We start from the raw sequence: 57,671 nt of genomic DNA on the forward strand, positions 1-57,671 counted from the left end.
TCAACCGCCACTTTCGCGATGTGGTCGTCGTCAAAGCCGTAATCACGGTCCACCGGATAATCCGGCGTGGTGGCCGTACCGTCCGGATCACTGTAGTCACCCGCTGGGTCGTTAGTCCAGACATGAATGGTATTGTTTACCTCGTCAGCAGCAATGTCCGCTGCTACATCCGCCGTAACCGTCAATTCGATCGTACCATTCACGGCAACAGGGTCAGCTACCGTAAGTGTAAATTCACCTGCTGAGCCAATTGTTCCCACCGTACCATTATCAGCAGTGATACCCGTCACCGTCTGACCGGCAGAGGCCACCTCCTGAAGGTACAATACCGTACCCGCATTGATAACGGAGGGCCCCATGTTCGTCAGTGTAACCGTGTAGCTGAACGCCTCACCTGCAGTCGCAACTGCGGCGGGACCATCCGTGGCCGCCTTGACCACCGCTCCGGGCTCATCGAAACCGTAGTCGCGGTCCACCGGGTAATCCGGTGTCGTAAACGTACCCTCCGGCGTGCTGTAGTCACCCGCAGGGTCTTCGCTCCAAATATTAATGGTGTTGTTCACCACATCCGCGGCAATGTCGCCCGCCACATCGGCGGTCACAGTCAGGGTGAACTGTTCTGTTTCTTCGATATCTTCGTTTGCAGTCACCGTAAAGGAACCATCTGCCGCTATTGTACCTACCGTGATATTCGCGGAACCCGCTTCGATTGCGCTGATCGTCTGTCCGGCAGATAACGCATCCTGCAGGTACAGCACGGTACCACTCAATATCGTCGATGGGCCGCCGTTAACTACCGTAACCGTATATGCAAACGCTTCACCGGCGACGGCTATCGCATCCGTACCGTCAGCGGCAATTTTGGTAATGTTACCGGCTAAGCCGTAATCGCGGTCGACCGGTATGGGGCCCGTATCATCACTATCGTCCGGTACGTCGTTATCTGGATTCCGATCTGGACCCCAAACGTCGATGCCATTGAAAACCTCGTCTGGCGCATTTGCAGCGACATCGGCCGTAATCGTCAGGGTAATGGTCCCACCTACTGGCACCGCCGCAGTCGTCGTCACTGACGCATTATTACCCGTTCCGGATACGGTGGCGTTCGCACTGGTCACCGCATAATTGGAGATCGCCAAGCCTACACCTGGCCGTTCATTCAAGGGGATGACCTTACCCACGGCAATCGGCGCCGGCCCATCATTCGTAATGGTTACCGTAAAGGTAGCGCTTTCGCCAGCGGTTACGCGTGCATCATCGGCAACTTTCGTAATCAATAAATTATTTGGGATGACGAACGTCACCTCAGCCGGGCTGCCATCCGCAATCACCATGCCCCCCACGACTGCCGTTACGCTCGCATCGCCGGCTAATGTGCTGGTGAATTGCAATATTGCCTCTCCGTCGCCATCCGTTGTGACCGTTTCCGTGGTCGTGGAACCATCAACGTTCACAATCGTGAATTCCACTTCTTGATTGGCTACCGCATCCCCATCCTGATCCAGAATCGTAGCCGTAACTTCGTTATAGTCGACACCATCAGCGAATGCATTGTTTTTGGTGACCGAAAGCGAACTTCCGATGAACGACTCGCATAGCGGAATGACATAGTAGATACTCACATTAGGCGCAATGCTTACACTTGCAACGCTACTCAGGCGGATTGCGATTTCATCGATATCACCCGTTGGGTCAATGGTCACTACCGCAGGATCTGTGCCATTCAACACATCAACGATATTGGCTTCCACAAACGCCGTATTGAAGTCAGTGGTGAACACCTCAACGCCGTCCAGGTAACCGATAACCTCCAGATCGCTTAAAACCCCGGCATTCAGCGTGCCGTCTCCCACCTTCATCTTCATCTGTATGGGATCACCGGCGGGGATTACCTGGTCGAACTGGATGTTCTGCTGTATAGAACCGCCCACGTTGACCGTACCCAGGCTCAAGGTTGAGGCGCTGGACGTGTTTTGGTCAATTGCCCAGAACGCGTTCTGTGCGCCGGCGCCGCCGAGGTTCAACGCATCGAGATTCAGACCGCCTCCTTCATAAGAAGTCGAGAACGCGGCCGGACATTCAAATGTGGTCGGTGTATGGCACAGGCCATATACATCCAGATGTCCTTCGGATGATAATGCCCCCAGTAACGCAGTTGTATGGTCCTCCAGCCTTACTGATTGATAGGAAGCCGTAGGCCGGATTTCAAGGTAATACCTGCCTTTCGTATCCTGTACTAAACGGATTTGCCCGTTAGCTTCGTCAAAAAGATCCTGGCTGCTGCCCGACACCACTTCGTCGCCATTTTCATCATTCACTATGACATTAAAGTAGTGATCACCCAGCGCCACGCCATTGAGCACGCCGTTCACCAGATCACCTATCGAACCCGCAAGCAGCGAATTCAGTATCTCCTCTTCGTAGCCGATGCGGATATACGAAGAAGTACCGGCCGGAACCACAGCTCCAAAACCCAATTCCACATGTCCCGAATACGCACCGATCCCCACTACCAAACCCGCATCAGACCGGATGGTTGCGTAGCTATTGTGGTTGCCGTCCGTCAGGTTCTGGATATCATCCACGTTCTCGCCGTCGTCAACAATAACATCCGCGCACACCTCAAACGGTGGTTGTTCGAATTCCGGATCCGGACACGCATCGGAAATCCGGTATACATTGTAAAGTCGTACCGGACTAGCCACGCCTACACCAACCAGGGAGGCTACTTCAAACCGGACGCGATCGTATGTAACGTCGGCTCCCGGCTCAATCTCCACGGTAATCCGGCCACCGGTATTCAGCAGTCCCAACAGGTCAACTTCATTGATCAGCGCATTCCGCAAAGTGACCGTATGTGCCAGCTGATCGCCATTGTATAGGTAAACCGTGTATCCGCCGAGCAGATCAACATTTGCCAACGATTGGGGTACCTGCATGCGCAGCCGCACCTTATCCGTCGCCGTTGTGGTTACCTTGGTTTTATAGTAAATATCCTGGTAGATCGACGCCGCAACACCTACACCGACGGCTCCCAGCGTCAGCTCTGAATAATTCGAATTGTTTCCGTCGATGACATAATGTGGATTGTTAACCCCCGCCGGATTCGCACCTTCCAGCAGGCTTAACGAAAGGCCATCTCCGTCGAACGAGGTAAATGTGGCCTGCTCACAGGGGTCAAACACCGTCTCCCGGCACATGCTGTACACATTCATGGTGGTCACTGCATCCAGGCCAGCCACCGCGGTATTGTTCAGGGTAATCCGGACCGACTGGTATGGCTCATCAGCGGTAAAGGCAATGTAGTAACGTCCGACATCATCGCGCACGATACGTGCATTATTGATGGCGTTGTTATCCGGGAACCCGTTCATACTGGAAATGTTGTAAATCTCGTCGCCGGCGGCATCCCTCACCGACAAATCAAAATAATGATTACCGAACAGCACCAGATCGCCCACATCCGCCAATAAGTTACCAAGGCTACCACCCACCAATGCGTCGAGCAGTCCTTCATCCGGCATGTCAATGCGGATGTACGAAGTTTCCAGTGCCGGAACCGGTTGGTCATAACTCAGTTCGAGGAAACCGTCATAAGCGCCGGCACCAAGCAGTACTCCAGAACCGGCTGATAAGGTTGCATAGGTATCGATGTCACCGTCAATCGCATTATAGGCAAAATTCGTATTCTCAAACTCACCTAATTCGACACCACAGTCCGGCCCGTTGAATGGTGACTCCGTTTCCGGGTTGTTCGGAAGCGGGTTCGGGTCTGGGCAATCGGCGCCGAATCTCTTGATGCTATATAAACGTACCGGATTACCCAGCGCATTGATATCAACCAGTGTGCTAACACCAACTGCCACACGATCAAACGCCTTGCCCGGGCCGATCGGTATGGTTACCACATCGTCCGTACTCAACAACCCAAGGATATCCAGTCCGGCTACTAGACCATTCTGCAGTCGCTGCGAATAAACCAGCTCATTCCCATTGTATGCCCGGATTTCGATATTATTCAACAGCTCAACGTCAAGAAGGCTGCCATCTTCAAATCCAATTTTAACTTTAAAGTAGTCTGCAGGTGAAGATAAGGTGTGGAAGTCCACGAACTGGAAGGCACTTGCACCGACACCAGCGGTACCAATACCGATTTCCGAAAAGGTTTCATCGGCCTCTACGGATGGATCATCGTCGTCGATCGCCAAATGTGCATTGGTAACACCTGCATCACCCACGCTGAGCAGATCGAGGCTGATGCCCTCAGATTCGGAATAGGTGGCGAATGCCTGTTCGCAGAGTTCAGCACCGGTAGAGAAACAGGCGTGGTAAACATTCATGTGTTCAATCGTACCTGCCCCGACTAATGCAGAAAGATGTTCCGTAATACGGATGCTTTGGAAAGGAGCTTCTGAAGTGACTGCAACATAATAGTGCCCATTTTTATCCTGTACAATTTTGACTTCGCCGTTGCCTGTTCCCAATGCATCATTGAAGCCACTATTACTCGATCTTTCCAGGATTGTTGCAGCACCACTTTTGGCTTCTACCGTAAAATAATGATTACCGAACAGCACACCGTCTACTGCTCCCCCTAAAAGTTCCCCTACACTACCATCCAACAAACTTCCCAATTGCTCCTCATCAAATTCGATCCGTACATATACGGTTTTGCTTGCTGCCACGGGTTCATTAAATTCAAGTTCAATGTGCCCTGAATAAGCCTCGCCGAGTACGCCGCCCAACAAGATGCCAGAACTCGCCTCCAGGGTGGCATACGTATCGTTATTTCCATCGACAGCATTATAAGGAAAGTTTGCATGTTCGAAAGATAACACCTCCGCCGCGCAGTCCTTTTGAATCAGCATCGGATCGGTCGGTGTTATCACAATGGGATCCGGATCGGGGCAATCCACACCGTAGCGCTCCACGCTATATAGTTGGATAGGCGAATTTGCTAGGACGCTCAATGATATCAGCGAGTTGTAGCCGACAGCTACGCGATCGAATTCCACACCGGGTCCAAAAGGTAACGTGACAGGGTCTCCCGACTGAAGCAATCCCAATAAATCCAGTCCGTTTATTAAACCTCCCTGTAACTTTTTACTAAATACCAATTCAGCGCCATTATAGGCTCTGATTTCGATATTTCCGATAAGATCGGCAGTTAACGCACCGCCGTTTTCGATTGCCAGTGTTACTTTGAAATAGTCCTCTTTGGCAGATACCGTGTTAAAATACACCGTTTGGAACATGGAGGCACCGATACCCGCCGTGCCAATGGCAATCTCCGAATAATTATCCGGATCGCTGTCTATTGCGAATTGCGGATTCGTAACACCCGCGCCACCTATACCCAATAAATCAACGGTAAGGCCTGTTCCGTCGAAAGAAGTACCGAACGCAGGGGCACAGGGGGCTTCATTTTCCACATAATACGCACCATAAACATCGATTTCATTGGCTGCAATCAGACCAGGAGAAGTTCTATCGGTTATCCGGATGCGGCTATACGGCTGATTAGGCGTTATAGCGAAAAAAAACTGTCCTAACGCATTTTGTACAATTCTTATCCTTCCGTTAGCATTTTCAAAGCTATCTCCACTTGTTCCCGATAATACGGAAGTGCCGGCTGAGTTTTTTACATTTACCTCGAAAGAATGATTCCCCAATAATACCCCTACCACATCATCTAAGAGCGTTCCCAACGAACCGCCCAATAATGCATTTAATAGCCCCGCATCATCCACCCCTATTCTAACATAAGATGTCGTGTTCGCAGGTAACGTTTCCTGGAAATCTTGCTCAAGATGGCCCGACCAATTGCCAACGATAAGTGCTGTACCCGAGTTTAACGTTGCAAACGTGGTCTCTGTAGCACTACCTTGCCCAACCAACACGTTGTTTGGATTGTCAACATTGCTTTGAGATTCAATGCGTTTCACAAATACTTTCTCCTGCCCGTATACTTTTCCCATCAAACTCGGTGCAAACAATAACAGCGGAACAGCTAGGTAGGTAAAAAGAAACCGTAAAAATGAAGTTTTTGGATAAGTAGATGATGCTTCCATAGGTAATGGGTTTACAATCATAAAATGTTTTTCAATAGATATAATTAAATACCCTCCACGCTAAGCACGTAAGGCTGTGTTTGTTTAATATGGTATGGTTATTGTAACTAGTTAGCCGGTAGATGTTTTAGACATTTCCGGGGAGCGCCTCGCTCTTCGGGAGTGTCTTGTTTAAATTAGGCTATCCTGCCATACCGTGATTTCACGCAAAGATAACCGGGCCGCAATTCGGTTAGATTGTTCACTATATTCATTTTTTCTCGGTTTGTTCATCTTGTTCACATTACCCAAATTGTTGCATATACTCCACAAATTATAAGTAAGTTTGCTTGTAGGCAAGCTAACCATGATTTCATGAAAGGTTACCTTGAATAAACCCCTATTGCCAAGACGGGCCGTATTAGACTAATGTTCAAATTATTCACAAAGAATGAATTAGGTAAAACAGAAAATATTCTATCTTTGGCCAAGGTCAATCATGCAAACACAATAATTAACTGGAACAATCAGCAAACAGAGGCACAATGGAAAACAACTAACAAATCCCATCACTAACAGCTACTAATCGATCTGCCTTTCAGATTATGAAACGATAAGTCTGAGATCAACAGATTAACAATAGGTGTATTGTTAAAACATCTACTCATCCCATGAAAACGTACCTACAAGCTTATTTCGATAAGTTAAAGTCATTGGTATTGGGCAAGTCCCAAATCACACAAATTGTACCCGCTGATTGTTATCGGTTGGCCCTCGAAATTAAGTCTGCAACTGCTAAAAGCGTCAGTGAAACAACACTCAAACGGGTTTTTGGCTTTGCATCTTCCGTACATCAACCCTCTATCTACACCTTAAATACACTGGCCGAATATTGTGGTTTCGAAAGCTGGAACCATTTTTATGTTCAAATGGAGCAGGGCAAGCTACAAACATCGCAGCAACGCTCTTGGGGTGAGATTTCGGTAAATGCTACTAAAATCAGTTTGTTCAATATTCAAAGCAATAAGCATAAATGCGGTATTCCTTACCACCTTACGATCGACCGGGAATGCATTCATACCTTCATGGACCATTTCCATCGCAGTGGTGCTACTACGGGGATTCTCAGCGGTGATACAGGGCATGGAAAAACCATTGCAATATCCCGTTGGGTGGAAAAGCAAATCTGCCAAAACCATACAAATTCAATCAATGACATTTATCTTTTCACCAACAGCTTATCCCTTTTACAGGCAACGGCTTTCGGTTACCACAGCAACCGATGGTTGGCTCATCTATTGGGTTTCGATACCAGCGACCTGCTGGATGCATTTATGGAAACCCATCGGGATACCGCGCCCGGCAACTTCTACCTGATTATTGACGAACTGCATAGTGACTTAATCGCCGACAGACAATTCTACAGCGTAATCAACCAGTTTATCGATATGGTGTGCCATTTTGCGCAATACAGGTGGTTCCGTATTGTTTTGATGTTACGCACGGTGACGCTTCTTAAATACGAAAGTATTTTTAAAGATACCATCATCAATCCGCAATGGTTTTCAGTATTAAGCAAAACTTCCGGCAACGAATCGGCCAACATACCCACACTCTCCAATGCCGAACTACACCAACTCATCCGCAATATCAACGGAAAAACGAAATCCTATCACTTACTACCATCAAATCAGAAGCGCCTCATCCACATTCCGCTGTTTTTCCAATATTATTATGAATTAAACGGCGAGGAATTAGACCTTTCCCAGGTAACTACTTTTGATGAGTATTTGGTGATCACGCAGTACTTGAAAAAACGGGTGTTCAATGGTGTTAATACAATGGCCAAGCAAGCGTTGATGGAAGATTTGTCATTGCTTATTGAACAAAACGGCGATCTACTGCAGGTGTCTAAAAAGCAAGCCTATACAATCGTTAAGCAATATAAAACGGCCTATAACGACCTGCTCCACTCCGGTATTATCGCTGAGACCAACGACGGGCTAGAAGTCAGGCAGCAGACCGTCATCCGTTTCCAGTCAAACATCGTTGCCACCTATTTCATGGCACTCCGACTGTTCAACAAACACTGCGAAACACGTGAGCTGATCCAGGAATTGGACCGGGCCGAAATAAACAATCAAACAAAGACCGAACAACTCAGGTGGTTACTTCTGTTTTATATCGAAGCAGGCAATATGCAGTTGGCCAATCAGGTCGATTCCGTACCTTTTTTAAAGGAAAATCGCTTCGAAGTAATGGCCTTTATTTGTGACGCACTTGATAAGCTCGGTCAAAGTAACCGCCCGATCGCGAGACCCAAGCTCAATAACAACCGGTTTGTGGATTATATGCTCAATCACAGTTGTTTCCAAACGGGATATGAGTCCAATATCGCAAAACTGCTGGCTTTCGACCTGTCTGAAACACATGAAGTCATACTTCGCAGTAAACTCGCTTTTATAGCTTTATTGAAATGGGAAGAAGAGGATCTCCTCCGCCAATTGGATGCACTTTCGGCCAAGCAGCCCGAAACGTTTGCGAATTTCCTAATCAATCCGCTACATGTGCTTTCTTACCTCTACCAATACTTTAAAGAGGGTATCGTTGATCACAATATCTCCCGCGATCTCAACGCGTTACCGCACAAACTTTCGTTACCTGATCATACATCGGGAAGCCAATTATTTGACCTTCTGATTTACATGCTGATCAAAATATCCGGTAATGCAGGAACCGCGCGCCGGTACAGCGAAGTCATCCGCCGCCGGCTTGAGGAGATGCATCCGGCACAGACCTTCGAAGTCGATTTTACGACACTTATTTACGCACTATACCTGCTTGAATGTAACGAGCCTGAATTGGCGACTGCTTTGGTGGCAAAAGGAAACGCACTGTCACTGGATAATTTATCTTATCGTCTCCTACACGCACTTTTTCACCTCCATTCGGGAAAAATCACACATGATGTCAATTATCGGATCCTCGGGCAACGAGCTATCTCAATCTGCGAAACGTATGGTTTTAAATTGCTTGAGGCGTATTGCCGTATCCTCATTTTGGAAGATATACCCAAGGACGAACAGACGCAACACATCAATAACCTTAAATTCCAATTTGCGGCTTTTGGCTATACCATCGGATTAGGGGCATTGTCAAAAAAATATGGATAGTGTACAAAGCTCAGTACGGGACATTTAGTTTTTTGAATACAAAATGCCAAAGCCAGATAGGCCCCAAGACCAACATCCGTAAAAAATTGCTGAATGGCACCGGGTTTCTTTCCATACGTTTACCTAAATACAACGCCAAAAAAGAGGCCAGCAGCAACACGGAACAGACAAACCAGACTGTGGGCCCGCCCGACTGTTCAACGTATTCCAGCCGCACAATAAAAAAACTAAATACCCCCACCGTAAGCAATACAGCATACGACAACGTTGTAGCAAGCCGGAGGTAATAGTAAACAAACCCGGCAATGAAAAACGAACCCCAATTGAGGAACGTATCGTAACCGTTTCTTTTCAGGAATCCGATTTCAGGAAATGGGATCATCCAAACCAAACCCAACACGGCAAACGAGAAGACCGGAATGGCCACATACTGGATAACCCGATTTATGGGATTTTGGGATTGTTCAGCAAGCGTTTCAAAATAAACGTCCACCTCCCGCTTTGGGGGAATTTGTGTTTTCTGTCGCTTCTTCGTCTTTGTCATCACCTAATCACCGGTCTATTCACTATTTCGCATAGGATACCGACCGCGTTTCACGGATAACCGTCACTTTAATCTGGCCGGGATATGTCATCTCCGTTTGAATCCGGGTAGAAATATCTGCCGCAAGCAATTCTGCCTGGGCATCCGACACACGTTCACTTTGCACCACTACACGCAATTCACGCCCGGCCTGAATAGCAAAAGTCTTTTCCACCCCCGGGTAAGACAAGGCCAATTCTTCGAGTTCCTTGAGTCGCTTGATGTAATTTTCGACAACTTCCCTACGGGCTCCCGGCCGTGCGCCCGAAATGGCATCACATGCCTGCACAATCGGCGAAATCAACGATGTCATCTCGATCTCATCGTGGTGGGCACCAATCGCATTACATACCTCGGGATGTTCTTTATATTTCTCGGCCAGTTGCATTCCAAGAATGGCGTGGGGCAATTCCGGATTGTCGTCGGGTACCTTACCGATGTCATGCAGCAATCCGGCCCGCTTGGCATGCTTTACGTTAAGCCCTAACTCTGCCGCCATCGTTGCGCTGAAATTGGCAACCTCCCGGGAGTGCTGCAACAAATTCTGCCCATACGAGGAACGGTAACGCATACGGCCCACCATACGGATCAATTCCGGATGGAGTCCGTGTATCCCCAGATCAATCACGGTACGCTCACCGATTTCGACAATTTCATCTTCAATCTGGTTTTTGGTTTTGGCGACAACCTCTTCGATGCGCGCAGGGTGTATACGCCCATCCGTTACGAGGCGGTGCAGGGCCAAGCGTGCTATTTCACGACGAACAGGGTCAAAGCCAGAGAGAATAATTGCCTCAGGCGTATCATCCACAATGATTTCTACACCTGTCGCAGCTTCTAACGCGCGGATATTCCGCCCTTCACGACCAATGATACGGCCCTTGATTTCATCATTTTCGATGTTGAAAATCGATACGGTGTTTTCGATGGCACTCTCTGTGGCCGTACGCTGAATGGTTTGGATGACCACCTTTTTGGCCTCTTTGGTAGCTGTCAGTTTTGCCTCGTCTACGATGTCTTTTATTTGGATGACCGCTTGGGAACGGGCCTCTTCTTTGAGATTTTCAATCAACTGATTTTTAGCTTCCTCTGCGGATAAACCCGCTATGGTTTCCAGTTGCTTGATGTGTTGGGATTTGAGCTGCTCTACTTCCTCCTGCTTTTTCTCATTCAGCTCGGTGAGGCGCTCCAAATTTTTCCGCGCGTTTTCCAATTCCTGCTTTTCACGGTTCAGGTTTTCCATTTTCTGGTTAAGCGATTGCTCCTTCTGCCGTATACCGGTTTCACGTTGATTCAGGGCGTTGTTCTTTTGGCTGGTTTCTTTTTCGTGTTCAGCCTTCAACTGCAAGAATTTCTCTTTTGCCTCCAACAGCCGCTGTTTTTTGAGGTGCTCACCAGCCTGTTCTGCTTCTTTAAGGATTTTTTTGGCTTTACTCTGAGCTGCAACTTCCTGCTTTTTAAATAAAGACCGCAGCGCAAACCGTCCTGCGGCCACACCTACCACGAAAGCTATAACGATGTATATATATTCCATTGTTGTTTATTTGTTTTATTTATCCCTTTATTCACTATCTATTCGTTCACGACCCAATTACCCTACGGCAAAAAAAAACCGCAATTAAATAACCAGGTCTCATGTATTATAAACTTCCTTACACAGGCTTAGCGTATTGATCATGACCAGATGGCATCTGCAAAATGGTCTACATCTTATTTACGCTTTGTGATATTGAAGCGTTAAGTTTAAAATAGTGAAACCCGAATTTAACTGCGGTAAATTCGTCGTCTTAAAGCTCTGATTAATAAGAACGTTATTTGCTAAAGAATTCGGTTAACATGCTATCCAGTTCATTTACAGCCTTTACGACACCCACTTCATCTACACTCGTCTTCCGCTCTGCTTTCAGCATTCCCGTTGCGTAGTGAAGCACGCACATCGATAATAAATCCTGTTTGTCCCTTACTGCATAATTCTCCTGAAATTCTTTAATTCTGTCGTTTATCAATTTCGCTGCCCGCCGGATCACTTCCTCTTCCTCCATATCCACCCGCAACGGATAAATCCGGTCTGCAATGTTTATTTTTATGGAAATTTCTCCCATGTTTGAGCTAATTCACTATACGTCACTCTCCCGCCCTTTACCTGAGCAATTCAATACACTTATCTATTTCCCGCACAAAATCGTTAATTTTTTGCTTTGTGTCAAGTATTTTTTCATTTATTACCGCTTCATCCACCTTGCCTTCGTCCAGTGAACGGGCCACGGCAAGTGCCTTTAGCTTCTCTTCTAATTGCTTATTTTTATCGCTGCTGGTATCAAACGCAACTTTCAACGACTGCACCTCCAGCTTCAGCATGTCGTTTTCTTCCTGCAGGGAAGCACACAAATCCAACAACTTCCGTGTGTTGTCTACTACATTTGCCAATTGTGCTGCTACCGATGCCATATTACTTCTAACCTCGTACTTCTAACCTCGTACTTCTAATTTCGTACCTAACTCCTCACTTCCGCTCCCGTCTCTTTTTCAAAATTATAAATTAATTTTTTAACTATTGCATCAATCTGTTTATCATTAAGCGTTTTTTCTTCATCCTGCAATACAAACTGAAGCGCATATGATTTTTTGCCTTCCGGCAATCTGTCTCCTTTATAAACGTCAAAAACGTTTACACGCTTCAAAAGCTTACGCTCACTTCGCTCGGCTATCTCCCGCAGTTTGGCAAAGGTTACATTCTCATCGATCAGCAAAGACAGATCTCGCCGAACTGCGGGGAATTTCGGTACTTCCTGATAGGTGATTTTATTTTTACGGATCGCTTTAAGCACCAATTCCCAATCAAAATCCGCATAAAATATCTCCCCGTCCACGTCGGCTTTTTTTACGAGTGCCGGGTTTACCGCGCCAAAGGAAACCAGTGTCTTACCTGCCCGTTCGTAGGCTAACCCATACTGGTAGTGTGATCCGGGCACATCCGCATCGCGCAGGCCGGTAATATTCAGCCGTCGCAAAAGCGCATCTACCGCAGCTTTGATGTGATAAAATGACACTGCTTTGGACGCCTGATTCCATTGCTGGGGCCACTGCTTGCCGGCGATGGCCAGGGCCAGGTGCTGTGTTTCAAGATATCCTTCCGGTTGCAGGTGGTAGGTGTACCCGAATTCGAATAATTTCAGATCCGTCTGTTTGCGTTTCTGGTTATAGGCAATGGCATCCAACACAGAAAACATCAGGTTCTGCCGCATTACTTCCAGGTCGGCACTCAATGGATTCAGGATACGGACGGCCGAATCTGCATCGTCCATGTAATCCATTTTGGTCAACGAATTGGAAAGGATCTCCCGGAAACCATTCCCGACCAGCAAATCCGCTAGTTGATTTTGCACCACTTCCTTGTCCGGCTTGGGCGACGTATTCAGGGAGGCTTTGATCTGCCGTTTGATTTCGATACGATTATACCCGTAGATACGGAGCACTTCTTCAATAATATCCACCTCCCGGCTTACATCTACTTTATAAGGCGGCACCTGCACGTTCAGTACATCGTCGGTTTCACTCAGTATGGTAATGCCAAGCGCCTCAATAATTGCCTTTATTTCAGTTTCGGGAATAGCCTCCCCAATCAGCCGCTGTACGGCTGTGTACCGTACATCAAACGTAAACGGCGGGATCGGTTTTGGATAGTGGTCCGAAATAGCCGTCGAAACGTAGCCCCCACTCACTTCCGCGATGAGCAGTGCAGCCCTTTTCAGTGCAAATACGGTGATGTTCGGATCGGTACCCCGTTCAAAACGGAAGGACGCATCGGTTTTAAGCCCGTGCCGTTTGGATGTCTTCCGCACGGAAACCGGATGAAAATAAGCACTTTCCAAAAACACTTCGGTTGTTTTATCGGTCACACCTGAATGGATGCCACCAAACACACCGGCAATGCATAAAGGGTTTTCCGCATCACAGATCATCAAATCAGCCTCGTTCAAGGTACGTTCTACCCCATCCAAGGTGACAAAAGATTCACCCGGCCGCGCAGCACGCACAACCACTTTACTGCCCGACAGCTTGCTGGCATCAAAGGCATGCAATGGTTGTCCCAGTTCATGCAGTACATAATTGGTCACATCCACCACATTGTTGATGGGACGGACGCCAATGGCCGTTAAACGATCTTTCAGCCACCGCGGGGACTCGCCAACCTGAACACCGCTGATGGTTACTGAGCTATACCGTGGACAAGCGTCTGCATCTTCCACGGAAACGGATAATGCCTCTCCGCTTCCCGGCGTAAATGCCAGGATATCCGGCAGGTGATAACCATTGCGCAGGTAAGCGGCTACATCTCTCGCCACCCCCAAATGCGAGGCGGCATCAGCGCGGTTAGGCGTAAGCCCGATCTCAAAGACATAATCGTCATGAACACCAAAATAATCCTTGGCAGCCATACCTATCGGTGCGTCCGCAGCCAAGACCAGAATACCGTCGTGCGAAGTTCCCAGGCCGATTTCATCCTCGGCACAAATCATTCCCTCGGACACTTCGCCCCGGATCTTGGATTTGTTTATTTTGAAAGCTTCGCCGGAAGTGGGATAAACCGTGGTCCCTACTGTTGCAACGACAACACGCTGGCCCGCTGCTACATTGGGTGCCCCGCAAACGATTGGTAGTGGCAACGCTGCTCCAATATCGACGGTCGTCACCTTCAGCCGGTCTGCATTGGGGTGCTGCGCACAGGTTTTCACCTCACCGATGACCAAACCTTCCAGCCCCCCTGGGAGACTTTGCACCGTCTCAAGCGATTCTACTTCCAGCCCGATATCGGTAAGAATTCCGGAGAGTTCTTCCGGTGTTCTGTCCGTCTGTATAAAATCTTTTAGCCAATTGTATGATATCTTCATTACGTTATTCCGGAATTTGGTGCAAACTTAGATTTTTTTTCGTGTTTCTCAAACACCGGCCCCCTGTCTCCTTCCCCTTTTCCGTCGACCCACTGGCCACCCAACACTCACCACTGACCACCAAAATCACAGCAACCCACTGTCCCGGAAACTATAATATCCACTATTGGTAAAAATAACATGATCATTGATGGAGATATCAAACAATTTCGCCGCTTCGGTCAACTTCGTGGTCAGTTGAACATCCATTGTGCTTGCCTTCAGGGTACCGGAAGGGTGGTTATGCGTAAGGATGATACTAGTCGCTTGGTATTCAAGCGCGAGACGCATTACCTGTTTGATATCCACCGGTGTAAAATCGCTGCCCCCTTTTCCAATCAATGCCCGGGTAATTAGCTTACATCCACCGGCCAGAAACAAAACCCAAAATTCTTCATAAGGCAAATCGTTGTATACCGATTCCATGTAATCATATACACGCGCACTGTTGTTTAATATCTCGCGCCGCTCTTTTCTCCGCTCCCTTCTTCTCCGGCCCAATTCCAGTGCCGCCACGATGCTGACGGCCTTGGCTTCTCCGATTCCCTTATACCGGCACAATTCGGATACCGATAGGCGCGACAATTGATTCAGGTCATTGTTCCGGTCGTGCAAAATACGGCGGCAAAGTTCTACAGCCGATTCTTCCCGCGAGCCGCTTCCGATCAGTATGGCCAACAATTCTGCGTCGGTAAGTGCTCTCCGCCCCTGTTCCAACAGCTTTTCGCGCGGCCGATCGGCCTCCGCCCAAGCTTTAATAGCTACATGTGATAACTGGTTCATAGGTATTCGTTAAGGTTGTTGTATTAACAACCAAAGATACGGATTCCCTACCAAACTTCCCAACTAAACGCTATCTTTGCAGTCCAATTTTAAAAACATGAGCAAAGCAATTATCAAGACCGAAAAGGGCAACTTAACGGTGCAATTTTATGACAACGATGCACCGGGCACGGTAGCTAACTTTTTGAAACTGGCGAAGTCTGGTTATTACGATGGCGTAACGTTCCACCGTGTCATTCCGGATTTTGTAATCCAGGGCGGCGATCCAACGGGTACCGGATCCGGTGGTCCGGGATACTCCATCCCCTGCGAACTGGACGGTGATAACCAATATCACGATCGGGGTGTTTTATCGATGGCTCACCGCGGGCGTGATACGGGAGGGTCTCAGTTTTTTATCTGCCATAGTCGTACAAATACTGCTCACCTGGACAGACACCATACCTGCTTCGGCAAAGTGGTCGAAAACGTTGAGGTGATCGACGACATCCGTCAAGGCGACAAGATATTGGGTATTGACATCATTGAAGAACAAACAGCATGAATCTGAAAGCGCTTGTATCTGTCACGGGCAAACCGGGATTGTTCAAATTAATTGGACAGAATAAGGGTGGCTTTATATTGGAAAGCCTTGACGAACAGAAAAAGAAATCGGTGGTAAATCTTGCCACCAACAAAATGGCCACGCTGGAAGATATTACCGTCTATGGCCTTGGAGAGGATTTGAAACTCGTAGACATACTGGAGCGGATGAAGGAAAAAGGGACCACACCCGACCCCAAATCTGATGGAAAAACCCTGCGCAATTTTTTCCGGGACGTTGCTCCTGACCACGACGAAGAACGCGTATATTCCTCAGACATCAAAAAAATCATCAGTTGGTACAACATCATCAAAGAATTACCGCTATTTGATGAGGACCGTCCAACATCTGCAGATGCAGATACGACAGCCACACAGAAAACGGGGGACGATTAACGCCCCCGTTTTTTTAAAAAGAGCTGTCTATCAGAACAGAAAAATTATAGCGGCCATCAAGGCGATGCCGATGATCACCATCAACCAAAACAACCGGCTCTCACTGGCTGTATCCGCTCCTTTGTAATGGTATTTCCGCTTGGGGATATTTATCATAGCAATTTAGTTAACAATTGTCATCATCTATTGTTTGGATGCTTAAATCTTGGATTTTCCATACGGTCACTCGTGATGATAAGGCTCCCGTTTCAATATGGTGAATGCGCGGTATAGTTGTTCCACAAAAAACAACCGGACCATTTGATGTGAAAAAGTCAGCCGGGATAGTGACATCTTGCCGTTGCTCCGCTGATAAATTGTTTGATCAAAACCATAAGGCCCACCTACCACAAATACCACATGCTGTGTACTGCTCACCATCAGCCTGTTGAGATATCCCGCAAATTCAACAGACCGGTATTCTTTGCCGTGCTCATCCAGCAGAATCAATTGGTCTCCCGGCGATACCTGCTTTTCGATCATCGCCGCCTCTTTGACCCGCTGTTCATCGACACTCAGGTGTTTCGTATTTTTGATGTCCGGCAACGTTATTAACTGGAAATGGATGTAATGTTTTAACCGTTGCTCGAACTTCTCGATCATTGCTTTGAGGTGAGCATCGTCTGTCTTCCCGATACACAACAAGGTTATACGCATTCACAAAGTTAGACAAATTTACCTATGAACGGAAAAACCAGCAATGATTGAAGCACTTACAACATCTTTGGCACCCATTTTGTTTTTTCTAACTGCATTTTTAAACTACTTATCACAAAATTTAATTACCATGAAGAAATTACTATCCTTATTAGGTTTTACGCTTGTTTTAACCTGGCAAGCCCAAGCCCAAGACAGCACTTCCGATACCACTTGGCGCATTGCCGGTGAGAACACCCTGCTGCTCAATCAAAGTTCGTTTTCCAATTGGGCTGCAGGTGGCGTCAATTCCTTTGCCGCGAATCTGATGCTCAATTACGATTTCAACTATAAAAAGGCTAAATGGAGTTGGGACAACAAAGTTATCGCCGCTTATGGCCTTACCAAGCAGAAATCCATCGGATGGCGGAAAAACGACGACCGGATTGTCCTGAACAGCTTATTGGGATACCAAGCCGCGGAACGGTGGTTATATACCTTCTATTTAAATTTCAACACCCAATTCGCCGACGGATTCCAATATGACGACAATAATAATAGAACGCTGATATCCACAGCCTTCGCGCCCGCCTATCTGAGTTTCGGGCCTGGTTTTGCGTACAAAGAGTCGGATAATTTCCGGTTCAACCTATCACCGGCGGCGGCTCGCCTCATATTCGTCACCCAAGATTCGTTGTCAAGTATTGGTGCATTCGGTGTAGATCCAGGCTCCACTTCCCGCTTCGAGTTTGGTGCTTCGTTTGACGCCTACTACAAGGTAAACCTGATGGAAAACATCGGTGTGGAAAACATCCTCAAGCTGTATTCAAATTACCTCGAAGATCCGCAGAACATCGACGTGGACTATACGCTCAACTTATTCATGAAGGTAAACGATTATATTTCTGTTAACGGTGGGTTACAGTTGCTTTATGATGACAATACGCTCATCCCCCGTCAGGAAAATGGTGCCATCGTACCTGGTTCTGAGCGCCCGACACTTCAAGTACGGCAGGTATTCGGTGTTGGACTAACGTATAAATTTTAATTGGCTTTCGGCTGTCAGTGCTCGGATTTCGGCAATCGGCACACGGCTGATCGCCGACAGACGACCGCTGATGGCCGCTTTTACTACTCCCCTTCTTCCTCAATGATCACGAAAATATCCTCATTTTCTTTTTTCATCTTGTACTTTTCACGGGCTACCCGTTGCAGGGCCTGAGGGTCTGTATTCAGGTCGTGGATGGCATTTGTTACTTTGTCTATTTCCGTTGTGTAAAACTCCTTCTCGGCTCTCAACTCTTTCAGCTGGCTGTAATAACCGTATTGCGTTGCCACGTCATGGCGGTCAAAGAACAACATCCAAACCGTAAAAGCCACGCTTGCTATAATGTATTTATTTCGGATAATGGACAGTAATCGCTCCATACTTACAAAATAGTGCAAAAATATTCACATTTCCAAATTCATAACAATCTCGTCGTACGTGGCCTCGTAGTATGTATCGTTCGGTTAGCAGTTGTCCCACCCCGGTTTCGCCGCAACTTATTTGGTCATTTTCGTAAAATCAGCACCCAGTCATTTCCTTTTCCAGGACTACCCGGTGCGTCGAAAATGAAATCTCCTTTCTGTTTTCTGATATCTCTTAGAAAGGGGCGCATTGTTTTTGACTCTACGCCGTCAACCCACCATCCTCCGGTTGCCGGATTAAACCAATAAGCGTTCAGTTTTCCCTTTAATTTCTTCAGGTCGAGATGAATATCTTTACCCGCTGCTGTGTAGGCCATCGCCCAACGTCCGTCACTTCCCCTCATGGCCGTAATCCTATCCGAACGTCCATTCACCGTTGATGCTGCCGCACCACCACCATCTCCATCCTCACCGGTATTTCCGTCACCAACCGTATTTCCCTGATCGCCGATAATCAGACTTTGATCGGGCACCCTTCTTAAAAATTGTTTATCTGTCCATATCTCACGTACCGCATGATACAAATATCCCATTTGCACAAGACCCGGCAATTCCAAATATTGACGCCAGTCGTCCTTCGGAAATTTCCACGCATCAGATCCATACGTATGGCCAAATCCCCCCGATAACACGGTTTGCCAAGCTTGGTACCTGATCCCCCAATCGGTAATTGCTCCTTCGTACCGGCCTTCACAAAGCCAGGTCGGTTTAACGGGGTCTAACTGATAGTCTTTCGGAACTGATTCAACCTGATCATAAGGAGTATCCTGAATGGAATTAAAAGACAGCCACTTTTCGGTGTGAAACCACTCAGAGGAATTCGGCGCCCATTTTCTTGGATGATAGGAGATGAGTGGATCACGGACTGCGGCGGCATTTACCCCTTCCGTAACGCCTTTAGCCATTGCGGAATAGATGCTTCTGTAATCGTATTCTCCATAAACTGCAGACCTGTCGCCACCCAGCATCCAAATCACATTTTTCAGGTTTCCATACCGCTCACCGATCCAACGACCATATGTATATGCATTACTTTCATTGAAAACAACATACTTATTAGGTTTTCCGTTAAAAGATCCCGAAAACCAATCTCCCCATGCAGGATGCAAAACAACATACATCCCTTTATCATTTGCCTTACGAATCACAAAATCCAAATGATCCCAGAAATCATATTCATCGGGAGATTCAGAATTGCTGCCCGGAGTTACAACGGGTTTCGAAAGATCCGGCAAACCATTTTCATCAAACTCAAAAGCATAATCACCATAATAGTTTTTACCGATATCATCCAGATTTAGATCAAGCACCATCATCGATATCGCATTCAGCTTCATGTCCTTCAACCGTGAAAGCAACTCGCAAACATCATCTGTTGACCCGTTCCTAAGAAGCATCCATACGGTAAAACTATTCACAAATACGGGGGTCTCATCAGCGGTGACCAATAGATGGGGATTTTTTTTACTTACAAAAAGCTGCTCCGTGTGGAATTGTGCAAAACAAGTACCTACGGGCAAAAGAAAAACATATAACAACAGCAAAATGCTCAATCGAGGGTGTGATTGACTATTTCTTTCCTTACTTATTACCATTTTTATTGATTTTTTTACTAGTAAACGTTCTTACAAAATTCATTTTTCTCCTAAAAGATTACCCCGCAACAAAGCTGCGAGGTAATCTACAATTGCGCTTAATCGGCATAAGCACCCCAAAACTTCAGTTCGCTGATCATAAATTGCGGCACGCCTGTATTGGTCTTATGGACTACAAAACGCAGATAGCGGTACGGCTTACCTGCCTGTTCCGTATCAATATCATATACAAAACCACTCCGTATATAATCCCTGTCTTCATTGGTAAGTTCACTAGGTGACATCGTGCCCGAAGGCAGCTGCATGACGCAATCTGCAATCTTCACCCAATCATTTTTCCAAGCGTCGGTTCCGCCCGCAGCAGGCCACTCCGTCCAGTACTTCAGGTTGTCTTCCCTGCTGCCATTGCCAATTTCACTGATGGGTTTAGGTTCATTTGTCGCCCATATTTCAAAAACTGAAGGCAATTCTGCCGAAAACAGCGGCGACCGATCCCGCATCCACATTGCCAGGCGGCTGTAGGACGCTTTCCGTCCCATGTCAATCGTGAAATAATAGGGAAATGTATTTACCTCCGGTTGGCCCGGCATGAAGTCACTAAGCATGTTGTTGGAACAGTGCCAATAAACGCTGCCGCTCATCAACTCTCCATCGGTAGCATTCGCGATTGTCCTGTTCGAAATTAATCGATGCATATCGCCCCGGAACAAATGGGTTCCCTCGTTATATCCCCATTGTGTCCAGATCATTCCCCCCCGCTCGTCTCTTCCTAATATCTCAGTTTCAAACAGCGGCGTCAATACCGTGTCCAGCGGCCGGGCGAAATTGTTCCACCGGTCACGCAACTCGACTACCAGGTCCTGTGGTTCGCTGGTTAATCCGCGGAACGTGTAACGCCCCCTACTAGCGTTGGAATAATAGGTATCAAATACCGTAAGTTCCCCGCCGGGCGTCCGGTTGTATAAGGTAACGGATATTTCCTTATTCAGCGGATTGTCCCAGGTGGCAAACACTCCGCCAAATGTTGGGCTAATATCCAATGTTTCGCGGATCAGTTTAATGGGCGGCGTCAGGGGATTAATCGTCACCTCTACGGGAAGTGATTCGTTCTTGCTTTTATCCACAGCATATAAACTTACCGAAAACGCTTCCGTATCCGCATATCCCTCCAGGGTGATTGAGTCTTTAAATGCAGAAGAGTAGATTTCCCGCGGTACCCCATCATTCAGTACATATACCGCCTTCACACCGAGTAAATCGTCATCATCAGGCAATGTGTAGGAAATGACAGCTCCACCGTTGACGTTCCGGACCGCCACATCTCTCACAACTCCCGGAGCCTCTTTATCAACCGGATCGCTCCAATCCCTCACGTCGGAACAAGACCAAACGAACGAAGACGCAAGGATATAACAAGATATATTCAGTAATTTTTTCATAACTATCTAAAATCTAAACGATTTATTTAACCATTACCAGCCAGGGTTTTGCACCAAATTTTTATTCTTCAGTATCACGCTCAATTTGATGGGCCACAAATAGTCTTTCTTTTCAAAAGTCAAGTTGTAAACATTCTTGATCTGATAGAATTCATCCGCGGTTTCTCCACTGATGTTCAACCCGCGGATCGGACGATTCATATACTCCTCTGCGAGCTTCCAGCGCCTCAGGTCCCAAAAACGTGCCCCCTCGAATGCAAGTTCATTCAATCGCTCGCGCCGGATGATTTCGCGCATGCCTTCTTTTGACAACGGCTTATCTGGATGGATCGAATGAGTACGCCAGCTTTCAATTACCCCGGGCAGTCCGCTTCGCCCTCTGATCACATCCACGTAATAATAAACTTCCGCTGTCGGTGCCGTAGCATATTCGTTGAGTGCCTCAGCGTACATCAAACCAAGATCGGCCAGCCGTATGATGGGGAATGCGTATCGGTAGGTAGCGAGGTTTCCACTTGACTCGGGAGCTGCAGTTAAATAATGTATCAGCTTTTTGCATAAGTAACCCGTGCTCGAATACCTGCCGGGGGGGGTCGGTCCGCCGCCGAGCGTTCCATTTTTCAGCTCGGTAACCCACAGGTTTTGGTCGTTTGTCGTCCTGCCGTTGCCGTACAACGTGCCGCCGTCAAAAATAATCGAACCATAAAAACGGGCTTCTCTGTCGAAATGCAATTGTATTGTTTCAAATCCTTCTTTTATGTAATACGCATCTTCCGGTCCTGCCTTCCGCAATTCCATCAGATTTCGGTTCTGCCATTCCTTGTCCTCTTCGATCGGCACACCGTTTTTGGTATAAAACTGTTCAACTACATTCAAGGTAGGTGCGTAACTCTTCCGGATTCCACCTCCTAGCTGCGCGAGGGTAAAGACTGGGTGGCAGGCTCTTTCCAGCGCATCGGGATCGGTGTTCGAATCGCCCCAAATGATTTCGCTGTTCCATCGGTCGGTAACCGCCCCCCTTACTTGCATCGCAGCAATGGTCTTTTCGTTCAGGTTGCCGGCAAATGGGGTCTTTGAAAAATCAAACAGATTGTGTCCAGCTTCAAACGCCAGTGTTATCACTTCTTCCAAGGCATCCGCGGCGCGTTTCCATTTCTCGGCATCGTAAGTCTGCGGAAAAAGTTGTATCCCCCGGTTGTCCACCATCGATGCATAATCGGTATTCCCATTGAAAAGCGGACTTGCAGCTAATGTCAGCAGTTGTGCTTTTACAGCTAACGCAACTACCTTCGTTGGCCGTCCCATTTCAAATGCCATATCTTCCACCTGTACGGGCAAGTTTACTGCTGCCTCGTCAAGCAATTCAGCGATGTAATCCACCACCTCGTCTACCGGTTGCCGATACCGCTGTACCCCCTCTCCCTTGGTACTTATTTCCAGATTTTCCTTGATCAGCGGAATAGGTCCATACATCCGGAAGAGCCAAAAATGATAATATGCCTTCAAAAATGTGACCTCAGCAATCCATTTCTCCCGCTCGTACTTTGAGAGATCAAACGGCTTATGGATGTTTTCAAGAAAAATGTTGCAATCACTCAATGCCGTAAACAGCGCTTTCCCTCCATTCAGACCATATTGGGTCTCGTCCTGCTTACTGGACCAATAATCTGCCAATGGATTGTTGGTACCCTGCCGCCCCTGCGAAAGGTACCACAGTACTGGACTCATTCCCTCCACCGGATCGATATACCACACCTCATCACCACCTAGCAAAGCCGGATTAGAAGCTGCATTGGCAAACTCCGGAAGGAAGGAAAACAATCCATACAGATACCCTTCCGCCTCGTTTCTGTTTTTGAATGCATGATCAACCGTAGGTACGTTATCGGGCACCACATCCAGGTAATTACATGATGACGCAAACCCACTGATTGCAAGAGTTACTATTGTTATTCTTATCAAGTTTTTCATAATCTTCCAATTAGAATGATATATTGACACCTAGATTGAATACCCGTTGCAGGGGATAGTTCAATCCGTTTCCGCCCATTTCAACATCCCACAACTTAAACCTACTAAACATCAATAAATTGGTTCCATTAATATAAAGACGTGCTTTAGACAATTTTAACCGTTCTGCCGCCTTTTGGGGCAAGGTATATCCCATTTCGGCGCTCTTAAACCGAAGAAACGGTCCTTCTTCCATAAACCATGTACTGCTTTGCATGTTGTTATTGATGATCGTATTCGATAACCGTGGCCATCGCGCATATGGATTTTGCGATTGCTCCGACCAATAACTATCCGCTATAAATTGGGTGAGACCCGTTTCCAGCACTTGTCCGCCGGATGAGGTTTGCTTGAAAGGGGACATGGCAGCGGGATCGATCCAGAACGACGAGTGTGCAGAACCTTGGAAAAAAAATGAAAAATCGATACTTTTATATCCGACCGATAGTCCAAAGCCATAATTTATTTCGGGTATTACCGGCCGGCCGATGGGAACCATATCAGCTTCGTTAATTACAAAATCCCCGTTTATATCTTTATACTTGATATCGCCGGCAAGATATTCACCGAAGTCCTGCCTTGGCGAATTAGCAACATCTGCTTCATCAATAAACAACCGCTCAGCAACATAGCCCCAGCGCTGTGAAACTGAATTCCCTACGCGCGAGAGCCACGGGAGGCCGATACTCGCATAATCGGCTTCTTCGTAGTACTTATACGTAGACCGGGCATAGGTAAAATTGGCCCTTCCCACAAACCAGAATCCGGGGAAGACCACATGGTTGTAATCCACCGATATGTCAGCGCCCTTTCCCAATGCTTCTCCCACATTTACCTGCGGGGTTGCCCACAACCCCATGGATGTGGGAATATCGGCCCGGTTTTGCAGGATGTTTGTGCGGTGCTCCCGGAATAAGTCAGCCAAGATTTCGACCTTTCCGTTAAACAAACCGACATCAATCCCAAGATTGGTTTTGTGGGCAATCTCCCAGCCGATCTGGGAATTTGGATAGTTACTGATGCGCACTCCGTTACGGCTGATTCCCGTCCCCGAACTCAGATCATAGCCCGTTGAAAACCCACCGCCACCGCCTATGGTGACCTGAGACAAATAGAAAAACCGTTCTGAGCCGATCTCGTCATTCCCAACCAAACCATAGGTACCGCGCAGCTTCAGCATGGAAATTACATCCTTCAGTCCGCCTTTCCAGAAAGGCTCGTTTGATACCGACCATCCCAGTCCGAAGGAAGGGAAAAAACCCCATCGGTGCCCTTTATCAAATTTCTCCGAGCCATTGTACCCAAAATTGAATTCAGCAAAATAGCGGCTGCCAAAACCATAAGTAAACCTTCCAGAAACTCCTAGGTTTCGCTTAGGTAGCGACTCCGATAACGATCCGGCATTGCCCGTCAGCGAATTCCTAGCAATGCCGACCAACATGCCGCTTGTGCTGTGTTTCTCAAACGTCCGGTTGTAAGCTAACGCCGCTTCCGCATAAAACGAGTTTACAACACTTTTATATCCAGGAATGTATTCAATATAGGAGTTACCCGATGAAGCATTCAGCTCCCTCAAGATATATTCATCTGAAAACCTATCGTAGTTGGCTACCTGATAATAAAAAGGGCTGTAAGCCCGGCGGACATCGAAACCGGAATTTCTGATCGTGTTTCCCAGAATCCGCGCATCCAGGCCCTTCGTCAGCCAACTTAAATCTTGCTTAATTTCAATCTGCGCCATCATAGCCGTTTTGCTCTCCTGACGGTACCCTTTTACCATTTCAGCATACGGATTCATATATGAATCGCCCTCATACCCTCCGAAAAGAATGTGTTCGGCACGTTCATACTTTTCATCAGCGGCAAAATACGCGGGAAATCGAACCGGGCTTACTTGAAGAATTTTCCGATACATATCATTCCCACCGGTAATCGGTCCAACGTAGTCGTCAAACGTTCCATGAACCCGTATAACCGCTTCCGTTGTGTTCGTGAAATTAATATTGATGTTAGACCTGAGGAGGTACTTCTTCAGGTCAATATTGTTATTAAAATTGTTGCGTTTGTCTACTTTCAGCACCCCGTTGTCTTGCGCAAAGGATCCCGCAATGTAATATCGCGCCACCCTGCCACCTCCGTTAATATTGACATTGACACGCTGATTGCTGGTCACAGGTTTTGTCAACATACTCATCCAGTCGACCGCCGGGTATACATACGGATTTCCACCGCTAATCGTGTTATCGATCTGCCTATTGGAATAGGGTATCGGTGCCAGCGGATTTCTGGTACTTGCAGCCTCATTGGCCAAACGCATATATGTAATCGGGTCGGCCATCTTCACAGTTTTTGTAGGCGAAGAAAACGAATTTTCCAGCCTCAGCGATATTTTCGGGCGTCCTTCCTTACCCTCTTTGGTGGTTACTAGCACGACTCCATTGGCTCCTCTAGCACCATATAGCGCAGTGGCGGTTGCGTCTTTTAATATGGAAAAACTTTGAATATCATCAGGGTGTAACCGGGATAGATCATCGGTTGATATTTCCACATTGTCCATAAGGATCAATGGATTCACCTTTCCGGTACCAAAAGAAGTCACTCCCCGTATAAAAAAATCGGCATTATCCTGTCCCGGTTCACCGCTGGTCTGATAAGCGATTAAACCTGCCAACCTACCCGCCAGTGCCGTCGTTAGGTTGCTGGATGGCACCTTCAGTTCAGAAGGATTAATCGAGGTAACCGAACTGACAACCTCACGCTTCTTTTGCTTACCGCTAAAGGCAACCACCACCACTTCGTCCAATCCGGACTGATCTTGTGCAAGGGCAATGTCTATCACTTCGCGGCCGTCCACAAAAATCTCCTGTTGTAAAAAACCTACCATCGTGAATACCAAAGTGGCGTTTTCAGGCACGCTCAATACGTACCTCCCGTTCTGATCGGTGCTGGTCATCGTCCGGGAATCTCCCTTCACCGAAACTGTTACCCCCACCAGGCCCATACCTGTTGAATCCGTTACCATCCCCCTAACATCGTGCTGTTCCACCGGGGGTATCATTGATTTAGCTTTTACCTTTTCTGCGCTGGCAAACATTGGTAGGGCTTTTACGATGACTACCGAATTCCGGGTCTGAAAAGAAAGTCCTTTTTCTGTCGGGAATACTTTCTCCAGTACGTCTATCAATTCCGCATTGATCACATGAAGGTCGACCCTCCTTATACGGTCCAGGTCCTTCTTTTTATACACGAAGGTATAGCCCGTTTCTTTTTCGATCGCATCGATTACTGTATAAATCTTGGCATTTTTGAGATTCAGTGTCAGTTTCTGTCCATAGCCTGTTAAGGCCATCGCAAACTGAAAACAACCGAATGCTATTAGTAAAGACGTAATGTTCATTAAGAACCTGCTTAATTTTCTGCAATGGGTTGGTTTTATAGGATGCCCTTTGCATATTTCAGTATTATGCATAACTTTATTGGGTTTATAACTTATCTTGATTATTTGGTTCACTAATCATTGATGATTGGCCGTATTTTAAGGTAACTTAAAACCAGTTGCCGGTAGTGTTCGGAGCACTATCGGCTTTTCGTTTTAAGCCCGTTCAATATTCGTTAGCTTATTTTTTCAAACAGACACCTCCTTTCTGCCGCTTAATTTCCATACGCACCTCACCGTACGTAAATGGTAGTTCCCTCAACCGAAATGGCTCTTCCGGAAATCTCTTCCAATATCGCAATCGCATCGGCCAAAGGGATCGACCTACTTATTCTACCGGAAAAAAGTTCATTTTTTCTCTTCGGAAATATCGATACGTTCAAACCGTACCAACGGGCAAACTGTTTCAATGCACGATCCAGGTCTGCGTCGTTAAAATAAAAATACCCATCTTTCCAAGCAATTGACTCCTGTACAGCTACTTTCCGTACGGAAAAACCTCTCCCCATGTGACTTGCCTGCTGCCCTGGGCGAAGGATGACGGACTGCTTATGATCGTCTGTCAGCCACACTTTTCCGGAAACCAACGTGGTTTTAACATCCCCTTCGTCTCTATATGCGTCAACATTGAATTCGGTGCCCAGCACCTCAATGTGCTGCCCGGTAACTTCTACCCGAAACGGCCAATTCCCTGAAGCATTATTATTCTTTGACACGTCGAAATAGGCTTCTCCTTCAAGAAAAACCACCCGTTCTGTATCGGAAAAATGAACCGGATACCGCAAGGTCGATTCGCTATTCAGCCAAACACGTGTCCCATCGGACAACGTAATCGAATAGGTTCCTCCTTTAGGAGTATGCAGCGCCAACAGACCCATTCCTACACCTTTAGTATCCTTTTTTCTGTCATTTTCAACGACCTTGCTACCGTCCAAATAAGTAATATCATCTGTCACTACAATACCCGCCTGCTGCTCGCTTAGGTCTATTTTCTTTCCGTTTATAAGTGTGAGTGTTGCCCGGTTTCCTCCGGGTCCGATTGTCGCTGTAACCGACTCCTGTGGTAGAGGACGGTTGGCAAAATAAACTATGGATCCTATCCCCAGTACCACGACAACCGATGCTGCCGCCAGATAACGCACAGTCATCCGTTTAAGCAAACGGCGACGTTTTAACTCATGGAGCATACGTTCGCGCAGCACCTTGATATCCACATCCGAGGGCTGGCCGACCTCAGTATCCCTAGTTTTGGCCTCGTACCAACGTAATAATAAGTATTCCTCTTCGGGTGCAAGTACACCTTTAAGGAACTTATCAATTAAATGATTTGCATATTCCCTGTCCATCAATAACCAAGACACCGGTCAAGGGCATTGGTTGTATCGGCAATCAAAAAAAACTCAGCCAATTAGGTAAATCAGGATGATAATTGTCATAAATAGCACAGAAATCCGCTTCCACAGCAAATGTAAAGCTTTGTTCATCTGTGTCTTAACCGTCAGTTTCGATATATTCATCCGTTCAGCGACTTCAGCATACGACAGTTCCTCATCACGGCGAAGTAAAAACACCTGCCGCATACGAGGTGGAAGCGTGGTAATTGCTAAGTTGATCTCTTCTTCCAGTTGCTTCAGACGCACAAGAAAATCAGCGGGGATCTCTTGCGTCTGCAAAAAAGCGGCAAACTCCTCCAGGCGCTTTTCCTGCCTGTTCGAACGCCTGATCTCATTCAATACGCCATTCCTGATTGCGGCGTACAAATAATATCTTACAGAAGTAACCTGCAATTCGCTGCGCATGTCCCAAAATGCGGCAAACACGTCCTGAACAATGTCGTATGCCGCATCCCGATCGGCCAACATGTGGTACGCGTGCCGATACAATGGTTCAAAATAGCGGTTAAAAAGCAAGGTATATGCTTCGGCATCTCCTTCCTTTAACCTGCCCAAAAGTTCATTATCGTCACTATCAGGTTTTTTCACATCTCTGCTCAAGTGTATCAAAACAGCCACGGAAGACAAACACAACAACCCAATTTTGAATCATGAAAATCTTACGTAACATACTAGGTTTACAACATTGGCAAATATGAATTTTTTTTTTGAATACGCATCCTGTACTTTCCTATATGGAATTTACAACAGCCCCTGCTCCGCGCCGAATCGGTAACTAAGCCCGATCTCATGGGTGCTATTATTAATCGAGCGATTCAGCGGCTCGTTGCGCGTACCGAACTGGTAGCTGTATCCCAAACTAAACTGCTGAATGTTGATCTGCGCCATACCTGCCAAGCTTCCGTAACTCCGTACATTCAGCCCCACGCCAAACACCCGCTTCACGAAAAACATCGCCGTGGCTTCTGCCTGCGGGCGCAGGCTCTCCGAATAGGTAACCAACACCGATGGACGGAACTGGAAATCCGTCCCCATATTGAACAGCGCTCCCCCCATCAGGTGATAGATATTTCGGAAATTATAGCGGTTATCGTCTCCTACCCCCAGGTTACCCAGCATCAGCCGTGGCAGCGACAACCCCACGTAATACCGCCCGGGGCGGTACAGCGTCACCCCAAAGCCCACCAGTGCATCCGTCTCCCGCACATCCTGCCGGAATGCGGGGTCCTGCGGGTCAAGCTGCGAAAAGCGACCATCCATATAGCTGAAGCCCGCATTCAGTGACAACCCCAGGTACTCGGTTTCTGATATCCGTACCCCTTTTGCAAAAAAAGCACTTGCCTCGGTCAACTTTTCCACGGCCAGGCTTTCGTGGCGGATATTCACACCCGCTGTCGCCCTGAATCGCTCAAACCCCACGTGCCCGCTACCCCAAAGCACAGACGGCGCACCATCCAACCCTACCCACTGCCTGCGACCGATCACCGCGATTTCCCCCCGTTGCGCCATCAGCGAGGCCGCAGGGTTCACATTCGTCCGAATCTGCCCGTGTTGGGTATGAGTAAGCGGTTGTTGCGCATAGGCAGCTAATGCAACTATCGCTGTTAATGCCGTTATTAATAAGGTCTTTTTCATGGTTATCGCCTTTTATCAAGCTTGATTCTTTCTTTTTCCCACACACCGGTCACCGACCACTGACCACCGACCACCGCTAATACCTCAACACAAACCATCCCTTCTTATTTTTCCAAATTCCATCGACTTTCACTTCCACTATGTAGAAATAGGTGCCCGCCTGCAGAAGCAATTGACCCGTGCTGATACCGCGGAACGCTACCCGGTTGTTATCGTATCCGCCGGCTTCCCACAAAAGGGTACCATTGCGGTTAAAGATCGTCATGCGGTTTTCCGGGTAGTCACCGATCGCCTCCACCATCAGAAACTCGTTGATGCCATCACCATTTGGCGAAACGACCGGATGCACGCGGATCGGCAGGTCAGCAGATGGATCCACCACACGGATGGTCCGGATGACTGGGTCGGCTGCCTCGTGGTTGGCATCACCCGGTTGGGTAGCGGTAATGGTTACTGTGCCCAAACGTTGGATGTTCAATGTTTCGCCCTCCAATGTAGCGACCTGTTCATCGTCTATCGCCAAGTTAACCGGCAATCCACTGGTTGAAGACGCTGTCAGGTAAATACTGCCCCCATCCCGGTCTACTTCCTCCGGTGCATCCAAACGGATGGTTTGGGTGGCTTTCCGTACCGTCAGCCGCCTGCTCGCCGTGGGCTTACTGGTATAATTTCCGTTTTCAGGTACGGTGGCGGTAAGGATGGTTTCCCCTGCGCCCACGATGCGGATGCGCCCCTCCACGATAGCTGCCACCGTTGCATCACCCGTGGTGTAAATGATCCTTTCTTCACTGCTGGCCATTGCCCTTCCATCAAAATCATCGTCTCCATAGACCTTCTCCGCCAATTCCGGGAAAATAATCGTGCGCTCCGCAGGCGCGATGGTGAGCGTAGCCGTCAGTACCAAGGTTTCGTAACCTTCCCCCTCGATGGTGGCCGTCACCTGCTGACTGCCCGCGTTGATGCGCCCATTGTTTTCATAGCGCACCGAAGCGCCTTCGGGCAATTCGCCGGTAACGGACAACGTATGTTCCAAGCCGTCATACACGAACCTACGGCCAGTGAACACCATGCCAGTGATCTCCGTTGGCAACGGCTGCGTGATTGTAAGATCAGCCCCGATAAAAGTGATCCCGTAATTACTTCCTGCCGATAAAGTTCCCTGCATAATGGCATATGTCCCCGCTTCTTCACCAGACTCACGTGTCAAGGTACCCGTAAAGGAATCTCCCCCGATGAGTGCCGGGGTAAAGGTATACGTCAGCACGGGATCATCCATACCGACCGCCTTCGACTGACCTTCCGCCGTCACCCTCATAGGTAACGGCAGCACCGTCAGTGTAGCAGTCAGCACCGTGTCTTCGTAATTGGTTCCCCCATTTATTACCGCCGTCACCTGCTGACTGCCGGCATCCATACGTCCATTGTTTTCATAGCGCACCGAACCCCCCACGGGTAATTTGCCCGTGAGAGTAAGTCTGTGCTTGGTGCCATCATAGGTAAATGTTTCGCTCGTAAAATCAATACCGTTATATGCTGCTGGAATAATCGCCATTGTACCGTTTTCGAAGACAATCCGGTAGTTGTCGCCCACGGATAAATCGCCCCGGGTGATGGCGTAGCTACCGACGTCCTCACCCGGTTCCCGGGCAAGTTCCCCTGTAAAGACATCCTCACCGATCAGTTCAGGCGAAACTGTGTACGTCAGCTCCGGATCATCCGCGCCAAATACTTTTGATTGATCCGCTGCCCGAACCGTGATTTCAAGCGGTGTGATGGTCAGTGTAGCAGACAGTAGCCCGTCACCGTAGTTGTCCCCACCATCAATTTGTGCGGCTACCTTATATATACCCGCATCGATAGCTCCGTTACCCGCTTCGCCATCTATCTCATATATCACCGTCACTCCTTCCGGCAATTCCCCGGTCAGTTCCAACACGTGTTCCATGCCGTCGTAGGTTACCGTCAGATCGTTCAGTTCAACGTTACCATAACCCGCGGGCATAATAGTCAACGTACCCGCCTTGAAGACGATTTCATAATTATCGTTCAACGAAAGGTTGCCTTGGGTAATCGGGTAAGTGCCTACCTCCTCCCCTTGGTCACGGTTAAGCCTGCCGGTAAATTTATCGCTTCCGATAAGCTCCGGCGTGTAGGTATAAGTCAATCCCGGGTCATCCGAACCGAATACCTTCGACTGATCTTCCGCCCTAATGGAGATTTCGAGCGGTATGATGGTCAGGATAGCTGTCAACTCCACATCTTCGTAATTCGCCCCACCATTGATATGGGCCGTCACTTCATACGTACCCGCATACGTAGCACCATTGCCCGGCTCACCGACGATATCATAGCTCAACACCACTCCTTCCGGCAGTTCTCCGGTCAATTCAAGCGCATGTTCCGTGCCGTCGTAGACGAAGGATGCGTCTTTAAATTCAATGCCCTCGTAGCCTGCAGGCGTAATCGTCAGTGCACCTTCCTCGAAGACGATTTCGTAGTTATCTCCCAATGATAGGTCGCCCCGAGCAATGGCATACGTGCCCACACCTTCACCTTCCTCACGGTCAAGGTCGCCGCTAAATTCGTCATGACCCACCAGTCCCGGTGTGAATGTATAGGTCAGTTCCGGATCATCTGTACCGAACGTTTTCGCCTGGTTTTCTGCTGTAACGGTGATTTGCAGGGGTGTGATTCGAAACACATTATTATCCGTCTCAAAGGTAATAGAATAGTTAAGGACCTGTTCACCGGCAAATTCCAGATTAATGTCATAGCTACCCACATTTTCACCTGCTTCGCGCGATGCTGCCGAAACGATATCCGCAAGTTCGTCATCGAATGCAAGTGCATCACCATCAACTAGTGCAAAACCGTAAAACGTTGGGTCATCTGCTCCATAGATCTTACCTTGGTTAGTGGTCGGAATGATGGTAATGGTCCTTGGTGCCACCCTGACGGCGACCTTAACAGATGCCGCCTCATAATTATCTGTTTCTTCCTGTGCGATGGTCAGTGTCGCCATTCCAGCTTGTTGTGCAGCAACGGCGGCGAGGTCGGCTAGGTCGAGTACCGGCGGGTCTTCATCGCCAAAAGCATAAATGATTACACCAGCTGGATCGGTTGTACCGAACACCAGTTTCCCGATGTCTCCATAAGTCAATGAAAGCCCTTCATCCATATCGATATCTTCGCCATCCCATGACACAGCCAATGCCGGTATCCCTTTCGTTACGATGATGGTCACTTCCGCCCGCAGTCCATCCGGGTTCGTAAAATACGGTTCATCACCCGCTTCGGGCAGCACCAGCGGTACAGCAAACACGTAGGTACCCGCTACATTGCCGTTATAGCTCCCACCGGCAGGGCTTACAAGCGTCCAATTGTCTAGGTTACCATCCAATGGAACGGTTACATCTGTATTATCGCTTAAGGTAGCAGTCACCATTGCCGGCAAGCCCCCTATCGCATTGAATGCAGTGCCGTAGGCAGTCTCCACGGCATCCAATGCCGCAAGCTGTGTAACTTCAGGTATCGGTTCGCCGGGGTATTCATACGCCCCCATATCAATCACCCCACCCCCCGTTAGGTTATACACCCGTGGATTGCCCGCTAAGTCGATATCTGTTGCGAGATCCCCGCCCGCATCGGTATAAGCCGTATTGCTTCCCCCGTTGATGGCTGGGCTGCTGGCGCTTAATTGTAGGTAGCCCACCTCTCCGGGTGTGGTGCTCACGAATACCGGATCGGCATCGATGTTATTGCCTCCGTCCAGAATGCCCATTGCAGGATTCCAGTTCGCGCTTCCACCCGTATGAGCGACCAAGCTATTGGCGACGGTTACATCGCCGCCCAATGTGGAGACGGATATGGATGCGGATGGATCAGTCGGGTCACCTTCTACTTCATTCTCCCAGATCACCACATTGTTCAGCAGGGTCGAGGTCTGTTCCACATATATTGCACCGCCATCGAACTCGGGAATAAAAACGCCGACAATCCAGTTTCCGTAGAATGTGGCATTGGTTACGGACAACGACGTGCCATTACCACTGCTATGTATCCCACCACCCGGACCGGAAGACGTTCCGTCTTCAACCAATCCGGCTCCATTGTTTGCGAATATGGCCTGCTTAATGTCAACAGACCCCCCAAAATTACGTATACCGCCACCACCGCCGGGCGCCATGTTCCGATAGAACGTCACATTGGATAATTTCGGTGAACTGATTTCTGTTAAGAGGGAAACCGTGTTGAACAACCCGCCTCCCCAATCGCCCAAATTATTAAACCATGCCATGTGGGTAAATTGTGGCGACGAGGAGATGACATACGTCCCACCACCAAAAAACCGATAAATTGTCCGTCCCATTACGGACGGGCCCGACGTATTGCCGCGAGCATAGCCACCGGTTACCGTAAATCCGTCCATGAAGGCACTGCCTACATTTCCTGATGCAATGGTCACGTGATGGGCATTCTCGGTATGGTTATCATAATTATCCGTACGGTCGTCGCCGTTGAAATCGCCGCTTAGGATACTGCCTTGTTCCGGACGATTCATATCCGGCAGGATACGCGCATCTTCCAATGTCTCAATTCCGGCAAGTGGGTCAAACCCACCATAAAGCTGCACATTAGGCACCAGCACAAAGCTATTATCCCGCCCGCCGTCGGTGGTATACTGACCGTCGGCGGCATGGTATAACGGCAGGTAGGTGCCCTTGGCTACGAAGATACGTAGCGGGTCCATTTCTGTCCAACTGGGACTCCCTCCATCGTGTTGCTCCCGCGCCCATTTGAGCGCATCGGCCAGTTCGGGAATGGCGTTTTCCCAACTATCGCCTGAGCCGTTACCACCCGAAACGTTTTGATCAACATACAGGATATTGTCTGGACCCGGAGTGACGGGCGTACTCGGCAACGTAACGCTACACGTCCCAACCCCATCATTTCCCTGAAAGTCCCAGTTCAGATTATCGGTCAGAAAATCACGATAGGGCGCAACATCCGGACTGTAGGGAATTTCATTGAGGCCAAAAATCACATCTTCGTTTGTATTCGGATGAGTTGCCCATCCGTAAAGCGTATAACTATAGTTTTCGCAGCTCATACCGCTCCGGAAAAAAGCGGCAACAGCCCCCAACAGGCTTTCCAATTTCCAGGCGCCCAACGATTGATTAAAACTGGACGCGTCACGAAACATGTAACTGAAGTGTTCCAACTTACGCACATCCCAGCTGTCCAACGGTTGGTTGAAGCTGGTTGCACCGTCAAACATAAATGTCATGTCGGTCACATTGCTTACATCCCACCTATCCAAGGATTGATTGAAGTTGGTTGCCTGTTCAAACAAGTTCCCCATGTTGGTTACGTTGCTTACATCCCAGTCATTGAAGTTGGGTATTTCGTCAATTCCACTGTAGCTGAACGCAAAGCTTAAGTCCGTTACACCCGTCAGGTCAGGGATATCCGTCGCTGTAACCGTAAGGTTAGCGCAGCCCCCGAACGCAAATTCACTCCAATGTATCGCCCCCCAATTCTTTATTTCCAACAGCTTAAGCTTGTCGCCGGCAACAAATGCACCGAAAAAGATATCGTTAAAAGGGGTGCTTCCTGTCGGTGCAATCCGTACCTCATAGGTACCCGCCCGCGGAAACGTGATGGTCGTCCCATCGTTGCCGTTTCCCGACCCCGTTGATGCGGGGTTGTTGGTATCCACCCAGGTATAGGTAAATTCCCCTGTGGTCGGTATCGTAATTTGGTCGTCTCCGCTCGTACCATCATTATCGGTCTTCCAGATGGTGATGAAATAATTGGGGTCGGCGGGTCCGATGCCACCACCGTCACAATCGTCCGCTTCTCCCGCGTCGTTAATCGTCCAGCTAAAATCATCGATCAACTGTTGCCGGGCGTCGGCACCAGCGCAATACGTGAGGCTTTCCGCACCCAGGTTCATATCTACCGGTATATTTTCCTGTGCTGCCCACCCGATGAGCGTCGCGTCGTAATTGGCGGCAGATAACCCGGAATAATGAAGCATCTGGTACAGCGTACTTGCTTTAGCTATGTCCCAACTGCCCAGACTCTGATCAAACGCTTCCGCTTCACGGAACATGGCGCCCAAGTCACATCCACCCAGCAGTGCCACCCCCGGTTGCCAGCCAACAAGCGAACCATTGAAGACCTTGGCCTCCTCAAACATGCCGTACATATTGGTTGCCTTGGATACGTCCCAACTGCTCAGGTCCTGATTGAATACCTCTGTCTCACGGAACATGCCGCCCAAATCACAGCCGTTCGCCAATGCCGCCCCCGGTTCCCAGCCAGCAAGCGAACCGTTGAATGCCCTGGATCTGGCAAACACCTCATACATACTATTCACCTTGGACACGTCCCAGCTGCTCAGGTCCTGATTGAATACCTCTGTCTCACGGAACATGCCGCCCAAATCACAGCCGTTCGTTAATGCCGCCCCCGGTTCCCAGCCAGCAAGCGAACCGTTGAATGCCTTAGCACCGGCAAACATTTCGTACGCACTGCTTACCCCTGATACATCCCAGCTGCTCAAGTCTTGATTGAAGGACTCCGTATTACGGAACATGGAATTTAAATTACTCACTTGGCTTAAATTGGGCGCTTCGGTGGTAGTTACCTGAAGATTCCTGGCTCCGTAAAAAGCATAGGCCATACTTTCCCAAACAATATCTCCCCATTGGTCTACGGTCAGGATTTTATCTTTATCGCCTTCGTTATTGAAGTAGATTCGCGGAAAGTCACCGGTTATCGTTACCCGATAAATACCGGGAGACGGGAAAGTAATCGTTAAGTCTCCGTTAATACCCGTTTCGGTCCCATTGACATTGATATCATCCACTTTCTCCCAGTAAACATCATAATTGTACCCGCTTCCCGATGTCGGAATATTGATTTCATCATTACCCGAGATGCCTGCGTTGGTGGTTTGCCAAGTGGTGATGAATGCCCCATCGGTCCCCCCACCGCTACAATCCGCTGCTACTCCGTCGTCGTTAATCGTCCATCCTTTGCTTATCAGCTGCTGCCGCGCAGTTTCGGCCGGCGTCCCCGGACAATATTCTTGGCCGGTGGCATTCAATACAATGCCGGATTGCACATTTTGTGGTGCCCAGCCGACGAGCGTAGCACCGTAATTGGCAGAAGAAAGACCAGTCGCGAGCAGCATGTCGTCCATATCCGTCACATTGGAAATGTCCCAACTGCCCAACGATTGGTCAAAATCAAGGGCAATGAAAAACATACTGTTCATCGTGGTTACACGGGATACATTCCAACCGCTCAAGTCCTGATTAAAGACCGGTGCTTGATAGAACATATAAGACATATCCTCCACGTTGCCTACGTTCCAGGCGCCGATGTCTTGATTAAAGACACTTGCACCCCAAAACATCCAAGACATGTCCGTTACATTACCGACATTCCATCCGCTGATATTACCGTTGAATGAGGATGCTCCATTGAACATACCGCTCATATCGGTTATGCCCGAAACGTTCCAACCACTCAGGTCGCCGTTAACGAGTTCGGCACGATCAAACATCCGCGCCAGCGTTGATACATCACTTAAGTCTGGCACATCGGTTGCATTCAGCACCATATACCGAGCTCCCGAAAAAGCACCGTACATGGATTGCCAAGCGATATCGCCCCACTGTTCGATGCTCATCAGTTTATCGCTCACTTCGTTTCCGAACCTTTGAAGCCGTATGGCCGGAAAGCTTTCACTAATGGATACGGTATAGGTGCCCGCAGTGGCATACGTATGCGTAGCATCGCCTGTCTGACCAGTAGACGTATTGCTATCCCCCCAATCCACGACGTAATTATAGCCGCTTACATCGTCGTTCACCGGAATGGTGATGCTTTCATTGGGAGCGTCTGTTTTCCAGGTAGTGACGAATGGCCGTTGTGCCAGTGCCGTTAAGCCAATCAGTATAAAAGCGAATGTTCCCCATAACCGTGCAAAGCACATTGGTAGAAACGGTAGAAGTCTTTTCATAGCCCTACAAAGTGAACACTTTTTCAATGGCGACGGTATCCCTCTTTAGGGGGAGATACCGGAAAGTATTCCACGAACGGCATCATAATTGCCCAACCTATTCTATAGTAACGAGGCTACTGGTTATGAAAAAGTTGTTTTTCGCCGCATTGTTGTACGCGGCGCCTTGCTTCTGGATGGTTCCCTGCACGAAAGATGAGAAAATGGAAGTATTTCCGACGGACGAGGACGTGGCCTATACCCGCTTTACCTACAGCGGTGGGCATGGCATTCCGGGCGAGCATCTCGAAGAAGCCATTGCATACATCAAAGATTTCCTGCAATAGGAAGTGGCTATTTATATTTCCGGCTGATCAACGCATGGCGGCTGTTCACTTCCAGCTTTTCATAGATATGCTTGATGTGGTATTTGACGGTTTCAAGGGAAATACCCAGGCGAATGGCCACTTCTTTGTTGGTAAGCCCCTCCTCAATAGCGGCGACGATCTGTGCTTCCCGGGGTGTCAGTTTTTCCCCGAGATCCTCCGCATTTTTGGGATTGAAATACTCCACAACCATCCGGGCAATGCCCGGTGACATGGGCGCACCACCGTCATATAAAGACAGTACCGCCTCTTTGATCTTGGGCAAAGGTGTCTGCTTTAATAGGTATCCCGAAGCACCGTTACAGAGTGCCTGGAATACCCGGTTGGCGTCATCATACACCGTTAGCATGATCACCTGGCATTTCGGGGCGTGCTTTTTGATCCGCGAGACTCCCCGGATACCGGATTCCCCGGGTAAACCGATGTCGGAAAGTACAATGTCCAGGTATAGATCATCTTGCCATTGCTCAAAAAAAGACTCCACGGAATGGGCGGCAAGCAGGCAGGAAAAGCCACCCTGCTCATTGAAAAAAGCGGATAGCATGTTTCTGATCTGGTCGTCGTCTTCGATGATTCCTAAGCGTATCATTGCGTAAAAATACAACTTCGGGGCAACGGACTATATCCCTCTTTTGGGTGGCAGGTCCAATGTGAGCCGAAATTCTCCTTCGCCATCCGCTACGGAGAGTACACCACCGATTTTTGTAGCCCGTTGCCGCATGTTCTGCAGGCCCCGCCCCCCTTGCTGGGCTGCCACCGCATTATTTTTTGCTGTATAGCGGTTGGTGATTACCAGCCGGATGGCCTTATCGACGGCGAAAGCAATGGTTATTTCCGAACCATCGCTGTATTTAATGGCATTTGTCAAAGCTTCCTTAAAGATCAAGAATAAATTCTGCCTGACGGTTTGAGAAACCTTGCCTGATTCCACATCCCCCTGTTCCTCAAACCGATAACTGAAATCCAGTTCTTCCCGGAGCCGATAGACATAATCTTTCATGCGGATGACCAGCTCCTTCATCGCGTCAAACCGCGAATCGATCGACCACACCATGTCGCTCATCGTCAGCAGCGCCTGTTTGCTGGTATCGGCAATCAGCTCAAGTTGCTTGCCTTGCTTTTCGTCTGCTCGCTGCTCGGCCGACAGGGTATTGGCCTGGAAAAAAATACGGGTCAGCGAACTGCCAACTTCGTCATGAAGGTCGGCAGCAATCCGGTTCCTGATGGCTTGCTCACGCCTTACTTTCTGAATACGGCCTCGGTACCAAATCACCACGAGCAACAATACCAACACCATGGCCAGTCCCCGGAACCACCATGTCTGGTAGTAATGTGGGCGCTTGATTACGTTAATTGCCTTTTGTTTGCTGTCGATTCCCGTACTCCGGGTTTCCAATTGGATGTGATAATCACCCGGGGAAGGCTCGATAAGTGAAATGAACTGCCCCAGCTCCAGCGGTTCCCAATTGCCCGCGTTGAGCATGTACCGGATCTCGCTATCGGCACGGTAATTTCCGGGTGTACCGACGTAAAGGCCCGTCAAGCTTTGCTCCGGTTGCAATACCAATGTCTGATCACCATGGTAGGGCCAGGTATAGTCCGCCGATTGGGCTCCCGATTTTCCGCCGGAGGTATGTATTTCCGTCACATAGCTTTCCAAACGGTTGCTATTTGTAAACCAAGGCTGACTCATATCCAGCACGGTATATCCCATCAATCCTCCGACATATACCCGTTTCCTCGGTTCGTCCCAAAAGGATGCACCGGAATTGAATTCCGATTGGCTTAATCCCTCAGCCGTACCGATCCGCCGCACCCGTTGCCCGCTGATCAGGTTCAGCCCATCGGCGGTACCGACCACGAAGGCACCATCAGCATACTCCAAACTGTACACCAGGTTGTTGCTAAGGCCTTCTCCCGTCGTGAAAGTTTGCAGAACATGTCCCTTTGCGTCAATCGCTACGAGCCCTTTTCCCTGTGTAGCCACCCAAAGGGTATCACCTACCGCCAGCGATTTATAAACTCCCAAATTTCCCGACAGGGGATAACGCTTAATGACCTGCCTCTGCAGTACCTCAAAAAGTCCAACATTTGTGCTCAGCAACATGCTCCCCTGCGGCGTCAGCTGAATATACCGGATTTGGAGATCCAATCCATGGGGTTCACCGGAAACGTCAGCAAACCGCCTCAGGCTGTACGTTTTCTTATCCAGCAGCCAAAGGCCACCCGAGCTGCCGATCAGGTAATCCGAATCGGTCTCAGCCAGGCTCATTACATTGACAGGAAGATTAAAAGCATGCTTTGCTGCGGTCTCCGGGGTAAGCGTATAGTGGATATCAGTAACCCGGTGGCGCTTCCGATCAAAGATTTTCAGGAACCCGCCTTCCGTGCCAACAAACAATTCATGGTCATTGATGGGATACAACACATAGGCATGGCGCAGTTGCTCGAACGGCCAAACCGTTCCGTCGGATTCGACAAAGCCGGCACCCTGATAGGTGCTGTAAAAAAAAGCACCATCTGGATAGACATAGATGCCGCGTGTGCTTTTGTTGGTGCTTGCATTCGGCGGGATAAACTGCGACAACCCTTTCGTTTTCGGATAGATCACAAAAATCCCCTCTTCTGTACCCAACACCGCCTCATCTCCTATGATGCAGACGTGTTTAGGGCCAAACCGGTTTTTCAAAGGCATCGCAATCTGCTGTGTGATTCCGAAGTCGGCATCCAGCAGGCAGGCCGACTTCGTATCGGCGTAAACATGCATCTGCTTCCCTTCGCCCAGCACGTAATATTCATTTTCCGCCAAGGTAAAACCTTCAGGAACAAACGCTTCCCATTCGCCTTGGCTTCGCAATTGGTACAACTGGTCCGGGGAGGCGTTCACGATCAGCCCGTCATCACCGGCAATGAGGTTCGGGATATGTTGATGGATGCCGGGCAACTGATGGTATTCGGTCCGGCACCCGCGATACGGATCAATGGACAGCACTGTTCCGACCGTTGTGCCCACCCAGTATTTCCCGTTCCATAGCGTCACACAGAGTGGCGATACTTTATTATTGGCTGCCACACTTTCGTGATAAAGCCCATCGATGGGTACGAACCGATTATCATGGATCAGCAACAGGTGCCCGTTCTCATAAGCCACCATCACGGTTGAGTCGGCCAGTTGCTTAATCCAGCTTACCATCCGGTTGTGTACCGGCGGGAGCAGGCTGGAATCCACCGCATGTACCATCCACGTTTTGAGGTCAAGATAACTCAGGTTGGCATTACCGGCCATCCATAATCGATGCTGTCGATCAATGAGGATACGTTGGGGCATATCGTCGGTGAGTTGCTGACCAGCGATGGTTTTCAGGATATCCAAAGAGCGATAACCGTCATACCGATAGATTTCACCGTTGGTTAAAAACCAGATGAACCCGAGGCTATCGGTAGTTACATCCTTGATCAATACCTCATCGCGGTCCGGAAACAGTTTTAGCTTCGCTATCGTGTAATCCTGCGAAAATGCTGCCTGCCCGGCACACAGCGACCCAATGAGACCAAGGTGAAAAAACCATTTCTTCGACAAATAAGAAAGTAGATGCACTCCTCAAAGATAGTACAATTCGGAGAAATATCTAATGTCTTATAGCTCAATACCTCAGGAGGTACATGATTGCAAACAGCCAGCGTGGTTACAGCAGTCCCATCTTGCCACCGAATCGATAGCTCAACCCGATCTCATGGGTGTTGTTGCTGATGCTTCGGTTCAGTGCTTCATTGTGTGTACCGAACTGATAGCCGTAACCCAGCCCGAAGCCACCGAAGTAAAATTGTGCCATGCCTGCCAGCTCGCCGTAGCTTCGCATGTTGATCCCGATACCGAATACCCGCTTGACGAAAAACATCGCCGAGGCCTCCGCCTGCGGACGCAGACTCTCTGCGTAGGTCACCAGCACCGATGGTCGGAACTGGAAATCCGTGCCTAAGTTGAACAGTGCTCCTGCCGTCAGATGGTATAGGTTGCGGAAGTTGTAGCGGCTGTCGGAGTCCACCCCCAGGCTACCCAGCATCAGCCGTGGCAGCGACAAGCCTACGTAATACCGCTCCGGGCGGTAGAGCATCACCCCGAAACCTACCAGTGCATCCGTCTCTTTCACATCTTCCCGGAATGCCGGATCCTGCGGATCCAACTGCGAAAACCGTCCATCCATGTAGCTGAAGCCTGCGTTGAGCGATAGCCCCAGGTACTCTGTCTCCGATATCCGCACACTCTTGGCAAAGAAGGCGCTTGCTTCCGTCAGTTTTTCCACCGCCATGCTTTCATGCCGCAGGTTTATCCCCGCTGTAGCACCCATACGCTCCAAACCGAAGTGGCCGCTCGCCCAGTATACCGAAGGTGCTCCGTCAAGGCCAACCCATTGCCTGCGTCCAATGACCGACACCTCACCGTCCATATGCATAAGGCTTGCTGCCGGATTTAATACCGATCGTAACTGCCCATGCTGGGTGTGTGTGAGGGGCTGCTGAGCCTGAAGCCCCGTACCCGTCATTACTGCAGCTATTGCTATTAAAAAATCCCGTCTCATACGTCCGTTATTTACTGGTTGCTATTTGCTCTTTAATCTCCAATGTCTCAAATCTTACATCTCACCTAATACCTCAACACAAACCACCCTTTTTCGTACCTCCACTCTCCGTTCACCCGGATTTCAGCTGTGTAGAAGTACGTTCCCGCCGGTAACCGCTGTTGTCCGGTGCCGATGCCCCGGAACGCCACTGTACCATTGTTATAACCCGAAGCTTCATATACCACCGTGCCGTTGCGATTAAAGATGCGCACCCGATTCTCGGGGTAGTCTTTGATGGCTTCGATGATGAGGTACTCATTGATGCCATCGCCATTGGGTGAAACCGCTTTGTGTATCCGTATCGGTAGCTCCAGCTTCGGATCGATAACCCGCACTGTCACCGTAATCGGATCGGCCGCTTCGTAATTGGCATCGCCCTCCTGCGCGGCTGTGATGCGCACCGTGCCGAGGCGCAGGACGTTAAGCACCGTGCCATTCAGCACAGCTACTTCGGGGTCGTCTAGTGTAAGCGTAACCGGCAACCCGCTGCTAGCCGACAGATCCAGTGAGATGCTGCCCGCATCGCGGTTGACTTCGGAGGGGGCATTGAAGGTGATGGCCTGCGTGGCTTTGCGGACAGTGAGTACCCGCGCAGCTTCGGGCCGGTTGCTATAATTGGCATTTTCCGGAACCGTGGCTGTGAGAATGGTTTCGCCCGCACCTGTGATACGGACTAATCCCCCGGAAGTAATTTCCGCTACGGATGGGTTGCTACTGGTATAGCTCACTGCTTCTCCGCTGCTGGTCGTAGCCCCTGCATCGAAATCTGGATCCCCGTAGCTTTTCCCCGGTAATGGCGGGAAGACTAATGTTTGCTCAGCCGGTGTAACCGTCAAATCCGCCGTCAGTACCAGCGTTTCATAATTGTCCCACCTGAGGGTGGCCATCACCTCCTGTGTGCCTGCATCCGTACGACTATTGTTGGCATATTCTACTACCAAGCCGTCAGGCAATGTACCCTTAATGGCCAATGATTTGGCTGTGCCATCGTACACAAAGCTGCCGTCTTCAAGCGTGATGCCCGTGATCGTAGCTTGTGTGATCGTCAAATCCGCCGTCAGTACCAGCGTCTCATATTTGTCCCCGCTGAGGGTGGCCGTCACCTCTTGTGTGCCTGCATCCGTACGACTGTTGTTGGCGTATTCTACGACCAAGCCGTCAAGCAATGTACCCTTAATGGCCAATGATTTGGCTGTGCCATCATACACAAAGCTGCCGTCTTCAAGCGTGATGCCCGTGATCGTGGCTTGTGTGATCGTCAAATCCGCCGTCAATACCAGCGTTTCGTAGTTGTCCCCCCTGAGGGTGGCCGTCACCTCTTGTGTGCCCACATCCGTACGGCTGTTGTTGGCGTATTCCACCACAACGCCGTCCGGCAATGTACCGGTAACCGCCAACGACCTGGCTGTTCCGTCGTACACAAAACTGTCGTCCTCAAACGTGATACCTGTGATACGTTCATTATAGGTCACGCTTAACGTATTGGAAGCTAAGTTTCCATTATTGGCGACATTGACACCCGCATTGGCAGGCACTGAAAGCTGTACAACCCCACCTATTGAGGGTGTCACCAGCGCCGTATAACTCATATTGTCAGTGGTTTGCAGCTCGCTGACCCCTGCGTTGGTCGCATCAATATCGTTTAGTGTGAAGCCGGTCACGACCTCACTGAATGTCACTGTTACCGTAAATGGTGCATTAACCGGTGTTACGGCTTCCATCGACAGCGTAACCGTTGGTCTCACCGAATACACGAAGATATCATCGGTCGGTGCGATGCCATTCAACGTCAGGCTGACGTCGTTACCTGCAGCATCTCGTATTGTCCCGCCGTTCAATACTAGGTCACCACCCACTGCAATGCCGTCCAAATCCTGATCATCCGCTTGCACCGAATAGGAGAACGCAAGTGCATCGGTGCCAGCATTACTCATATAAGCTGCCTGCTTGGTAGCCGTGCCGATGGTCACCGCTAGGTACGGCACCCCGTCATCGGTATTCACTACCACGTCATCATCCATATACACAGTAAACGTAAGCACATCTCCCTCCCGGTAATAGCCGTTGGTCGGTACATCAACAGCTGTCACCACCGGTGCAGTGCCATCGTAGGTAAGGCTGAGCGTATTGGAAGCGGTGTTACCATTGTTGCCCACATTCTGTGCCACGTCTGCGGGCACATGAATACTCAGTGCACCATCGGCCGTAGGTGTCACGAGTGCGGTGTAGGTAATATGATCAGCGGTCTGCAGGTTGCTGGCTGCTGCATTACTTGCCGTTATATCTCCCACGGTAAAGCCGGTTACCGGTTCATTGAACGTAACAACCAGCGTAAACGGCGCATTCACGGGCGATGTGGCTTCAGTTGAGAGCGCAACGCTCGGATGCACGGCGTATACCTGAATATCATCGGTCAGACCGATATTGTTGAGTCCCGACGATGCATCGTTGCCCGCCGCATCACGGATGGTGCCGCCATCCCGCACGAGACTGCCACTGACTTCAATGCCATCCAAATCCGCATCCCCAGCCTGTACCACATATCGGAAAGCCAATGCATTGCTGCCCGATCCACCCACATAAGCGGCCTGTACGGTGGTCGCGCCGATGATCACTTCCAGGTGGGGCGTACCCCCCGTTTCATCGACCGTAACACTTTCGTTGAAATGCACCGTGAAATCCAGCGGATCGTTTTCCACATGATATCCATTGGCCGGCACGGTTACCGAAGTGACCGCAGGCGCTATCCCATCGATCACGATGTCGTGTTGCCCGGCTATCGAATGGGTACTACCCACGGTTGGCAACTCAAGTACCGCATCGTTGCTCGAAGCATTTTGTATGGTAGCGCCGTTCAGCAGCAGCGCGGCCGTAGATACATAATCGAGGTCGGTGCTCACATCGCCTGCCTGTACCGTATAGCTAAACGTCAGCACGTTGTTGCCCGAGCCCGATGCGTAGATCGCCTCGCGGTCTGCATCCCCTGTTTCCAATAGCAGGCTTGGCGAGCCGCCCGTTTCATCCACGGTTACCATCTGGTCGAATGTTACCGTTACGTGAATGACCTCATTGATTTTATAGGTGCCGTCGGAACTTGTGGAACCTACGGCAATCACCACCGGGTTAACTGGGTTTACGGTAATACCAATCAGATCGGTATCGGTTTTCGGTCCGTCTGATCCGGTTAACCCAAGGTCATCCGTGGTGATCTGTAGACTGGCCGGTCCATTGTATCCACTTATCGGGACGAACGCCAGTCCATTCAATGCCTGATTAACGTCAGCAAGGGTACCATCGAAAGTCAGGGTACCGTCGCCCGTTCCGCTTCCGGCAAGGAAATTTAACCCCGCAGTACCCGACAGCGTGAGCAGCCCGTTCGTAGCCGTTAATGAGACCCGTATCACACCGCCGCCGGCATCGACGTCGGAAACCGATATGGCATTGCCGTTACCCGTGCTAAATACCAATGTCTCATTTTGGTCGATCGTTTGGCTAACGGGGACGGCGTTCACCGGCGCGTCGTTCAGGGCGGTCACGGTTATCGTCGCCGTTGTAGTCGCCGCTTCCGAATCATCCGTACCCGAATTTCCAGGGTCGATTCCCGTGTTGCCGCCGTCGTCGATATGCACCGTGAGCATTACATCATCCGTCTCATCCAACGCGGCGGTGAAACTTATGTTGCCCGCCGCGACAAATGCGTTAAGGTCCGCGATTGCACCAACCAATGTCAACATTCCTGTTTCCGACCCGCTGGCGGTCACCCCTCCGCCCGATGTGGCGGAAAGCGTGCCGCTGGCCACCGAAAAAGTTGCTGTTACATCGGCACTACCTGTGTCGACATCCGCGAAACTAATGCCGGTGAGTGGGGTCTGTATATCTTCATTTGCGGCGATGGTGGCAGGAGCGGTGATGGTCGGGGCGTCGTTGACCGCCTCAATCGTGAGGTATACCCATGCCGTGTCACACCGTGAGGGCATTCCGTTGTCGCATACCTGGTATTCAAAGCTATCCGGTCCGTTATAGTTAGTATTGGGGGAGTAGGTGAAGCTCCCGTCTGCATTCAATACGATCGTTCCGTTAACGGGCGCGACGGTCAGGGAAGCCGTCAATGCGTTTCCTTCCGGATCCGAGTCATTGGTCAATACATTACCCGTTGCGGGCGTGTCCTCAGTTACGGTTACTTCGTCATCTACCGCTATCGGTGCCGTGTTCACGGCCACGACATTGATATTTTTTGTCGCTGGGTTGCTGTCGTCTGTTCCGTCGTTTACCACGAAGCTAACTGTACGCAGGGCCATATTTGGATTTTGCGAACTGTTGCTATAGGTTACCGCACGCAAGGCCGCCTGCCATTCCGCCAACGTAGCCGTGCTGCCTGCCGAAGTGAGCGTGAGTATGCCTGTGCCGGCATCATAGCTGTCCATGATATTGTCCATCGTGCTACCGTCATTTACAAACGCGAGTCCATCTTCGCCCGCCTGGAAATTACCGGTGATGCTTATTGTAGCCGATACCAGTGTGGTGTTGTCTGGGTCAACCACCGTCAGCCCCGGATCGACCGTCACCGGTACGGGATCGCCGTCCTCCGGCTCGGTAAAGGTCACCGCACCGCCACTCGTGGTCACCACCGGCGGATCATTTACGGTTGTAAGGTTGACCGTGAGGTCGTTGGGCGAGCTTGTTGCGCCGTCTCCATCGTTCAGTGTAATACGGATGGTGCGTGGATCCGGTGAGGGATCCGTCGTATTGCTATTGCTATAGGTCAGGTTTCGGATCAAGTCCTGTGCAGCGACAGCGGTCGCCGGCGGAAGGAACGTCACGATGAGGTCAGCCCCTCCCGCGCCTCCGCTCAGCAAACCAATAGGGATTCCACCGTAATACACGTCACCGCCCGCCACACCAATCTGACCTGCAGCCATCCCCTCATTTCGGATGGCCAGTGCGTCCTCTCCCGCCACGCCATTCGTGATTATGGATACCGTAAGGTTACCCCCATTGAAATCAGGGCTATCGTGATCGCTGACCGTGGCATTCCCGCCTACGTCGAGCAGAACCGCCGGACCATTCTCTGTAAAGGTGACCGCATCCCCATGTAAATTCGTGATGATCGGTGCGTTGTTGACCGCGGTAATCGTTACGATCTTGGTGGCACCCGCGCTATTGTTCGTTCCGTCGTTAACCCTGAACGTAGTGGTCCTGGTGGCTGTACTCGGCGTCGTAGACGTATTGCTATAGGTGACGGTACGCAGGACAGCCTGCCATTCTGGTAGCGTTGCGGTACCGCCCGGCGAAGTGAGTGTCAGTACACCGGCACCGGCATCATAGCTGCCGGCAATGTCCATCTCACTGCTATTTTCAAAAGCAAGTATATCTTCTCCAGACTGTAGCTGACCGGTAATGGTCACCGTTGCCCAAGCAAGGGTCGTATTGTCCGGATCAGTTACCGTCAATGCCGCATCGAGCGTCACCGGTACCGGGGGGCCATCAACCGACTCCACAAAATCTGCCGGGCCACTGCTGGTCATAATCACGGGGGGATAATTGGCCGCCTTGGTCACATGGTCCGTGACCGGAGCTCCCTCGTTGCCCGACGCGTCGGTGAGCGTAACACTCAGCGTGAGCGTGCCATTCGCCAAACCAGACACATTAATGTTAGAAACCGTTTGGGTTGCGGCCGTAAGGGGTCCGCCACTGCCCGTCACCGCCGTTCCGCCGCCACTACTCGTAATGGTATAGTCAAAGGTGGCCCCCACTTCCGCTCCGCTAAAGGTAAAACTCATGGCCGTCTGGTTGAACACCGTAATGGTTGTCTGGTCAATGGACACCGCATAACCCGATGGCATCTCCGTATCAATCGCGATGGTCAATTGCGTTGCGGCAAAATTGCTATTCCCCGCCGCATCGGCAAACATACCGGCATTGACATCAATCGTGGCCGTGACGGTAGCATTAGTCCAAGGGGTAAAGGTCGCCGAATAACTGGTGCCGCTGCCCAAAAAGTCCGAAAGCGTACCCCCTGTGACGGTAATATCCTCCTCCTCAAAATCGTCACTGGCTTCATTGAGGGTAAAGGTCAGGGTAGCCGTTTCTCCGGCTTTCAGACTGGCCTTGTCGCTGCTGATGGTAACCATTGGTCCTAAGTCATCCACGACTATAATCGTGAAAGGTTTATCATATGTCCCGCCTGCGTTGTCGGTCGTATGGATACGTACGTTGTAGGTGCCAGCCACGAGTGCGGCAGCGTTATTGGCACGCAACGCGTTGCCACTGATATTAAAACTTGTATTGTCTTCACCACCCACACCTGACATCAATGTATAGGTAAATGTATTGCCCGCATCGGGATCGGTAGTGGTAAGTGTACCCACCTCTGCGTTAATGCCTGCGCTTTGGTTTACGGACGCGTTGCTAAGGGCAATATCGGTAGGCGGATTGTTTGGTGGGGCGATGTCCACGATTGGCTCAGGAGCGGAGGTAATTGGATTTGTGATATCTTCCGCATCGCTTCCATCCCAATTGGCAATATCGGTGATACGGGCTAGCCAGGTATCTCGATCGGCGGTCGTGGTTGGTCCGGTGTATTGCACATTGTCTTCCTGGTTGGTAGCGGTGCGTAAGCCGATGGCGTTAACGCCATTGGTAAGTGCATTTTGGCTACCGACGCCGTTGGGGAGGTAAGAATCCCTTAATGCAACAAAAGTGACGGGAACTTCATAATTATTATTCCAATTCGTGGCATCCAATGGGCCAGCGGAATTATTCAACCCAAAAATGAAAAAAGGATTGGTATCTGCACCTTGATAAATGAAAATCTGGTCGCCCGCATTATTAATGTAATCTATGCCAGTATTGGTAAAGCCTGAAACATCAATATCGTCTGACAAGTCGGTCGGCGAAGCGGAGAGATTGGTTAGTGTGATGCTGGTATTCGGCGAAGCAAAATGAATGCTTAATACTGTGCCTGCCGATATTGGACTGGACAATGTCCATATGATCGTACCGTCGCCTGTCACAGCTGTGGTAAACTCATTTACTGAGTTATCGTTATCTCTATTCCATCCCCTATCCGTGATTTTAATCTCCGTACCAGCGGGGATATCCACTAAGGTTGTAATAGTTACCTCATTGGCAAGCGCATTCCATCCGATGACCGCCAAATCGCCCGGATTGAGCGTCTGCGCCTTTATACTAGTAAAACATAGCAGTAAAGAAACTGAAAAAAGAACGGTTAATTTTTTCAGGAATTGTAGCTGTCTATTCATAACAACGTGTATAAATGGGTGATTTGGTGTATCGGGTTATCTTTTAGGAAATGTGCAACCCTGGCGTATCTGTCTGTTGACCAAGTTAACTGTATTCGTATGTTACCTTAATTTCTTGCAGGAAATACCCCATACATGCAGATGATGTAATACATTGCCAACGAGGGCTGCATATTGGGATGCGGTGAAGTAGATCCGGCCGGACCCACAGTCACCGAGGGCGGCGGTACCACCACATCCGTCACCGTTATCGCCCCTGCATTCATGGCAACGGGCGTTCCTGAAGCCGCATAGGGTGTAGCGCCAGCTCCATTATCCTCGCCTATGAAATTTCCACCGGGGTTATCCTGTCCACCGGGGCTATTGACACCGTACAATGTGCCGGTCGCTGTGACCGTGCCCACCTGGGCGGTCGCTGCATGACTATGTATGGGCATCTGTGGTGTAAGCAGCGTTACATTCTCCGTACCGATACGTTCACCGATGGGATAATCACCAAGGCCGGGGCCCTGTCCAACGCCCAACGCCGTTCTTCCCCGCAGGTCGGGGAGCGCAAATGTAGTCGTCCCATTTCCCCCATACTGGACACCCAAAATCGAAAAAAGCGCTGTATTGCTCGAAATTGGCAGCAGTTGCCCTTCACAGGAGGCCCAGTTTTTGGGTGCGAAATTAGCTGCGAAAATGCGGATTTCTCCTATTGTTCCTTCCATAATTCTTGACTTATTAAGATTATCAACTCAGTTTCTTGATGGGAATATGCCCTCCAAACAGATAATATAATTCATCGCAAGGATGGGCTGGATGTTTTCGTGTGGCATGTTTCCTCCGTTCGTCGAAAGCATCACCGCTGGCGGCGAGACATTGATGTTCGCCACAACGGAGCCAACATGCATCGCAACGGGGGCACCTGCCGTGGCATAGGAAGTTGCGCCGGCGCCATTGTCCTGTCCCAAGTAATTTCCGCCGGGTGTCGATTGTCCACCGGCATTGTTTATCCCATTGAGCGTGGCCCTCGCCGAACCCGGGCTCGAGGCTTGCTGGACGGTAGCCGCGTGGGAATGCGCGGGCATCTGGTTGACGGTTAACGTGACCGTTTCCTGGCCGACTTGGTTCCCCAGCGCGTAATCGGGCAATCCTGGCCCTTGGCCGGTTCCGATCGGGATACGGCTTCTCAAGTCAGGTAACTTAAAGGTCGTGACGCCATCTCCTCCGTAAATAGTACCTACGATGGCATATAATGCATTGTTAGATGCGATAGATAGGGTTTGCCCCTGGCAAAATGCCCAACTGAGCGGAGCGAAATTCCCGGCAAAAATCCGGATTTCTCCAATAGTTCCTTCCATGACGATGTTTTTTTTGGTTATAATCAGTCCCTTGACGGGAATATGCCTGTTACGCAAATGATGTAATTTAAGGCGAGGGATGGTTGCATATTGCTATGCGCCTGGTTCCCCCCATTCGTTTCAATTGATACCGTAGTTACGGCTTGCACGTTCGTAATCGTTGCAGAGCCAGCATGCATGGCAACGGGTGTTCCGGATGATGCGTAAGCGGTGGCTCCAGCCCCATTATCTTCCGCGAGGTAATTGCCTCCAGGTGTTGCACTCCCCCCACCTGCATTTACCCCATACAGGGTAGCCGAACCACTTGCAGCACCTGCCACGACCTGCGCCACATGTGTGTGCGCTGGAAGTTGGTTGAGTGTCAACGTCTCGGTGGGGGCGCCTACGACCTCTCCTATGCTACGTGGGCTTAAGCCAGGTCCAGCTCCCTGCCCAATCACGGTTCGTCCCCGTAGATCGGGTAAACTGAACGTAGTCACCCCATTTCCACCATAGGTCGTACCCAACAATGCAAAGAGCGCTTGATTGGTCGATATGGACAATGTTTGTCCCGCGCAAAACGCCCATGATCGGGGGGCAAAGTCGCCTGAGAACAGGCGGATTTCTGCCATTGTTCCTTCCATAATTCAATTGGTTTTTTATGTTAACATTTTAATCAGTTATAAATCGCTCACCCGGTTTAACCCCCATGCTGAAGAGCTTACCCCCTGAAAAATAACCCTCAGGGAGATGCACGACATTCACCTTTAGGAATTTCTTATCGTTACACGCTACGATTAAACCGTATACCGCATCCGCATACACGATAGTGCCCGGGATGGGTATGTTGCCCATTTCCATTTTTCCTATGTCTGCCGGAGCTACCTCCAACAACCTGATTTCCCTTCCCCTCAATAATGTACAAGCACCGCCATATTTTGGGTTTGCTGCATTGATCAACCACTCGATTTCTTCCGCAGATTGTTTCTCCCAATTGATGGATAAATCGGTTATTCCAGGCTTCTTTATAAAGCGGGGTGTTATGGTTTGCTGGCTTCTTTCAATCAATTTGCCCGACATCATTTGTTCGATAAACGGCCGTACCATATTAGCAGCTATCAATCCCATGCGCTGGCAATGCATACCATAGGTTTCGCCCGGAATCATGGGGTACTTCTCCTGCCAAACAATAGGCCCCTGGTCAATCATCGATGTCATCCGATGCACAGCAAGTCCGCTCCGTTCCTCCCTATTCCGAAGTTGCCAGAATACCGGATCTGCGCCTTGATAAGTCGGTAGCTCGCCGAAATGGAAATTGAAAAATCCCTTTGGCGGCATTTCCAGAATAGCCACGGGAATCTTCCAGGGAAACCCAAACACGAATACCATTGTTGGATTTAGCGTAGCTATCCAATTTTTCAGCGCCCGTTTCCGCGTATCGGCAGGAATCAACGTAATGTTATTTTCCATTAGGCCTATTTGGAGCAAGGGGCCAACCAAATAGTCTTTATTCTTTTCAGGTATTCCCACACCAGACAACCACCCCTTTTCTTGCAATTGATGGAGGGCTGGGACGACTAACGAATCCGTATTACAAAGCACTGCGATGTTCATTACTATACACCTAGATAAGGGTTTCCCCAACCTGAAGTAGGTCCCTCCATGCTTTTCATAAGTTCGTCATCGGTGATATCCACTGTTTCCAGAGCGCTTTGAACAGCCATATGAATGGTGTGGCCATCTCCGCTATACGTGTTTTTAACAAGGTATACGTAATTGGCCCTACCTGGCTGTGACGAATCGATCTGCAACGCACCCCTTATCGAATAGGCCCGGGCCTCGCTTATGGCCTCTTTCAAACTTCTGCTACCTTTATTCCTCAGCGCCTCGGCCAATACCGAGCCTGTTGCCGAACCTAACTCGTTGAATGGGCTATTCGTATTCAATTCGCCAATGATGGGTTGCACATTTTCCATATCCAGCGTGGTAGTCACTGCCGTATATACGGTTATCTCCTGCGCTCGTCCGTCAAAAGGTTGTAACAGGAAAGGTAAAGCCAGCAAGGGTATTTGTTTATAATATCCGGAATGGACATATTCCTGCAGAAATTCAGATGCTTCTCCTCCACAAAATGCACCGAAGATAAAATCAGGTCGAAATTCAGCGATATGTTTAAATACATCCTTGGGGTTAGCCGTTTTATTGTCATGCTGAAGTTGAGCAATCGAAAAAGACATGACCGATTGGCTATCGGCTGCCTCCATGCCTAATTTGAGCATATTTGAGAAAGAATACCCTGCATCGTATATGCTGGCGACAAACATGCCGCGTTTACCAAAGGTGTGAACCGCCCAGTAACCCAAGGACCAGATCTGTTGCCAAGAATGGATGGAATTTATAAACGTATAGGGATTGAAACGGTGGGGATTAGGCACATGTTCCCCGATGTTATTAAGTAAGAACGGGATATGGTGCTTTTCAAACTTTTCAGCGATTTCCATCGCTACTTGATTAGACAACACACCCGTTACCGCGTCAACCCGATGATAGCCAATGAGCTTGTTAATGGCTTCTTCCACTGCCATCTTGCTCCCTTGCCCGATGAATTCCGGAATCAATTCGATAGCGAAGTCATTTTCTGCCAATTTTTCCTGTAACTCATGTTTCAGTGCCCGCTCAAAATCTTTTCCCATGGGTAAAATGGTTGAAGAGGGTAACAGTACGCCTATTGTGATTGTATTCATACTACTCGCGGAACCGATATGGCGGGCATGATGTTCGCCGGACAAATCACCGACAGACAAGCTATGAATGGGTAGATGTATATTCATTTTAGCTAATTGGTGGACACTTCATACCCGCCAGTTTGCAACGGGTGTTTAGTGGCCATTAACAAAAAATGCAAACGCTTATAGTAGACATTATCGTTGCTTTGGTTGTACAAAAATAAGTCGCTGATGTCGTAAACGCCCTATACTAAAGTATAGGATTTAATAAATAATTAGTTTTTTTACTAATTAAACAATTAAATAGGTAATTGATTATCAAATAATTAATACAAACCTATACCAAAGTATAGTTTTTTCTATCCCTTAATTTCTGACCAATGGCCCAATCCATCGAAAAAATCCTATTTTTGCCGCTTATAAATTTAAACACCGACTATTGCTACCATGAAAAGGGCCATCTACCTCCTTTTTCTTATTTGGCTGCTTACTTCAGCATTTTTGCCAGGCCCTTATGTCTATGCCCAAGCCGGTGACTTCCCTGCCGCCCAGATTGAACAGTTGTTTTTCACGCCCATGCAAAGCAACGAGAACCTTTCGGTTGCTGAAGATAACCAAGGAAACAACTGGATACGGGGGTATATCCCTGCGGATTTATTGGGTGTACCGATCATTTTCCAAATTCCATCGGCGCGGGTACACGACTATGACCTCTACTTGCGTCAAGACGGCGAATGGAAGCGCATGCTCCGGAATACCGATAGCCGCTCGGGGCATTTCAAAAGCAGGTTTCCGCAATATACACTGATACCGAGTGATTCCTTATACTATCTATCATTCGGAGCGCATCCGCCGCAGACCCTGCAGGTGCAGCTCGGGGAGCGCAATCAGTTCTCGAGTAACGAATCCTTCGACCTGTTCCGTATCGGATTGTATTACGGCCTTGCACTGATGTCAGTCATTTTTAACCTGGTCTTTTTCCTGATCTTTAAGGACAGGCGATTTATCACCTATTGCATCCTCCTACTGACTACGTTCCTCTCTTTTTTTTATGAGGATGGTATGTTTCATTATTTCTCCGATGGGCGCTTGGTAATAGACCATCTAATTGTATTTAACAGTGCCGTGTCATCCATTATTTCCGTGCCATTCACCTATTATTTTCTTGATCTAAGCATCCCCTTCAAACGTTTCGGAAAATGGTTTTTGGGAATATCTGCGCTGTTATTGGCCAGTAGTCTAGTCTATGCGATTACAGACAGCTACGCCGCCCAGATCTTCACCTATTCCTTATGCTTCCTATTTCCGGTCTGTTGCCTCTACCTGGCCCTCCGGCGGTTCCGACACGATGTTTACGCCCGTTTCTTGGTGCTGTCATTCAGTTTCGTGGTCATTATCGGACTGCTGTATGTCCTATATACCCGGATCGATTCATCTACTTATTCACCCTTTGGCATCAGTACATTCCGGCTGGTAAGTGCCATTGAGATCATTGCCATCAGCTTTGCCATCATCTTCAAAGCCAAGAGCTTGCAACATGAGAATGACCGATACCGTGAGGAGTTAAACAACTATCTAAAAACCTTGGAAATCAAAGAAGTCGAAGAACGTTACCGAAAAAATGGCGCCGCCCACGCAGAGACTCAATCCGACACGAAAGAAAAACTAGTAGATGCATTGAAAGCCCAGTACGAGCTCACCGATCGGGAAATTGAAGTTTTGCTTTGCATTTGGGACGGGTTAACCAATAAAGAGATTGCTGAGCAACTTTTCGTCACTTTGAGTACAACGAAATATCACGTTAGCAATCTCTATCTGAAACTGGACGTCAAAAACAGGAATCAGGCACAGGTACTTCAAAAATCATTGAAAGCATGACCGTGCTTCACTTCCCCCTTTATAATAACCCCGTTGCTCCACCAAATCGATATTGCAGTCCGATCTCATGGGTCGTGTTGCTGATCCGCCGGTTCAGCGGTTCGTTGCCCGGATTGAACTGGTAGCTGTAACCCAGCCCGAAGCCGCCGAACTTAAACTGTGCCATCCCGGCAATCTCCCCGTAGCTTCGCACGTTTGTCCCGATTCCGAAAACTTCCTTGATGAACACCAACGCAGATACCTCCGCCTGCGGACGCAGGTTCTCTGCATAGGTCACCAGCAGCGACGGCCGGAACCGGAAGTCTGTGCCCAGCGGAAACAGCGCCCCGGCCGTCAGGTGGTATAGGTTACGGAAGCTATACCGGCTGTCCGAGTCTACGCCCAGACTACCTAGCATCAATCGCGGAAGTGAAAGCCCCACGTAGTATCGTTCCGGTCGGTAAAGCATTACCCCAAAGCCCACCAATGCATCCGTCTCCCGCACGTCCTCGCGGAATGCCGGATCCTGCGGATCCAGCTGCGAAAAACGGCCGTCAAGGTAGCTCATCCCAGCATTCAGCGACATACCCACATATTCACTTTCCGAGATACGGACACTTTTGGCAAAGAATGCCGATGCCTCCGTCAGCTTCTCCAACGCCAGGCTCTCGTGCCGGACACTGATCCCTGCCGTGGCACCGAAATTCCGGAACCCCACGTGGCCGCTTCCCCAAAACACTTCGGGTGCTCCTTCCATGCCGACCCACTGACGGCGGCCAATCACACTCACCTCACCGCCGGGGTGAAGCAGGCTTGCAGCGGGATTGATTACCGTGCACAGTTCCCCGTACTGTGTATGCGTCAGGGCCTGCTGGCCATATGCAGCTGCCGATGCACACCATACCGCCACTACCGTTGTGATTAGATTCCGTTTCATATAAACCTTCTGTTGTCAAACGTCTGTTATCTGTTGTCTCCTACTTCACCCACTAATACCTCAGCACGAAATACCCTTTCTTATGCTCCCACATCCCGTTTACCTTTACCTCAACGATGTAGAAGTATGTACCCGCGGGCAGCTGTTCCTGTCCGGTGCTAATGCCGCGGAATGCGATCCGGTCATTGTCATAACCAGAAGCCTCCCAAAGCACGGTGCCGTTCCGGTTGATGACCGTAACGCGGTTCTCCCGGTAATCGCGGATGCCTTCCACCATCAGGAACTCGTTGACGCCGTCGCCATTCGGCGATACGGCGGGATGTACCCGCACGGCAAAGTCAGCCGAGGGGTCCACCACCCGAAGCGTTACCGTCACCGGATCTGCGGCTTCAT

Annotated in this window: 35 protein-coding genes (1 of these 35 running past the window's edge); 6 read left to right on the top strand and 29 right to left on the bottom strand. The window is 49.3% G+C overall.

The genetic code is table 11. The annotated features are described in order from the left end of the window. Positions 1-6,071 (bottom strand): Ig-like domain-containing protein (locus IEX60_RS17320; RefSeq protein ID WP_188752669.1); only part of this gene is annotated, 6,071 nt, incomplete at its 3' end. A gap of 650 nt (positions 6,072-6,721) precedes the next feature. Between IEX60_RS17320 and IEX60_RS17325 the strand changes: the two genes are divergently transcribed. Continuing rightward, on the top strand, positions 6,722-9,223 hold the full coding sequence (locus IEX60_RS17325; RefSeq protein ID WP_188752670.1) for a hypothetical protein: 2,502 nt from the start codon (positions 6,722-6,724) through the stop codon (positions 9,221-9,223). A gap of 10 nt (positions 9,224-9,233) precedes the next feature. Here IEX60_RS17325 and IEX60_RS17330 read toward each other — a convergent pair whose 3' ends face one another. From IEX60_RS17330 to radC, 6 genes are all read right to left on the bottom strand, one after another. Further along, positions 9,234-9,767: a DUF962 domain-containing protein gene (locus IEX60_RS17330; RefSeq protein ID WP_188752671.1), complete on the bottom strand. Its 534-nt coding sequence runs from the start codon at positions 9,765-9,767 to the stop codon at positions 9,234-9,236. A 22-nt stretch (positions 9,768-9,789) separates the two neighbouring features. Beyond that, entirely contained in the window at positions 9,790-11,340 is a 1,551-nt protein-coding gene (gene rny / locus IEX60_RS17335; protein ID WP_188752672.1) for a ribonuclease Y, read from the bottom strand. Positions 11,341-11,617: 277 nt separating this feature from the next. After that, positions 11,618-11,908, bottom strand: coding sequence for a cell division protein ZapA (locus tag IEX60_RS17340; protein WP_188752673.1), 291 nt, complete (start codon positions 11,906-11,908; stop codon positions 11,618-11,620). Positions 11,909-11,945: 37 nt separating this feature from the next. Further along, positions 11,946-12,254: a hypothetical protein gene (locus tag IEX60_RS17345; RefSeq protein ID WP_188752674.1), complete on the bottom strand. Its 309-nt coding sequence runs from the start codon at positions 12,252-12,254 to the stop codon at positions 11,946-11,948. A 47-nt stretch (positions 12,255-12,301) separates the two neighbouring features. Beyond that, positions 12,302-14,698, bottom strand: coding sequence for a phenylalanine--tRNA ligase subunit beta (pheT, locus tag IEX60_RS17350; protein WP_188752675.1), 2,397 nt, complete (start codon positions 14,696-14,698; stop codon positions 12,302-12,304). 126 nt (positions 14,699-14,824) lie between these two features. Further along, on the bottom strand, positions 14,825-15,520 hold the full coding sequence (radC, locus tag IEX60_RS17355; protein WP_188752676.1) for a RadC family protein: 696 nt from the start codon (positions 15,518-15,520) through the stop codon (positions 14,825-14,827). A 97-nt stretch (positions 15,521-15,617) separates the two neighbouring features. On the opposite strand from radC, the gene IEX60_RS17360 reads away from it, so the two are divergent. Then, complete coding sequence (locus IEX60_RS17360) at positions 15,618-16,064, top strand: peptidylprolyl isomerase (protein ID WP_188752677.1); 447 nt, start codon at positions 15,618-15,620, stop codon at positions 16,062-16,064. Beyond that, positions 16,061-16,498 carry a DUF5606 family protein gene (locus IEX60_RS17365; RefSeq protein WP_188752678.1) on the top strand — a complete coding sequence of 146 codons (438 nt, stop codon included), beginning with the start codon at positions 16,061-16,063 and terminating at the stop codon, positions 16,496-16,498. Before IEX60_RS17360 ends, IEX60_RS17365 begins: the two co-directional genes overlap by 4 nt. Before the next feature lie 30 nt (positions 16,499-16,528). Here IEX60_RS17365 and IEX60_RS24995 read toward each other — a convergent pair whose 3' ends face one another. Further along, positions 16,529-16,654 (bottom strand): hypothetical protein, encoded by a 126-nt coding sequence (locus IEX60_RS24995; RefSeq protein WP_262892330.1) that lies wholly within the window; start codon positions 16,652-16,654, stop codon positions 16,529-16,531. 66 nt (positions 16,655-16,720) lie between these two features. After that, the gene (rlmH, locus tag IEX60_RS17370; protein WP_188752679.1) at positions 16,721-17,194 is read right to left on the bottom strand and encodes a 23S rRNA (pseudouridine(1915)-N(3))-methyltransferase RlmH; all 474 of its coding nucleotides are present in this window, start codon (positions 17,192-17,194) and stop codon (positions 16,721-16,723) included. A gap of 130 nt (positions 17,195-17,324) precedes the next feature. On the opposite strand from rlmH, the gene IEX60_RS17375 reads away from it, so the two are divergent. After that, positions 17,325-18,221: a DUF3078 domain-containing protein gene (locus IEX60_RS17375; RefSeq protein WP_188752680.1), complete on the top strand. Its 897-nt coding sequence runs from the start codon at positions 17,325-17,327 to the stop codon at positions 18,219-18,221. Positions 18,222-18,304: 83 nt separating this feature from the next. Here IEX60_RS17375 and IEX60_RS17380 read toward each other — a convergent pair whose 3' ends face one another. The 9 genes from IEX60_RS17380 to IEX60_RS17420 all read right to left on the bottom strand — a co-directional run bounded on the left by IEX60_RS17380 (position 18,305) and on the right by IEX60_RS17420 (position 38,187). Further along, the gene (locus tag IEX60_RS17380) at positions 18,305-18,601 is read right to left on the bottom strand and encodes an FtsB family cell division protein (protein ID WP_188752681.1); all 297 of its coding nucleotides are present in this window, start codon (positions 18,599-18,601) and stop codon (positions 18,305-18,307) included. 125 nt (positions 18,602-18,726) lie between these two features. After that, entirely contained in the window at positions 18,727-20,238 is a 1,512-nt protein-coding gene (locus IEX60_RS17385; protein WP_373285062.1) for a glycoside hydrolase family 140 protein, read from the bottom strand. Between the two features lie 98 nt (positions 20,239-20,336). Next, entirely contained in the window at positions 20,337-21,677 is a 1,341-nt protein-coding gene (locus IEX60_RS17390) for a DUF4959 domain-containing protein (protein ID WP_188752683.1), read from the bottom strand. 33 nt (positions 21,678-21,710) lie between these two features. Further along, positions 21,711-23,648 carry a RagB/SusD family nutrient uptake outer membrane protein gene (locus IEX60_RS17395; RefSeq protein WP_188752684.1) on the bottom strand — a complete coding sequence of 646 codons (1,938 nt, stop codon included), beginning with the start codon at positions 23,646-23,648 and terminating at the stop codon, positions 21,711-21,713. Positions 23,649-23,658: 10 nt separating this feature from the next. Next, positions 23,659-27,084, bottom strand: a complete 3,426-nt coding sequence (locus tag IEX60_RS17400; protein ID WP_229717623.1) for a SusC/RagA family TonB-linked outer membrane protein — start codon at positions 27,082-27,084, stop codon at positions 23,659-23,661. Positions 27,085-27,356: 272 nt separating this feature from the next. After that, positions 27,357-28,484 (bottom strand): FecR family protein, encoded by a 1,128-nt coding sequence (locus tag IEX60_RS17405; protein WP_188752685.1) that lies wholly within the window; start codon positions 28,482-28,484, stop codon positions 27,357-27,359. 39 nt (positions 28,485-28,523) lie between these two features. Continuing rightward, complete coding sequence (locus IEX60_RS17410; protein ID WP_188752686.1) at positions 28,524-29,105, bottom strand: RNA polymerase sigma factor; 582 nt, start codon at positions 29,103-29,105, stop codon at positions 28,524-28,526. Between the two features lie 153 nt (positions 29,106-29,258). Continuing rightward, positions 29,259-30,152 carry a PorP/SprF family type IX secretion system membrane protein gene (locus tag IEX60_RS17415; RefSeq protein ID WP_188752687.1) on the bottom strand — a complete coding sequence of 298 codons (894 nt, stop codon included), beginning with the start codon at positions 30,150-30,152 and terminating at the stop codon, positions 29,259-29,261. Positions 30,153-30,228: 76 nt separating this feature from the next. Beyond that, positions 30,229-38,187, bottom strand: coding sequence for a BspA family leucine-rich repeat surface protein (locus IEX60_RS17420; RefSeq protein WP_188752688.1), 7,959 nt, complete (start codon positions 38,185-38,187; stop codon positions 30,229-30,231). 125 nt (positions 38,188-38,312) lie between these two features. Here IEX60_RS17420 and IEX60_RS17425 point away from each other — a divergent pair, with 125 nt between their 5' ends. Beyond that, positions 38,313-38,513 (top strand): hypothetical protein, encoded by a 201-nt coding sequence (locus IEX60_RS17425; RefSeq protein WP_188752689.1) that lies wholly within the window; start codon positions 38,313-38,315, stop codon positions 38,511-38,513. 7 nt (positions 38,514-38,520) lie between these two features. Here the strand turns inward: IEX60_RS17425 and IEX60_RS17430 are convergent, their stop codons facing one another. The 9 genes from IEX60_RS17430 to IEX60_RS17470 form a co-directional block, all read right to left on the bottom strand. Continuing rightward, positions 38,521-39,141 (bottom strand): response regulator transcription factor, encoded by a 621-nt coding sequence (locus IEX60_RS17430; RefSeq protein WP_188752690.1) that lies wholly within the window; start codon positions 39,139-39,141, stop codon positions 38,521-38,523. Between the two features lie 30 nt (positions 39,142-39,171). After that, a complete protein-coding gene (locus IEX60_RS17435) occupies positions 39,172-42,132 on the bottom strand; it encodes a sensor histidine kinase (protein ID WP_188752691.1) in 2,961 nt (986 codons plus the stop codon). 106 nt (positions 42,133-42,238) lie between these two features. Next, positions 42,239-43,132 carry a PorP/SprF family type IX secretion system membrane protein gene (locus IEX60_RS17440; protein ID WP_188752692.1) on the bottom strand — a complete coding sequence of 298 codons (894 nt, stop codon included), beginning with the start codon at positions 43,130-43,132 and terminating at the stop codon, positions 42,239-42,241. 65 nt (positions 43,133-43,197) lie between these two features. After that, a complete protein-coding gene (locus IEX60_RS17445; RefSeq protein ID WP_188752693.1) occupies positions 43,198-50,436 on the bottom strand; it encodes an Ig-like domain-containing protein in 7,239 nt (2,412 codons plus the stop codon). Positions 50,437-50,543: 107 nt separating this feature from the next. Further along, the gene (locus IEX60_RS17450) at positions 50,544-51,146 is read right to left on the bottom strand and encodes a phage tail protein (protein WP_188752694.1); all 603 of its coding nucleotides are present in this window, start codon (positions 51,144-51,146) and stop codon (positions 50,544-50,546) included. Between the two features lie 27 nt (positions 51,147-51,173). After that, positions 51,174-51,779, bottom strand: coding sequence for a phage tail protein (locus IEX60_RS17455; RefSeq protein WP_188752695.1), 606 nt, complete (start codon positions 51,777-51,779; stop codon positions 51,174-51,176). A 23-nt stretch (positions 51,780-51,802) separates the two neighbouring features. Next, entirely contained in the window at positions 51,803-52,402 is a 600-nt protein-coding gene (locus IEX60_RS17460) for a phage tail protein (RefSeq protein WP_188752696.1), read from the bottom strand. A 28-nt stretch (positions 52,403-52,430) separates the two neighbouring features. Then, the gene (locus IEX60_RS17465; RefSeq protein WP_188752697.1) at positions 52,431-53,228 is read right to left on the bottom strand and encodes a methionyl-tRNA formyltransferase; all 798 of its coding nucleotides are present in this window, start codon (positions 53,226-53,228) and stop codon (positions 52,431-52,433) included. Positions 53,229-53,374: 146 nt separating this feature from the next. Then, a complete protein-coding gene (locus tag IEX60_RS17470) occupies positions 53,375-54,502 on the bottom strand; it encodes an ABC transporter substrate-binding protein (protein WP_188752698.1) in 1,128 nt (375 codons plus the stop codon). A 429-nt stretch (positions 54,503-54,931) separates the two neighbouring features. Here IEX60_RS17470 and IEX60_RS17475 point away from each other — a divergent pair, with 429 nt between their 5' ends. Beyond that, positions 54,932-56,362 (top strand): LuxR C-terminal-related transcriptional regulator, encoded by a 1,431-nt coding sequence (locus tag IEX60_RS17475; RefSeq protein WP_188752699.1) that lies wholly within the window; start codon positions 54,932-54,934, stop codon positions 56,360-56,362. A gap of 19 nt (positions 56,363-56,381) precedes the next feature. Here IEX60_RS17475 and IEX60_RS17480 read toward each other — a convergent pair whose 3' ends face one another. Both IEX60_RS17480 and IEX60_RS17485 read right to left on the bottom strand, forming a co-directional pair. Next, a complete protein-coding gene (locus IEX60_RS17480; RefSeq protein ID WP_188752700.1) occupies positions 56,382-57,278 on the bottom strand; it encodes a PorP/SprF family type IX secretion system membrane protein in 897 nt (298 codons plus the stop codon). 52 nt (positions 57,279-57,330) lie between these two features. After that, positions 57,331-57,671 carry the final stretch of an MBG domain-containing protein gene (locus IEX60_RS17485; protein WP_188752701.1) on the bottom strand. It continues 8,053 nt past the right edge of the window, so 341 of the gene's 8,394 nt are visible here — the last part of the coding sequence; the start codon falls outside the window, past its right edge; it ends in the stop codon at positions 57,331-57,333.

The organism is Parapedobacter defluvii, assembly GCF_014642075.1.
GTDB classification, from domain to species: domain Bacteria; phylum Bacteroidota; class Bacteroidia; order Sphingobacteriales; family Sphingobacteriaceae; genus Parapedobacter; species Parapedobacter defluvii.

What these genes read in the sequence shown, in the direction of transcription:
- IEX60_RS17325 (WP_188752670.1), top strand. Translation starts at nt 6,722, where the DNA reads ATGAAAACGTACCTACAAGCTTATTTCGATAAGTTAAAGTCATTGGTA.
- IEX60_RS17330 (WP_188752671.1), bottom strand. Translation starts at nt 9,767, where the DNA reads ATGACAAAGACGAAGAAGCGACAGAAAACACAAATTCCCCCAAAGCGG.
- rny (WP_188752672.1), bottom strand. Translation starts at nt 11,340, where the DNA reads ATGGAATATATATACATCGTTATAGCTTTCGTGGTAGGTGTGGCCGCA.
- IEX60_RS17340 (WP_188752673.1), bottom strand. Translation starts at nt 11,908, where the DNA reads ATGGGAGAAATTTCCATAAAAATAAACATTGCAGACCGGATTTATCCG.
- IEX60_RS17345 (WP_188752674.1), bottom strand. Translation starts at nt 12,254, where the DNA reads ATGGCATCGGTAGCAGCACAATTGGCAAATGTAGTAGACAACACACGG.
- pheT (WP_188752675.1), bottom strand. Translation starts at nt 14,698, where the DNA reads ATGAAGATATCATACAATTGGCTAAAAGATTTTATACAGACGGACAGA.
- radC (WP_188752676.1), bottom strand. Translation starts at nt 15,520, where the DNA reads ATGAACCAGTTATCACATGTAGCTATTAAAGCTTGGGCGGAGGCCGAT.
- IEX60_RS17360 (WP_188752677.1), top strand. Translation starts at nt 15,618, where the DNA reads ATGAGCAAAGCAATTATCAAGACCGAAAAGGGCAACTTAACGGTGCAA.
- IEX60_RS17365 (WP_188752678.1), top strand. Translation starts at nt 16,061, where the DNA reads ATGAATCTGAAAGCGCTTGTATCTGTCACGGGCAAACCGGGATTGTTC.
- IEX60_RS24995 (WP_262892330.1), bottom strand. Translation starts at nt 16,654, where the DNA reads ATGATAAATATCCCCAAGCGGAAATACCATTACAAAGGAGCGGATACA.
- rlmH (WP_188752679.1), bottom strand. Translation starts at nt 17,194, where the DNA reads ATGCGTATAACCTTGTTGTGTATCGGGAAGACAGACGATGCTCACCTC.
- IEX60_RS17375 (WP_188752680.1), top strand. Translation starts at nt 17,325, where the DNA reads ATGAAGAAATTACTATCCTTATTAGGTTTTACGCTTGTTTTAACCTGG.
- IEX60_RS17380 (WP_188752681.1), bottom strand. Translation starts at nt 18,601, where the DNA reads ATGGAGCGATTACTGTCCATTATCCGAAATAAATACATTATAGCAAGC.
- IEX60_RS17385 (WP_373285062.1), bottom strand. Translation starts at nt 20,238, where the DNA reads ATGGTAATAAGTAAGGAAAGAAATAGTCAATCACACCCTCGATTGAGC.
- IEX60_RS17390 (WP_188752683.1), bottom strand. Translation starts at nt 21,677, where the DNA reads ATGAAAAAATTACTGAATATATCTTGTTATATCCTTGCGTCTTCGTTC.
- IEX60_RS17395 (WP_188752684.1), bottom strand. Translation starts at nt 23,648, where the DNA reads ATGAAAAACTTGATAAGAATAACAATAGTAACTCTTGCAATCAGTGGG.
- IEX60_RS17400 (WP_229717623.1), bottom strand. Translation starts at nt 27,084, where the DNA reads ATGAACATTACGTCTTTACTAATAGCATTCGGTTGTTTTCAGTTTGCG.
- IEX60_RS17415 (WP_188752687.1), bottom strand. Translation starts at nt 30,152, where the DNA reads ATGAAAAAGACCTTATTAATAACGGCATTAACAGCGATAGTTGCATTA.
- IEX60_RS17420 (WP_188752688.1), bottom strand. Translation starts at nt 38,187, where the DNA reads ATGAAAAGACTTCTACCGTTTCTACCAATGTGCTTTGCACGGTTATGG.
- IEX60_RS17425 (WP_188752689.1), top strand. Translation starts at nt 38,313, where the DNA reads ATGAAAAAGTTGTTTTTCGCCGCATTGTTGTACGCGGCGCCTTGCTTC.
- IEX60_RS17430 (WP_188752690.1), bottom strand. Translation starts at nt 39,141, where the DNA reads ATGATACGCTTAGGAATCATCGAAGACGACGACCAGATCAGAAACATG.
- IEX60_RS17440 (WP_188752692.1), bottom strand. Translation starts at nt 43,132, where the DNA reads ATGAGACGGGATTTTTTAATAGCAATAGCTGCAGTAATGACGGGTACG.
- IEX60_RS17445 (WP_188752693.1), bottom strand. Translation starts at nt 50,436, where the DNA reads ATGAATAGACAGCTACAATTCCTGAAAAAATTAACCGTTCTTTTTTCA.
- IEX60_RS17450 (WP_188752694.1), bottom strand. Translation starts at nt 51,146, where the DNA reads ATGGAAGGAACAATAGGAGAAATCCGCATTTTCGCAGCTAATTTCGCA.
- IEX60_RS17455 (WP_188752695.1), bottom strand. Translation starts at nt 51,779, where the DNA reads ATGGAAGGAACTATTGGAGAAATCCGGATTTTTGCCGGGAATTTCGCT.
- IEX60_RS17460 (WP_188752696.1), bottom strand. Translation starts at nt 52,402, where the DNA reads ATGGAAGGAACAATGGCAGAAATCCGCCTGTTCTCAGGCGACTTTGCC.
- IEX60_RS17465 (WP_188752697.1), bottom strand. Translation starts at nt 53,228, where the DNA reads ATGGAAAATAACATTACGTTGATTCCTGCCGATACGCGGAAACGGGCG.
- IEX60_RS17470 (WP_188752698.1), bottom strand. Translation starts at nt 54,502, where the DNA reads ATGAATACAATCACAATAGGCGTACTGTTACCCTCTTCAACCATTTTA.
- IEX60_RS17475 (WP_188752699.1), top strand. Translation starts at nt 54,932, where the DNA reads ATGAAAAGGGCCATCTACCTCCTTTTTCTTATTTGGCTGCTTACTTCA.
- IEX60_RS17480 (WP_188752700.1), bottom strand. Translation starts at nt 57,278, where the DNA reads ATGAAACGGAATCTAATCACAACGGTAGTGGCGGTATGGTGTGCATCG.